This is a genomic window from Paraburkholderia sp., from assembly GCF_035948235.1.
Classification (GTDB): Bacteria; Pseudomonadota; Gammaproteobacteria; order Burkholderiales; family Burkholderiaceae; genus Paraburkholderia.
The window spans coordinates 1-45,431 of sequence record NZ_DASZJJ010000211.1 but is presented as its reverse complement, the minus strand read 5'-3'; the positions used below and the strand labels follow the sequence as shown (position 1 = coordinate 45,431).

The 45,431-nt window shown below is 65.1% G+C and carries 38 protein-coding genes and 1 pseudogene; 21 read left to right on the top strand and 18 right to left on the bottom strand.

Going from position 1 to position 45,431, the window contains the following annotated elements:
- The 4 genes from VG320_RS18225 to VG320_RS18210 all read right to left on the bottom strand — a co-directional run.
- On the bottom strand, window positions 1-261 hold a 261-nt coding region (locus VG320_RS18225; protein ID WP_327201482.1), incomplete at its 3' end, for an efflux RND transporter permease subunit.
- A 4-nt stretch (window positions 262-265) separates the two neighbouring features.
- Window positions 266-3,418 (bottom strand): MdtB/MuxB family multidrug efflux RND transporter permease subunit, encoded by a 3,153-nt coding sequence (locus tag VG320_RS18220; protein WP_327201481.1) that lies wholly within the window; start codon window positions 3,416-3,418, stop codon window positions 266-268.
- 5 nt (window positions 3,419-3,423) lie between these two features.
- Window positions 3,424-4,809 (bottom strand): MdtA/MuxA family multidrug efflux RND transporter periplasmic adaptor subunit, encoded by a 1,386-nt coding sequence (locus tag VG320_RS18215; protein ID WP_327201480.1) that lies wholly within the window; start codon window positions 4,807-4,809, stop codon window positions 3,424-3,426.
- A 560-nt stretch (window positions 4,810-5,369) separates the two neighbouring features.
- Window positions 5,370-6,224 (bottom strand): IclR family transcriptional regulator, encoded by an 855-nt coding sequence (locus VG320_RS18210; protein WP_327201479.1) that lies wholly within the window; start codon window positions 6,222-6,224, stop codon window positions 5,370-5,372.
- Window positions 6,225-6,960: 736 nt separating this feature from the next.
- Between VG320_RS18210 and VG320_RS18205 the strand changes: the two genes are divergently transcribed.
- Window positions 6,961-7,878 (top strand): LysR substrate-binding domain-containing protein, encoded by a 918-nt coding sequence (locus VG320_RS18205; protein WP_327201478.1) that lies wholly within the window; start codon window positions 6,961-6,963, stop codon window positions 7,876-7,878.
- Between the two features lie 130 nt (window positions 7,879-8,008).
- The gene (locus VG320_RS18200) at window positions 8,009-8,746 is read left to right on the top strand and encodes an SDR family oxidoreductase (RefSeq protein ID WP_327201477.1); all 738 of its coding nucleotides are present in this window, start codon (window positions 8,009-8,011) and stop codon (window positions 8,744-8,746) included.
- An 83-nt stretch (window positions 8,747-8,829) separates the two neighbouring features.
- Here VG320_RS18200 and VG320_RS18195 read toward each other — a convergent pair whose 3' ends face one another.
- A complete protein-coding gene (locus VG320_RS18195; RefSeq protein WP_327201476.1) occupies window positions 8,830-10,032 on the bottom strand; it encodes an ammonium transporter in 1,203 nt (400 codons plus the stop codon).
- A 462-nt stretch (window positions 10,033-10,494) separates the two neighbouring features.
- Here VG320_RS18195 and VG320_RS18190 point away from each other — a divergent pair, with 462 nt between their 5' ends.
- Entirely contained in the window at window positions 10,495-12,252 is a 1,758-nt protein-coding gene (locus tag VG320_RS18190) for a sensor histidine kinase (protein ID WP_327201475.1), read from the top strand.
- Window positions 12,253-12,296: 44 nt separating this feature from the next.
- Here VG320_RS18190 and VG320_RS18185 read toward each other — a convergent pair whose 3' ends face one another.
- The gene (locus VG320_RS18185) at window positions 12,297-12,623 is read right to left on the bottom strand and encodes a hypothetical protein (RefSeq protein WP_327201474.1); all 327 of its coding nucleotides are present in this window, start codon (window positions 12,621-12,623) and stop codon (window positions 12,297-12,299) included.
- 166 nt (window positions 12,624-12,789) lie between these two features.
- On the bottom strand, window positions 12,790-13,371 hold the full coding sequence (locus VG320_RS18180; protein ID WP_327201473.1) for a DJ-1/PfpI family protein: 582 nt from the start codon (window positions 13,369-13,371) through the stop codon (window positions 12,790-12,792).
- Between the two features lie 59 nt (window positions 13,372-13,430).
- On the opposite strand from VG320_RS18180, the gene VG320_RS18175 reads away from it, so the two are divergent.
- The 5 genes from VG320_RS18175 (at window position 13,431) to VG320_RS18155 (ending at window position 18,557) form a co-directional block, all read left to right on the top strand.
- Window positions 13,431-13,988 carry a GNAT family N-acetyltransferase gene (locus VG320_RS18175; protein ID WP_327201472.1) on the top strand — a complete coding sequence of 186 codons (558 nt, stop codon included), beginning with the start codon at window positions 13,431-13,433 and terminating at the stop codon, window positions 13,986-13,988.
- A gap of 7 nt (window positions 13,989-13,995) precedes the next feature.
- The gene (locus VG320_RS18170) at window positions 13,996-14,514 is read left to right on the top strand and encodes a hypothetical protein (RefSeq protein WP_327201471.1); all 519 of its coding nucleotides are present in this window, start codon (window positions 13,996-13,998) and stop codon (window positions 14,512-14,514) included.
- A gap of 156 nt (window positions 14,515-14,670) precedes the next feature.
- Complete coding sequence (locus tag VG320_RS18165) at window positions 14,671-15,141, top strand: Rrf2 family transcriptional regulator (RefSeq protein WP_327201470.1); 471 nt, start codon at window positions 14,671-14,673, stop codon at window positions 15,139-15,141.
- 118 nt (window positions 15,142-15,259) lie between these two features.
- The gene (locus tag VG320_RS18160) at window positions 15,260-15,904 is read left to right on the top strand and encodes an NAD(P)-dependent oxidoreductase (protein WP_327201469.1); all 645 of its coding nucleotides are present in this window, start codon (window positions 15,260-15,262) and stop codon (window positions 15,902-15,904) included.
- 127 nt (window positions 15,905-16,031) lie between these two features.
- Entirely contained in the window at window positions 16,032-18,557 is a 2,526-nt protein-coding gene (locus tag VG320_RS18155; RefSeq protein ID WP_414696069.1) for a mechanosensitive ion channel family protein, read from the top strand.
- Window positions 18,558-18,598: 41 nt separating this feature from the next.
- Here VG320_RS18155 and VG320_RS18150 read toward each other — a convergent pair whose 3' ends face one another.
- On the bottom strand, window positions 18,599-19,204 hold the full coding sequence (locus tag VG320_RS18150) for a cysteine dioxygenase family protein (RefSeq protein WP_327201468.1): 606 nt from the start codon (window positions 19,202-19,204) through the stop codon (window positions 18,599-18,601).
- Window positions 19,205-19,329: 125 nt separating this feature from the next.
- Between VG320_RS18150 and VG320_RS18145 the strand changes: the two genes are divergently transcribed.
- Window positions 19,330-19,788 (top strand): Lrp/AsnC family transcriptional regulator, encoded by a 459-nt coding sequence (locus VG320_RS18145; protein WP_027818230.1) that lies wholly within the window; start codon window positions 19,330-19,332, stop codon window positions 19,786-19,788.
- A 124-nt stretch (window positions 19,789-19,912) separates the two neighbouring features.
- Entirely contained in the window at window positions 19,913-20,119 is a 207-nt protein-coding gene (locus tag VG320_RS18140) for a hypothetical protein (RefSeq protein WP_327201467.1), read from the top strand.
- 42 nt (window positions 20,120-20,161) lie between these two features.
- Here VG320_RS18140 and VG320_RS18135 read toward each other — a convergent pair whose 3' ends face one another.
- Complete coding sequence (locus VG320_RS18135; RefSeq protein ID WP_327201466.1) at window positions 20,162-22,657, bottom strand: FUSC family membrane protein; 2,496 nt, start codon at window positions 22,655-22,657, stop codon at window positions 20,162-20,164.
- A gap of 135 nt (window positions 22,658-22,792) precedes the next feature.
- Window positions 22,793-23,470, bottom strand: coding sequence for a VC0807 family protein (locus VG320_RS18130; RefSeq protein ID WP_327201465.1), 678 nt, complete (start codon window positions 23,468-23,470; stop codon window positions 22,793-22,795).
- A gap of 250 nt (window positions 23,471-23,720) precedes the next feature.
- Here VG320_RS18130 and arfB point away from each other — a divergent pair, with 250 nt between their 5' ends.
- Window positions 23,721-24,125 carry an alternative ribosome rescue aminoacyl-tRNA hydrolase ArfB gene (arfB, locus tag VG320_RS18125; RefSeq protein ID WP_327201464.1) on the top strand — a complete coding sequence of 135 codons (405 nt, stop codon included), beginning with the start codon at window positions 23,721-23,723 and terminating at the stop codon, window positions 24,123-24,125.
- Window positions 24,126-24,229: 104 nt separating this feature from the next.
- Here arfB and VG320_RS18120 read toward each other — a convergent pair whose 3' ends face one another.
- The 3 genes from VG320_RS18120 to VG320_RS18110 form a co-directional block, all read right to left on the bottom strand.
- Window positions 24,230-24,490: a DNA-binding protein gene (locus VG320_RS18120; protein WP_103707501.1), complete on the bottom strand. Its 261-nt coding sequence runs from the start codon at window positions 24,488-24,490 to the stop codon at window positions 24,230-24,232.
- 231 nt (window positions 24,491-24,721) lie between these two features.
- Window positions 24,722-24,967, bottom strand: coding sequence for a hypothetical protein (locus VG320_RS18115; RefSeq protein WP_327201463.1), 246 nt, complete (start codon window positions 24,965-24,967; stop codon window positions 24,722-24,724).
- A gap of 236 nt (window positions 24,968-25,203) precedes the next feature.
- Window positions 25,204-25,902: a YdcF family protein gene (locus tag VG320_RS18110; RefSeq protein WP_327201483.1), complete on the bottom strand. Its 699-nt coding sequence runs from the start codon at window positions 25,900-25,902 to the stop codon at window positions 25,204-25,206.
- A gap of 367 nt (window positions 25,903-26,269) precedes the next feature.
- Here VG320_RS18110 and VG320_RS18105 point away from each other — a divergent pair, with 367 nt between their 5' ends.
- Window positions 26,270-26,593, top strand: a complete 324-nt coding sequence (locus VG320_RS18105) for a hypothetical protein (RefSeq protein ID WP_327201462.1) — start codon at window positions 26,270-26,272, stop codon at window positions 26,591-26,593.
- Between the two features lie 270 nt (window positions 26,594-26,863).
- On the opposite strand, the gene VG320_RS18100 is transcribed toward VG320_RS18105, so the two are convergent.
- On the bottom strand, window positions 26,864-27,172 hold the full coding sequence (locus tag VG320_RS18100; RefSeq protein WP_327201461.1) for a hypothetical protein: 309 nt from the start codon (window positions 27,170-27,172) through the stop codon (window positions 26,864-26,866).
- A 427-nt stretch (window positions 27,173-27,599) separates the two neighbouring features.
- Window positions 27,600-27,995: pseudogene (locus tag VG320_RS18095) on the bottom strand (transposase); the annotation flags it as partial.
- A 426-nt stretch (window positions 27,996-28,421) separates the two neighbouring features.
- On the opposite strand from VG320_RS18095, the gene VG320_RS18090 reads away from it, so the two are divergent.
- From VG320_RS18090 to truB, 9 genes are all read left to right on the top strand, one after another.
- Entirely contained in the window at window positions 28,422-29,324 is a 903-nt protein-coding gene (locus tag VG320_RS18090; protein WP_327201460.1) for a LysR family transcriptional regulator, read from the top strand.
- A 61-nt stretch (window positions 29,325-29,385) separates the two neighbouring features.
- A complete protein-coding gene (locus tag VG320_RS18085) occupies window positions 29,386-30,627 on the top strand; it encodes a pyridoxal phosphate-dependent aminotransferase (protein WP_327201459.1) in 1,242 nt (413 codons plus the stop codon).
- A 372-nt stretch (window positions 30,628-30,999) separates the two neighbouring features.
- Complete coding sequence (gene scpB, locus VG320_RS18080) at window positions 31,000-31,965, top strand: SMC-Scp complex subunit ScpB (protein ID WP_327201458.1); 966 nt, start codon at window positions 31,000-31,002, stop codon at window positions 31,963-31,965.
- A gap of 63 nt (window positions 31,966-32,028) precedes the next feature.
- Entirely contained in the window at window positions 32,029-33,867 is a 1,839-nt protein-coding gene (rluB, locus tag VG320_RS18075; RefSeq protein WP_327201457.1) for a 23S rRNA pseudouridine(2605) synthase RluB, read from the top strand.
- A gap of 498 nt (window positions 33,868-34,365) precedes the next feature.
- Entirely contained in the window at window positions 34,366-34,824 is a 459-nt protein-coding gene (rimP, locus tag VG320_RS18070) for a ribosome maturation factor RimP (RefSeq protein ID WP_065061251.1), read from the top strand.
- Window positions 34,821-36,296 carry a transcription termination factor NusA gene (gene nusA / locus VG320_RS18065; RefSeq protein WP_103707510.1) on the top strand — a complete coding sequence of 492 codons (1,476 nt, stop codon included), beginning with the start codon at window positions 34,821-34,823 and terminating at the stop codon, window positions 36,294-36,296. The genes rimP and nusA overlap by 4 nt, the downstream gene beginning before the upstream one ends.
- Before the next feature lie 175 nt (window positions 36,297-36,471).
- Entirely contained in the window at window positions 36,472-39,423 is a 2,952-nt protein-coding gene (gene infB, locus VG320_RS18060) for a translation initiation factor IF-2 (RefSeq protein WP_327201456.1), read from the top strand.
- Between the two features lie 195 nt (window positions 39,424-39,618).
- Window positions 39,619-39,984, top strand: a complete 366-nt coding sequence (gene rbfA, locus VG320_RS18055) for a 30S ribosome-binding factor RbfA (protein WP_327201455.1) — start codon at window positions 39,619-39,621, stop codon at window positions 39,982-39,984.
- 10 nt (window positions 39,985-39,994) lie between these two features.
- Window positions 39,995-40,954, top strand: a complete 960-nt coding sequence (gene truB / locus VG320_RS18050) for a tRNA pseudouridine(55) synthase TruB (protein ID WP_327201454.1) — start codon at window positions 39,995-39,997, stop codon at window positions 40,952-40,954.
- Between the two features lie 133 nt (window positions 40,955-41,087).
- Here truB and VG320_RS18045 read toward each other — a convergent pair whose 3' ends face one another.
- From VG320_RS18045 to VG320_RS18035, 3 genes are all read right to left on the bottom strand, one after another.
- The gene (locus VG320_RS18045; RefSeq protein ID WP_327201453.1) at window positions 41,088-42,656 is read right to left on the bottom strand and encodes a DHA2 family efflux MFS transporter permease subunit; all 1,569 of its coding nucleotides are present in this window, start codon (window positions 42,654-42,656) and stop codon (window positions 41,088-41,090) included.
- 92 nt (window positions 42,657-42,748) lie between these two features.
- The gene (locus tag VG320_RS18040; RefSeq protein ID WP_327201452.1) at window positions 42,749-43,984 is read right to left on the bottom strand and encodes an EmrA/EmrK family multidrug efflux transporter periplasmic adaptor subunit; all 1,236 of its coding nucleotides are present in this window, start codon (window positions 43,982-43,984) and stop codon (window positions 42,749-42,751) included.
- A gap of 80 nt (window positions 43,985-44,064) precedes the next feature.
- The coding region (locus VG320_RS18035) for an efflux transporter outer membrane subunit (RefSeq protein ID WP_327201451.1) at window positions 44,065-45,431 on the bottom strand (1,367 nt) is incomplete at its 5' end.

Genomic DNA, 45,431 nt, shown 5'->3' with positions numbered 1-45,431 from the left:
GCCCACCGAGCTTTGCGAGGTCATCTCGGTGACGTCGGCGATCGAGCCCAGGTGCCGCTCCAGCGGGCTGGCCACGCTGGTGGCGACGGTTTCCGGGCTTGCGCCCGGCAGCGTCGCCTGCACCGAGATGGTCGGAAAGTCCACCTGTGGCAGCGGCGCCACCGGCAGCTTCGTGAACGCGAACAGACCGGCCAGCGCGATGCCCAGCGCCAGCAGCGTGGTCGCGACCGGGCGCGAAATGAAAGGGCGCGAGAGATTCATCGCATCAATGCTCCGCGTCGGACGAAGGTGCCTGCGGCGAAGGCGGGGTTGGCGGGGTTGGGTGCGATCCGTCGCCGCCAAAGCGCTTGCGCATGCGCGCCGCGAGCGAGTCGAACGCCAGATAGATCACCGGCGTCGTGAACAGCGTGAGCGCCTGCGACACGATCAGACCGCCCGCGATGGCGATACCCAGCGGCCGCCGCAATACGGAACCCGCGCCGGTGCCGAGCATCAGCGGCAGCGCGCCCAGCAGTGCCGCCATCGTCGTCATCATGATCGGGCGGAAACGCAGCAGACAGGCCTGATAGATCGCCTCGCGCGGCGGCTTGCCCTCGTTGCGTTCGGCATCCAGCGCGAAGTCGATCATCATGATCGCGTTCTTTTTGACGATACCGATCAGGAGCACGATGCCAATGATGCCGATGATGTCGAGATCATGCCCGGTGATCATCAGCGCCAGCAGCGCACCGATCCCCGCCGAGGGCAGCGTCGAGAGAATCGTGATCGGATGCACGAAGCTTTCGTACAGCACGCCCAGCACGATATACATCGTCACGATGGCCGCGAGAATCAAGAACAGCTCGTTCGACAGCGATGCCTGGAACGCCAGCGCCGCGCCCTGGAAGCGCGTCTGGAACGACCCCGGCAGGGCGATGTCCTGCTCGGCCTGCTGGATCGCCTTGACCGCCGCACCCAGCGACGCGCCCGGCGCCAGGTTGAACGAGACGGTGGTGGCCGGGAACTGCGAGAGGTGCGAGACCAGCAGCGGCGCGGGCCGCTCGTGGAACTTCGCGATGGCCGACAGCGGCACCTGGCCCGTGGTCGAAGTCGAGGAGGGCAGGTAGATCGAGTTCAGCGAATCGGTGTAGTGCTGCATCACCGGATCGGCTTCCAGGATCACGCGGTACTGGTTCGACTGCGTGAAGATCGTCGAGATGATGCGCTGGCCGTAGGCGTCGTAGAGCGCGTTGTCGACGGTGGCGGGCGTGATGCCGTAACGCGCCGCGCTCGCGCGGTCGATCTCGATGAACACCGACGAGCCCTGATCCTGCAGATCGGTTGCCACGTCGGCGAGTTCGGGCACTTGCTGCAGGCGGCTCACGAGCCTGGGCACCCAGGTCGTGAAGTCCTGGATGTTGGGCGTGGTCAGCATGAACTGGTACTGCGTGGGGCTCACGGTGGAGTCGATCGTCAGATCCTGCACCGGCTGCATGAAGAGCGTCGCGCCCGGCACGTGCGAAGTCGAGCGCTGCAGATCGCGGATGATCTCGCTGGCCGTTTCGCTGCGGTCGTCGCGCGGCTTCAGGTTGATGAGCATGCGCCCGCTATTAAGCGTGATGTTCGAACCATCCACGCCGATAAACGAGGTGAGGCTCTCCACGTTGTCGTTCTTGAGGATCTCGTCGGCGAGCGCCTGCTGGCGTTCGGCCATCGACGCATACGAGACCGACTGCGGCGCCTGCGTGATCGCCTGGATCACGCCCGTGTCCTGCACCGGGAAGAAGCCTTTGGGCACTACCACGTAGAGAAAGCCCGTGAGCACCAGTGTGATCGCGAACACCACCATCGTGAGGCGCTGGCGCGCCAGCACCCATTCGAGCGCGACGCCGTAGCGGCCGATGATGTAGTCGAAGAACGCATGCACGCGCGTCTCGAAGCGGCGGCTTTCGGTGGGCGGCGTGTGGCGCAGCATCTTCGCGCACATCATCGGCACCAGCGTGAGCGAGACGATCGCCGAAATCACGATGGTCACGGCCAGCGTGATGGCGAATTCGTGGAACAGACGCCCGACCACGTCGCCCATGAAGAGCAGCGGGATCAGCACGGCAATCAGCGAAACCGTCAGCGAGATGATGGTGAAGCCGATCTGCTTCGAGCCCTTGAGCGCGGCTTCGAGCGGCGATTCGCCGTCCTCCACGTAGCGCGCGATGTTCTCGATCATGACGATGGCGTCATCCACCACGAAGCCGGTGGCGATGGTCAGCGCCATCAGCGAGAGGTTGTCGAGCGAGAAGCCGCACAGATACATCACCGCGAGCGTGCCGATCAGCGAGAGCGGCACCGAGAGACTCGGAATGATGGTCGCGTAAATGTTGGCGAGGAACAGGTACATCACCAGCACGACCAGCACCACCGACATCAGCAGCTCGAACTGCACGTCGCGCACCGAGGCGCGGATCGTGGTGGTCCGGTCGGTGACGATCTGCACGTCGAGCGACTGCGGCAGCGATTCCTGCAACTGCGGCAGCAGCGCCTTGATGTTGTCCACCACCTGGATCACGTTCGCGCCGGGCTGGCGCTGCACGTTCAGGATGATCGCGGGCGTGTCGTCGACCCACGCGCCGAGCTTGGTGTTCTCCGCGCCCTGCACGATGTTGGCGACATCGGTGAGCATCACGGGACGGCCGTTGCGATAGGCGATCACGGCGTCCTTGTAGGCGTCGGCGTCGGTGAGCTGGTCGTTGGCGTTGATCGTGTAGGCGCGCGTCGGGCCGTCGAAGTTGCCCTTCGGCGTGTTGACGTTGAGGTTGGAAATGCTGGTGCGCAGGTCGTCCAGATTCAGGCCATAGGCCGCGAGCGCGCGCGGGTTCGCCTGGATGCGCACGGCCGGGCGCTGGCCGCCCGACAGGCTCACCAGACCCACGCCCGCCACCTGCGAGATCTTTTGCGCCAGGCGCGTATCGGCCAGATCCTGGATCTGCGTGAGCGGCAGCGTTTTCGAAGTGATCGCGAGCGTGAGGATCGGCGCGTCGGCCGGGTTGACCTTGGCGTAGATCGGCGGCGCGGGCAGGTCCGAGGGCAACAGGTTGCCGGCTGCGTTGATGGCGGCCTGGACTTCCTGTTCGGCGATGTCGAGCGGCAGGTCGAGGCTGAACTGCAGCGTGATGACCGAGGCGCCCGCCGAGCTTTGCGACGACATCTGGTTAAGCGACGGCATCTGCCCGAACTGGCGCTCGAGCGGCGCGGTCACGGAGGACGTCATCACGTCCGGGCTCGCGCCCGGATAGAAGGTCTGCACCTGGATGGTCGGATAATCGACTTCAGGCAGCGCGGACAGCGGCAAGAAGCGCAGGGCGACGAGGCCGACCAGCATGATCGCCGCCATGAGCAGCGCCGTGCCGACCGGCCGCAGGATAAAAGCGCGGGACGGATTCATGCGGCTTATTGGCCCGAAGTCTCAGAGGCGTGGCGGCGATGGTGGTGCGCACCCGAGGCGCCCGATGCACCCGATGCGGCGCCGGCCCACGAAGCGCCCGATGCACCCTTCGCGCCCGAGGCGTGCTTCGGATGCTCGGCGGGAATCGTGATCTTCGCGCCTTCGCGCAGACGGTCCGAACCGTCGATCACGACGCGCTCGCCCACCGCGAGACCCGAGGCGATGCTGGTGCGCTCGGCATCGACCGGGCCGACCTTGATGACCCGCACCGTCACGGTGTTATCGGGCTTCACCACGTACACGTACTGGCCCTGCGAGCCGTTGAGCACGGCTGAGGTCGGCACGATCACGGCGTTGTGGATCGTATCGACCAGCAGTCGTGCATTGACGAACTGGTTCGGGAACAGCGACTCGTCCTTGTTGGCGAAGCTCGCGCGCAGCTTGACGGTGCCGGTGGTCGTGTCGATCTGGTTGTCGATGGTCTGCACGAAGCCATTTTCGAGCAGCGTGGTGTTGCTGCGGTCGTAGGCGGCCACAGACATTTTGGTGCCCGCGTGCAGTTGCTTCATGATCGGCGGCAGATTGTCTTCCGAGGTCGTGAAGATCACGCTGATGGGCTGCAACTGCGTGAGCACCACGAGACCGTTGGTGTCGCCGGGCGTCACGTAGTTGCCCGGATCGACCTGGCGCAGACCCACGCGGCCCGACACCGGCGCAGTCACGCGCGCGTAGGTGAGATCGAGCTTGTAGGTATCGATATTGGCCTGATCGGACTTGACGGTGCCTTCGTACTGCTTGACGAGCGAGGCCTGTGTGTCGACCTGCTGGCTCGCGATCGAGTCCTGCGCGAGCAGCGTCTGGTAGCGCTTGAGATCGAGGCGCGCGGTAGCGAGCAGCGCCTGGTCGCGCGCGAGCTGGCCTTCGGCGTTGGCGAGCGAAATCTGATAGGGGCGCGGGTCGATCTGGGCAAGCACGTCGCCCTTGTTGACCATCTGGCCTTCCTGGAAGTTGACGCTTTGCAGCGTGCCCGATAGTTGCGTGCGCACCGTGACGTCGGCCAGCGGCGTGACCGTGCCGAGCGCGGTGATGACGATGGGCATGTCGCCGGCCTTTGCCGTGGCCACGCTCACCGGCTGCGGCATGTTGGCGAGCGCGCCGGGGCCGCCGCGTCCCATGTGACGGCCGCCGCCGCTCGCAGCGTTGGGTGCGCCCGCACCGTTCGGGTTGCGGTTCCACGGCTGCCAGCGCAGCAGCACGATGGCGGCGACGATCAACACGACTGCAATCGCAATCAGCTTGCCGCGACTCTTGCGCGGCGCCGCTGCGCCCGTGGCGGGCGACGGCGGCGTGTCTCGACGAGGGGAATCCGGGCGCTTTTCTTGTTGATCCATCGGTCAGGTCGGTTGCGAGTAACGGTGACAGTGACGTGCGTAGGGACGTGCTTGTCGGTTGAGCGGTCTGGCGCGCGCAAGCATCAGGCGAAGGCGGCGGGTGCGGCCACGCTTGCCGATGCTACGCGAGATGCGCGCAAGCTTGATGTCAGGTGGCGGCGGGCGGCCCCGATGTGGCTGGCTGGCCTGATAGGGCGGCCTGGCGGTGGGCGGCGGCGTTGCGCAGGCACGCTTGGGGCAGGCACGCACGGGCTCGTTGCCGATACTGCCCGTGCGCCTTCCTGTTGTGCGCCAGGTCAGCCGGCATGGCGCAACGCCAGCGCATGCACTTGCGTGGGCGTACGAATGAGCGACCAGCAACTGACCGGAGACTGACTGACGCCTTACCAGCGGCTCACGCCACCTGAAAGGCATGATGCTACGTTGCCCCGTTTGTTACCGTCCAGTGCTGATTCTTTCGAGGCGTTACGGAGGTTACAGGTCGTATCCGCGTCGTGTAAGAAATTGGACGATTTAATGTAGGGACAAGGGGTGAAGGGCGTCAGTGGCCGGATCTGGGTTCAGCGCGAATGCGGCGCGGGCCGAATCGATGCGGGCAGGCATGCCGTACCGCCGATTTCCTCGGCGATACGCTCGACGCATTCGCGCAGCAGCGGCACGGCATGCGCCACCAGCCAGTCGCGCGGACACTGCTGGGCGGCGCCGCCGCAATTGATGGCGTAAAGCTCGCCGTTAGCCCCGGCAAACGCGCCGGCGATGGCGTTCAGGCCTTCGTACCATTCGCCGATCGCCATGCCGTAGCCCTGGATCGCCGTTTCCGCGAGCGCGGCGTCGAGACGGCTGCTGACAAAGCCCCAGTCGTTGCCGGCGGCGGCCTGCAGGGCCGTGGTCAGTTCGGCGCGCGAGTCCGTGTCGAGCGCCACCAGATAGGCGCGGCCCACGGCCGTGCGGCTCATGTCGATGCGCGAGCCCACTTCGAGACGCGAGACCAGCACGGCGGAGCGCGGCCGGATCGCGTCGATCACCACCATGTCCAGCCGGTCGCGCACGGCCAGGTGCACCGAGAGCGCGGTGCGTTCGGCAAGGCGGGTCAGAAAGGGACGGGCGCGCTCGCGCAGGTCGGCGTTGCGCAGGAAGCCGCTCGACAGCTCAAGCACCGACGACGTCAGCACGAAGCGTTCGCTGTCGGGCATGCGGGCCAGAAAACCGGTCGAGACGAGCGTGCCTGTCAGGCGCGAGAGCGTCGCTTTCGGAATGCCGGTAAGCTCCGTCAGTTCTCGATTGCCAAGCGGCGTTTCAGCGGCGGCGATGGCGCGCAGGACCGTCAGGCCGCGCGCCAGCGCGGTGACTTCGTCGGCGCTGCCGTCTTTGGAGTCCCGCGCCGCGTCGCTGCGGGAAGGGGAGTTGGAGGTCATCGGCAAAGCTCTCAGGTGTGGTTGTTGGTTTGTCGTATTGTTTTGCGTGTTTTCTGGAACACTATTTCAACTTTTATTGCGTGGCATGCAATCTAGATGCACGCGAGGGACCTGGCCAAGTCCCGTTGTACAGCCCATCCATCCGATGAAAGCCAAGCGGCATGGGGAAAGGCGGGCCACATCGTTATGTGGAAAACATAATCTGTTATGTTTGATAGTTCGCGTAATCTGGTTAGATTTTGCTTGACTTAGTCAGCAGATGGGTAAAAAATGGAATCTAATTTCGACAGGATCTGAAATCCTGGCAACGGTCAACGGTTCTGCACCAATGTTGCGCGTTGTTACGGTTTCGGCGGTCATGGCGCAGTCGTATGGCAAGGGTTTGAATCCACTCGATGACGTTTTAAAGCATCGGCCTGAACCCCGGACCTCGCGAACCTTGCGGGGTTTTTAAGTGTCTCGGGTTATGCATAACGCATAAATTGCGATTCCCCACTACGATTGGCTGCCGGCCCCATCCAGCGGTCGAATACCGGCTCTCAGGTTCTAGCACGGCCCTCGGAATGGCTAGAACTTTTCAAAGCGTCACGTTCACACGTGGCGCTTTTTTTTCGCTGTGCGCTGGCGCACACCGTCCCGTAATTCTGCTGGCGATTGCGCTCGTTATCCTCTTCAGCGAGGACCGTCGGCGAGCTTTGGCGTACCATCGCCGCATACCCGTTCGATGGAGCGGCACATGTTATCCGAAGACGAGCTGTCCTTGCTGGAAGCGATACGCGAAAGCGGCAGTCTGTCGCGTGCCGCGGCGCGCCTGAACAAGGCCCCGTCCACGGTGTCGCATGCGGCGCGGCAACTCGAAGCCCGCTTCGACGCGCTGCTGTTCGACCGGCGCAACTACCGCCTGCAACTCACGCCCGCCGGGCAACTACTCGCCGATGAAGCGGGGCGGCTGATGCAGGACGTCGCGCGCATGACGCAGCGCGTGCGCCAGGTCGCCAACGGCTGGGAAGACCGCCTCTGGATCGTCACGGACGAAATCCTCGAATTCGAATTGCTGATGCCGGTCGTGCGCGATTTCGACGCGCTCGAATCGGGCGTCCGGCTGCGCTTTACGCACGAGGTGCTGGCGGGCACCTGGGAAGCGCTGCGCGACGGCCGCGCCGATCTGATCGTGGGCGCTACCAACGAACCGCCCGCCATTGCCGGTCTGCACTGGTTCGAACTGGGCGTGATGGAGTGGGTGTTCGCGGTGGCCTCGCGCCATCCACTGGCCGGCGCCGCTGGGCCGCTCACGCGCGAGCGCATCCTTGCCGAACGCGGCGTGGCCGTCGCCGATTCTTCGCGCCACACGCCTGGGCGCGCTTACGGGCTGCTGGGCGGGCAGGACGTGCTGGCGGTGCCGTCGATGCGCGCCAAGATCCTCGCGCAACGCGACGGCCTGGGCGTGGGCTGGGTGCCGCGCGAGCGCGCCGCGAAGCTGCTGGCCAGCGGCGAACTGGTCGAGAAAGAAACCTCCAGCCCGCGCGAGCCGAACGTGCTCTACGTGGCCTGGCGCGCCGAGCGGCCGGGCCGCGCGCTGCAATGGTGGATCGACCGGCTGCGCGAACCGCGCCTTGCGAGCCGTCTTGTGAAAGGCATCGAAGTCAGCGCCTGAGGCTGTTTCGCCAACACGTTCGAAGAATTCGAACATGGCCGCCAGGCACTTTGTACGGCAACGCCCGGCGATCCCGGCACCATGACGTTACGGTCCAGCACGGACCCCCCTTCCAAACCGGAGAAACGTCATGAATCGCTTTGCCAACAAAACTGTCCTCGTCACCGGCGGCACCAGCGGCATCGGTCTTGCCACTGCGCAGGCCTATGCAGCCGAAGGCGCACGCGTGATCGTCACGGGTCGCGACGAAACCGCGCTCGACGCCGCGCGCAAGATTCTGGGCGGCCACGCGCTGGCGTACCGCAACGACGCCGCCTCGCCGGCCGACTCGCGCGCATTGGCCGCCGCGCTGCAGGAAGAGGGCGTGCGCCTCGACGCCGTTTTCATCAACGCCGGCGTGGCGAAGTTCGCGCCGTTCGATCAGGTCGACGAGGCGCTCTGGGACCAGAGCTTCGACATCAACGTGAAGGGCGCGTATTTCCAGATTCAGGCGCTGCTGCCGCTGCTGAACGTGGGTGCTTCAATCGTCCTCAACGGTTCGATCAACGCGCATATCGGCATGCCGTCGTCGTCGGTTTATGCGGCGACCAAGGCGGCGCTGGTCTCGTTTGCAAAGACGCTCTCGGCTGAACTGCTGCCGCGCGGCGTGCGCGTGAATGTCGTCAGCCCCGGCCCGGTGACCACGCCGCTGCACGGCAAGATCGGCATGGACGACGCGACGAAAGAAGCGCTCGCAGCCCAGATTCCGCTCGGACGCTTCGGCACGGCGGCCGAACTGGCCTCGACGGTACTGCATTTGAGTGCGGCGGAATCGGCGTTCATCGTCGGCACCGAGATCATCGTCGACGGCGGGATGAGCCAGCTTTGATCGTGGCGCGAGCGCAATAAAAAAGGCGCGGGCGGTGAAAACCGCGCGCGCCTTTTGCGTGACAGCCAGGCAATATCGGTCGATCAGGACACCGATTCGCGCTCCGGCGTCGCCGTGATCCGGTGGATCGACAGGTCGGCGCCGTTGTACTCGTCTTCCTGATCGATGCGCAGGCCCACGGTCATGCGCAGCACGCCATAGACCACGAAGCCGCCAACCGAGGCCATCACGATGCCGGCCAGCGTGCCGACGATCTGCGCGCCCAGCGACACGCCGCCAATGCCGCCCAGCCAGCGCGCGCCGAAAATCCCCGCCGCGATGCCGCCCCAGGCGCCGCACAGACCGTGCAGCGGCCACACGCCGAGCACGTCGTCGATGCGCCAGCGGTTCTGCACGCAGGTGAACATATAGACGAACAGCACGCCCGCCACCGCGCCCGTCGCCAGCGCGCCGAGCGGATGCATGATGTCCGAGCCAGCACACACGGCCACCAGCCCGGCAAGCGGCCCGTTGTAGGTGAAGCCCGGGTCGTTGCGCCCCGCGAGCCACGCCGAGAGTGTGCCGCCCACCATTGCCATCAGCGAATTGACGGCGACGAGGCCGCTGATCTTGTCGATGGTCTGCGCGCTCATGACGTTAAAGCCGAACCAGCCCACCGCGAGCACCCACGCGCCCAGCGCGAGAAACGGAATGCTCGAAGGCGGGTGCGCGGAAATGCGGCCATCGCGCGAATAGCGGCCATGGCGCGCGCCGAGCAGCAGCACGGCCGGCAGCGCGACCCAGCCGCCGAACGCATGCACGACCACCGAGCCGGCGAAGTCGTGGAAGGGCACGCCGAACACGTGGGTGATCGCGTCCTCGAAACCGAGACGGTTGTTCCAGACCATGCCTTCGAAGAACGGGTAGATGAAGCCCGTGATCGCGAAGGTGGCGAACAGTTGCGGGTTGAATTTCGAGCGCTCGGCAATGCCGCCCGAGACGATCGCCGGAATCGCCGCCGCAAAGGTCAGCAGGAAGAAGAACCGCACCAGCTGATAGCCGTTGTGCTCGGCGAGCAGCGTCGCTGGCGAAAAGAACTGCACGCCATAGGCGATCGTGTAGCCGATGAAAAAATACGCGATCGTCGAGACCGAGAAGTCCACGAGGATCTTCACGAGCGCGTTGACCTGATTCTTCTTGCGCACCGTGCCGAGTTCGAGGAACGCGAAGCCTGCGTGCATCGCCAGCACCATGGCGGCGCCGAGCAGCAGAAATAGCGTGTCGGTGCCGGTTTTGAGATTGTCCATCCTTGCGTCCTGCGTATGCCCTAAAGGAGCGCGGTATGAGCAAGATATGGGCCAGGTATGCGCCAGCATGGTGAGCGACGCGTGGCGATCAGGCATTTTGACGGTGCGTGCTTGCACCGGCGCGGCACCACACAGCTAGATCCATGCGCCGATGTCGGGCGCGAGTGTCATGCTGGTGCGCGTACCACACGGTGCGCGTGAGCACAATTGCAGTGCCTGCGCGCAATGCTGGTGAAGCGCCGCGCCAGAATGGGGCGATTTATTCGTTTTACCTTTCTTTATCAATGGGTTGTCGGCAATTCGAAATAATCGGAAGGCCGAAATTGACGGCGTTTTCTGGACGCCGCTCAGCCGGGCGATTACGCGCAGCCGCCTGCCATACTGGCCGCACGCGGGGCGCAAACGCCGACATAATGGCGAATCGACATTTTTCGCCGTCCGGACGCTCCGAACCGCCACTCAATGCGCCTCACCACCAAAGGGCTGTTGCTGATCGCGATCCCCGCCGTTTTCGAGTTGAGCTTGCTGTCGGCCATCGTCAAGGCCGAGGCCGACGCGGAAGCCGCCGAGCGCATGGGACAGCACAGCCAGGAAGTGCTGGCGCAGGCGGGGCGCGTGCTGGAGCCGGTACTGGTCGAGTCGGTCCGGCTGCGCGGCGCGGTGGCCGCAAGCGCCGCGAGTTTTTCGACGCCCGTGGCGACCTGGATGGACGTGGACCGCCGCATCGACCGGCTCGTCGATCTCGTCTCCGACAATCCCTCGCAGGTCGCGCGCGCCGTGCAGATCCGCCAGGCGGTGCAGAGCTACCGGCAGTGGTCGGATCGCATCCAGGATCTGCTGCACTCGGGACGCCGCGCCGATCTCATCGAGCGTTTTCGCACCTTTACCGACTTCGATGTGCTCGATCGCGTGCGTACCCAGGTCAGCTCGTTCCAGACCGAGGAACGGCGCCTCGACGTGATGCGTGTGAGCGCCGCCGAGCAGGCGCGCGCGCAGCAGCAGACGCTTGTGATGACCGCCGTGATCGGCTCGATCATGCTGGTGGCGCTGGCGGTGTGGCTGTTCACGCGCGGCGTGCGTGGGCGGCTCGACGCGCTTTCCGATAACGCCGGGCGCCTCGCAGGCAACGAACCGCTTGCGCCACTCGCCAGCGGCAACGACGAAATTGCCAGGCTCGACCTCACGCTGCACCAGATCAGCCTGCGCCTCGTGGAAGCCGAACGGCTGCGGCTAGGCTTTCAGGCGGATCTGGCGCGCCGCGCCGAGCAACTGGTGTCGATCAACGAGAATCTGCGCCAGCAGACCCAGGAAAACGAGATGTTCATCCATAGTGTGTCGCACGACCTGCGCGCGCCTTTGGTGAACCTGCAGGGGTTCTCGCGCGAACTCACGCACGCCTGCGACGATCTGCGCGAACAGGTGGCGCGCTCGTCGCTGTCGGCCGAGGCGCGCGAGCGTGTCGAGCGCGTCATCAACGAGGATATTTCCGAGGCCTTGCGCTATCTGCAGACGGCCGTGTTGCGCGCGTCGCACATCATCGACGCGTTGCTGCGCCTGGCGCGCGTGGGGCGGGTGGAGTACCGGCGTCAGCGCGTGAATGTGCAGGAGCTGGTGCAGCGCGTGGTCGATGCGATGCACGCCTCGGTGCGCGCACGCCAGGCGCAGGTCAGCGTGCGCACGTTGCCGCCGGTGTGGGGCGACCCGACGGCGCTCGAACAGATTTTCGCGAACCTGATCGGCAACGCGCTCAACTATCTCGATCCGTCGCGCGAGGGGCGGGTGGAAATCGGCACGGCCAACGCGCCGCCGGGCGTGGAGTCACTGCAGATCTTCTATGTCCGCGACAACGGGCTGGGGATTCCTGCGGTCGCGTTGCCGCGCCTCTTTCAGGCGTTCCAGCGCATGCATGGCAATGTCGCGCCGGGCGAGGGCATTGGTCTGGCGCTGGTGCGGCGTATGGTCGAGCGGCACGGCGGCCGCGTGTGGGTGGAATCGGCCGAGGGCGAAGGCACGACGTTTTATCTTTCGCTGCCCGACGCCCTGGCGATCGTGCCGCCCGCTCCGGGCGAAGCCGCGGCGCTCATGGCCGCGCACGAGCGCGAATTGCGAGGCGGCGATGCCGACGAGGGCGCGGAGCTTGCGGTGATGAGCGCGGTGCCGCTTCCTGCGGCGCCGCTGACCATGCCGCCTACGGGCGCATTGCCGACGGCCTTACCGTAAGGCAACCAGCACGCGGGTTCAACATGCGGAATTAACGCGTGGAATTAACAGGCAAAGAGCCGGCGTTGCTTGATTAGCTGATGCCCGCGCACGGACCACAGGCAGCCCATCACGGCGAGCACGATCACGACGACCAGTGCGCCGCGCACGCTCAGCCAGGGCGCGACCGGAATGTCGCCCGGCGCGGCGAAGGTGCGCTGCAGCGTGACCAGCGCGGCCCACAGCGCAATCGCGGCCTGAATCAGCAGACGCCGGCCACGCATATGACGCGCGCGCTCGGTCGAGGTGCCGCGGCGGCTCGAATGCCGGCAAAAGAAAGCGATGGCCATCAAGACAATCGCGAGAAGAACAACCCAGTCCGTGAGCGCCATCGCAATACACTCCAGCAATTTGACAATATGTAAAAAAGCTATTGTCGGGAGTGCAGATCGATATCGGCATCAGAGGGGTCCTAATTTCTCTCCCATTTACGTTAAATCAGGTTAAAGATTGTCAGAAGGCGCGCGCTCATGGCGAAGCGCGCGCATGCTGCAAACTTTACGGCTCGATGCGCGTGCCGAGCAGCACGAGGAACTGGCGCAGCCATTCGGGATGTGCGGGCCAGGCCGGTGCGGTGACGAAGGGCGCGTCGGTCACGGCGCTGTCGATGGCGATATCGGCATATTCGCCGCCCGCGAGACGCACTTCGGGCGCGCAGGCCGGATACGCCGAAATGCGCTTGCCGCGAATCACCTCGGCGGCGGCGAGCAGCTGGGCCGCGTGGCAGATGGCAGCGATGGGTTTGTTCGCGCCCGCGAAGTATTGAACGATTTCGATGACCTTCGGATTCAGGCGCAGATATTCGGGCGCGCGGCCACCAGCGATGGCAAGCGCGTCATAGCTCTTCGGATCGATCTCGTCGAAGCTGGCGTTGAGGGCGAACTGGTGGCCCGGCTTTTCGGTGTAGGTCTGGTCGCCTTCGAAGTCGTGGATCGCGGTCTTGATGCGCTCGCCGGACTTCTTGCCGGGACACACGGCATCCACCTTGTGGCCGATGGCCTGAAGTGCCTGAAACGGCACCATCGTTTCGTAGTCTTCGGCAAAGTCGCCCGTGAGGAAGAGGATCTTCTTGACTGCCATCGCTTGACTCCTGGTTGAGATGGTGGAACGGTTATTGCGCTTTCGGAGTCTACTCCAGCATGATTGACGATTTCACGAACCCGCCCGCGGATTGCGCTACGGCCAACGATCGGCCGCCCGGTGCCATCGCCTGGCGCAGCTACGCGCCGGGCCGCGATGCGCAACCGCTCGCCGCGCTGTTTCGCTCGGCGATACTCACGCTTGCTGCATCGCACTACGATGCGACGCAGCGTGCGGCATGGGCTTCGGGCGCGGACGACCTCGAAGCGTTCGATGCACGCCTGAGGCGTGGCGTGACGCTCGTGGCGCAATGCGGAGCAGAGTACGCCGCGTTTGGACAGCTCTTTCCGTGCGATCACGTCGAGATGCTGTATGTCGCGCCAGCATGGGCGCGGCGAGGGCTGGCGTCTGCGCTGATTGCGCGTCTGGAGGCGATCGCGCGCGACGCGCAGGCCATGACGCTCGACACCGATGCCAGCGCGCTCGCGCGGCCCGTGTTCGAGCGGGCAGGATTTTCTCTGGTGGCGCAGGAAACGGTGCGGCGCGGCAGCGTATCATTGCCGCGTTTCCATCTTTGCAAGCCGCTTAATGAGGTTTCTCTGGCGGTGTCTTTTTAGGATGACCATGTCTTTGAAGTTATCGAAACGATGGGCAGGCGTACCGGTGCTGGTGTGCGCCGCGCTCGCCGTGGCTGGCTGCGACAAGCAGAATGCCTCGGCGCCCGACCTCAGCAAGCAATCGGCCGACGCCGTGCAGCAGGCCGCGCAAAACGCAGCGAGCCAGGCCGCCGCGCAGGCGGCGCAGACGCTTAACAAGGCGGCGAGCTTCGTGAACCAGCAACTCGGCGCGGCGCAACAGAAGCTCGACGAAACCGCTTCGCAAACCCAGGCGCAGATCCAGTCGAAGAGCGATAGCGCGAGTGCCGCGATTGCCAGCGGCGCGGACAGCGCGAATGCCTCCAGCGACGAACTGGCTTCGCAGGCGCGCGGCCAGTGGCGCGATGCGGCCAGCGCCGCGCACGCGTTGCTCGGCAATGCCGCAGCGGCGACCGGCACGGGCCTGTCGCTGGCAGGGCGCTCATTGCAGCGCTGGGCCGCAAGCGATGCCCCGACGGCCAGCGCGCCCTCGGGTTCGAGCCAGTGAGCGAGCGATCCGGCGAGCAATTCACCCAACCTCGCCTGTCGCGTGCAAAGGGCGCGACCGTAGCGACGCGCTTGACGAAGAAAATTAATGTATCTATGACGGTTACACTTTAATGCTTACACTCTTTGCCGCCGTGCAGTCAGCGGCCGATGTGTCGTGAATACGAGCAGCCGTTTCGCCTTTGCCGTCCATGTGCTCGCGCTGCTGGCGCTGCAGGAAGGCGCGCCGCTGTCCTCGGAGATGATCGCGGGCAGCGTGAACACCAATCCCGCGCTGATCCGGCGGCTTTTGACGATGCTCGCCAATGCGGGCCTCACGGCGTCGCAACTGGGCGCGGGCGGCGGGGCGCTGCTGGCGCGCGAGCCGCAGACGATCACGCTGCTGGACGTGTATCGCGCGGTGGACGATGCGCAGCTTTTCGCCATGCATCGCGAGGAACCGAATCCGGCCTGTATGGTGGGGCGGCATATCCAGGTTTCGCTGCGCGGCATCATCGACGATGCGCAGCGTGCGATGGAGGCGTCGCTGGCCGCGCGCACGCTCGACCAGGTCGTCGATGAAATGGGGCGCCGAGAGCGCAAGCTCGAACGTAGCAAGAACACACGCGCTGCAACTGGCGCACGCTGAATTTAACGAAGCGAAGCATGTAACGAATCACGCAACAACCGACGGGGCGCTGCCCCGTTTTTTGAACCCTTAAATGTAACTATTGTGGTTACATAAATTTTCGACCAGGAGTCAGGAAATGAGCAAGTCGCTGAAGATCGCCCTGTTTGGCGCAACCGGTATGGTCGGTTCGCGCATCGCCGCCGAGGCGGCACGCCGTGGCCACCACGTGAGCGCATTCGTGCGCCAGCCCGAGCGCGTCGCGGCGGGCGCGAACGTGCAGGCCGCCAAGGCCGATCTGCTCGACGCCGCGCAGGTGGCGTCGGCTGTGCGCGGGCATGATGTGGTCGCGAGCGCCTACGCGCCGCCGATGAGCCAACTCGACGATCTGCAGACCGCAACCCGCGCGCTGGTCGAAGGCACCCGCGCAGCGGGCCTGACGCGCCTGGTCGTGGTGGGCGGCGCAGGTTCGCTCGAAGTAGCGCCGGCCAAGCAACTCGTCGATACCGAAGGCTTCCCCGATGCGTACAAGCCGATCGCGCTCGCGCACCGCATCGCGCTCGGTTATTACCGCACGGTCGCGGATCTCGACTGGACCTTCTTCGCTCCCGCCGCGTTGATCGCGCCGGGCGAGCGCACCGGCACCTTCCGCACCGGCGCGAACGCGCTGATTGCCGACGCGAAGGGCGACAGCCGCATTTCCGCCGAGGACTACGCGATCGCCTTCGTGGACGAACTGGAGCAGGGCCGCTTTATTCGTCAGGTCGCCACCGTCGCTTATTGAGTAACCGGCTATCGTCTGACGCGCCTCAAGGGCGCTTGCATTCGCTTGCAATTTCTTCAGACTGGCGCGGGCCGTCCCGCACGCGACTGCGGCTACACTGGAACGTCCTGATTTCACCCCTACGTCCATGAAGCCATGTTTCGGACGGGACGGAGCGCTCGCGCAGGCGTGCGCTTTGCGTTCCGGGCCGCTCGCGCGGGCCTCAAGCCTCACCCGGCACGTGTGCCAACGCCTGGTCGTGCTGGTCGTGTGGCTCGCGCTGGGCTGGGGTGCGCTGGTCTGCACCTCGGCGCTGGCGGCCGGTCCCGGCGCCGCTGCGGTGCCGGTCCTGCCCGCGCTGCAAAGCCTCATCACCGGCGCGCCCGCGAGCGCATCGGGCGCCTCCGCGGCGGATGCGGCCTCCGCGCCGTCGCCAGCCAGTCAGGCCGAATTCAACCGCTCGCTCGACAGCGTGATCTCCACGCTCGACAACGAGCGTCAGCGCAATGCACTCGTCTCCCAGCTCAAGAAGTTACGCAACGTCTCGCCGAACGTCGCGCCCGCGCCTGCCTCGGGCGTGGCGGCGGTCACCTCAGGCCTGCTCGGCGCGATCGCCTCGGGGCTGGCTTCGGTCGAAAGCGATGCGCGCCACGGCAGTAGCCCTTTGCACTATTGGGGCGGCCGCTTCAGCGCGGCCGGCGTGGAGATTTACGCGCTCGCCTCGGGCGGCGAGGGCGAAAGCCCCGGGCGCATCGTCTTCGACATGATCGCCATGCTGGCGGGCTGGGGCGCCTGCGCGGCCGTTCTGCGCTGGCTCGAGCGCCGCATGCTGCGCCGCTTCGACGTCAATACGGGGCTGCGGCCCAATCCCACCACGATCGAACTGCTGGTGTTCGTACTACATCGCGTCGCGCCGTGGATCGTCGCGTTTGTCGGCGCGCTCGTGGTCGACCGTGCGCTGCCGCCGGCGCTCGGGCGCACGCTTGGCGTGGTGATCGCCTACGCAATCGTCGCGGGGGCGGTGTTCTCGTCGATCTGTCTGATCATGTTTTCGCTGTTCGGCGCGGGGCATCGGCGCGTTGCCGTGCGCATCGTGATCCGCGATGCGCGACGCCTGCTATGGGCCATCGGCGTGTGCGCCGCGCTGGGCGACGCCGCCACCAACTACGAGGTCGCGCATCAGCTCGGCGTGAGTCTGTCGTCACTGGTGTCGACCTTTGCGAACATGACGGCCGCCGTGCTCACCGCCGCATTCGCCATCGGCTTCCGGCGACCGGTCGCCCATCTGATCCGCAACCGCAGCTACCAGTTGCGCCACGATCACAAGGCGCTCACCGAAGTCTTCGACGTGCTCGCCTCACTCTGGCAACTGCCGATGCTGCTGCTCGCCGCCGCCTCGATCACGGCGACGCTAGGCGGCCTGAGCAGCAACGAGAACGTGCTGCAGATTTCAGTTGTCACGGCGCTGCTGCTGGTGCTCGCGTTCTTTCTGTCGGCGGTGGTGCTGCGCATTACGCGGCCCGACCCCACGCGCGTGCGTCGGCGCTCGCCGTATTTGCGACGGCTGCTGCGCTTCGTCGGCACGCTGCTCGTACTGTTCATCTGGCTCGCTTATTTCGAGTCGTGCGCACGGCTCTGGGACATTTCGCTGGCGCGCATCATCGAAGCCAGCGTCGCTGCGCGCGGCATCGCCCACGCGATCTTCGCGATTCTGGCAACCGTGTTCCTCGCGTGGCTCGTGTGGATCCTGATCGATACGGCGATCCTCGAAGCGCTCAATCCGAGCGGTCCGCGCACCAAGGGCCGCGCGCCCAGCACGCGCGCACGCACCATGCTGCCGCTCGTGCGCAATGCGCTGCTGGTGTCGATACTGACGATCGCGGGCATCGTCACGGCGGCCAATCTGGGTATCAACGTGACGCCGCTGCTGGCGGGCGCGGGCGTGATTGGCCTTGCGATCGGCTTTGGCGCGCAGTCGCTCGTGACCGACCTGATCACGGGCCTTTTCATCATCATCGAGGAAACCATCTCGGTGGGCGACTGGATCGATCTCGACAACGGCCACGCGGGCACCGTCGAGCATCTGTCGATTCGCACCGTGCGGCTGCGCGACGGCCAGGGCGCGATTCATTCGATTCCGTTTTCGCAGATCAAGATCGTGAAGAACCTGTCACGCGATTTTGCGTTTGCGGTGTTCGAAGTGCGCGTGCCGTTTGCCGTCGATCTGGATACGGTCACGCGCATCATCCGCGAAACCGGCGCGGAACTGGTTGCCGATTTCCGCTACCGGCGCGAGATTCTGGGGCCCGTGGAAATCTGGGGCCTTGATCGTTTCGATCCGAACTGGATGGTTGTGAAAGGGCAGATCAAGACACGACCGCTGCAGCAGTGGAGCGTGGCGCGAGCCTTCAATGCGCGTCTGAAGCGGCATATGGACGAGGCGGGCATCGAGATACCGGTGCCGCAGATGCAGGTGCATATGTCGTCGCGCAGCGGCGACGCGGCGCAGCCTGAACCTCAGGTCGAAGAAGAAACCGTGGCGCCGTCCGGGCCGGAAGATGCGCTGACTCGCGCCGTAACGCGCGACGCCTCGCACGAACCGCGTCCGGCACCGCCGCCGACGGGCAGCCCCGAAGGTGCGCCGCCGCAGATTCCCACTGCCGGGCGCAACTGAGTTCGATCTAGCAACGATACGGACTGCGAAGCAGTGTGGAATCAGGCGGCGTGCAGTGTCACGAGCGGCACGATGTCGTTGACGTCCGTGGCGATTTTCTCGGCTGATACGCCGTAGACATGCAGCGATACGCATGGCCCGGTACCCGCGCCCACGTCACGCGAAAGCCGATGAATACCCGAGCGCCCGCGGCCGCCGAACGAAACCGCGCCGGCATTGCGCGCGTGCGAGCGCAGCACGATGACGCCGTTGCGCGACGTGTCCCATCGATAAAGCGTTTCGGTCAACGTACCTTCCAGCACTGAGTAGCCGCACCAGGTGTGATGCGCGTGGATGGGGCTGGCCTGGCCCGGCAGCCAGACCAGCGCGGCAACCGCATAACGCCCCTGCGGGCAGGCGGCGATCAGGTGCCGCTGGTAACGCGTGGCGCAGCCTTCGCGCTGCGCGGGCGTGACCAGCGCGGGATCGGCCTGGGCGCGGGCGAGCGCCGCACGCATGTCACGCGCGAAGACCGGGCAGCGGGAGGGATCCTCAGGCGTGCGACAAGCGGCGAAAGCGGCGTCGAGCGCAGCGCATAGCCGTGCCACGGCGGCTTCGTGGTCCGCGGCGGCGGCCAGCAGGCGGGCAGGATTGGTAGGGGCGTTCATGGTTTTTCTCGTTGAGCTTGTCCACCCAGAGAGTTATAGCCGCTCGTACCGAGAAAGATGTTCCATTCTTATTTACGAATGCGGCGTAAGATAGAAGAAATTTCTACGGTACGGGGTGGCGGGGAATGGATATCATCGACAGAAAGCTCGTGGAGCTATTGCAGCAGGATGCGACCATGCCGGTCGCGGAACTGGCGCAGCGCGTCAATCTCTCGCAGACGCCGTGCTGGAAACGCGTGCAGCGCCTCAAGGAAACCGGTGTGATCCGCGCGCAGGTGGCCTTGTGCGACCCGAAGAAACTGGGTGTGGGCACGACGGTGTTTGTGAACGTGCGCACCAATCAGCACACCGAGGCCTGGGCGCAGACCTTCACGCGCGCGGTGCAGGACATCCCCGAGATCGTCGAGTGCTATCGCATGAGCGGCGAGACCGACTATCTGCTGCGCGTGGTGGTGTCGGATATCGACGACTTCGACCGCGTCTACAAGCAACTGATCCGCTCGGTGCCGCTGTTCGACGTGAGTTCGAGTTTCGCGATGGAGCAGATCAAGTATTCGACGGCGATGCCGGTGCGGGGCACCTGAGACCGAAAAGACGGCGCGCTGTGATACCCGCTATCAGTTGAATCGTGCTCGAACCGCAAGCCGTCTGCAAGGCGTCGCGGCGTAGAATGCCCGTTCTTTCTCCATTGCCGGCAGGCCACGATCCATGAACGATACGCGCAAGAAGAACCCCACCTTTGGCGTTGGCGTGATGATCGTGGTGGTGGTGCTGATTGTGATCGGCACGGTGCTGTTCAATGCGCTGCGCAGCAAGCGCGAGTACGACGCTACGGTCGGCGCGCAGGCCACCCAGACTTCCGGGGCTTCGGGCGTCGCCGCGAGTGCGCCGTCTGCGAGCAACGCGGGACAATAGGTCGCAATAAGCCGCAGTAAGGCGGGGCAGCGCGCCCCGCGTTCACTCCTCGGGCAGCCGGATCAGGCTCGCGTCCTTGCGAATCAGCCACGATGCCGCGAGCATCTGCTTGCACTGGTGCGCAAGCATCTTCAGATCCTGCACAAGGTCGCTCGCCGCGCCGAGTGCGCGTTCCGCCTCCACCACTAGCGTGTCGAGTTCGCGCGTCATGCGGCGCGTGATCTCGATCTGGTCCTCGGGCACGGGCGTGCCCGCTTCGGCGGCGACGAGGTTCTCGCGCACGCCATTCAACGCCTGTTCGAGCGCGTCGAGCTTGACGGCGGGCGTGAGTTGATCGGCAGTGGCGGCGCTGCGCAACAGCGGCGCGACCGCCGTGATCTGCGAGGCCAGCACGTGGCTGCGCACCAGCAGATCGTTGAGTTCGGGCACGAACTTCTGCGCCGACTTTGGTTCGAGCATCATGCGCTGGAACGCCTGACCAAGGTTCGCAAAAGCGACGTGCACGTTCTTGCGCGCAAGGCGGTAACGGAAGTCGCGCGCGAGCGACGGCACGGCGGAGCCGGCGCTCGTGGCTTGCGGGCTGGCTTGCGAGGCGGCCTGCGCGTTGGTTTGTGAGTTGCCAGGCGCCGCCAGCTGCGCATTAGCCTGCGCCGATACCTTCGCGCCAACGGCGGCAACCGGCCCCGGCGGCGAGGTCGTCCCTGCCGCGCCTTCAAGCGCGAGCGCTTCCTGTTCCTCGCTCACCTGCGTGGCTTGCGCCGGTACGCGCGCCGCCGCTTCGGTCAGCATCGGTCCGGCGAAGGCCGGCTGCGGGTTGCTCGCGCGGCCGCTCCACCACCAGCTCGCCTCCAGATAGCCGCGCGTCGCGGCGATCATGTCGTGCACGAGCTTGCCCATCAGCCGGTATTCCCAATACGGGAACAAATGGCTCGCGCCGATTGCGATCATGCAGCCCACCACGGTGTCGATCGCGCGCTCGCCGATAATGCGCATGCTGCCCGGTGCGAGCAGATGGAACATCAGCAGCACATACGCCGAAGTGAATACGACGCTTGCCGTGTAGTTAAAGAGCAGCAGGCTGTAGCTCATCACCATCGCCGCGAACATCGACACCAGCAGCACCAGCGGTTGCTTCACCAGCAGGATCAGCGCGATGCTGGCCACGCAGCCGATCAGCGTGCCGACGATACGTTGCGCGTTGCGCTGGCGCGTGAGCGAGTAGCCGGGCTTCAGGATGATGATGGTCGTCATCACGATCCAGTAGGCGTTGGTGAGCGGCAAAAGCCGCCCGAGCCAGAAGCCCGCGGCCACCGCGATCGTCACGCGCAGCGCGTGCCGAAAGCTCGGCGAGGCCATGGTGAGATTCGAGAAAATCTGCAGCCAGGAGACGCGCCGGTTGGTTACGAAGCGCGTGAGGGCTTCGTCGATGCGCAGTTCGGTTTCGGTGGTCGGCACTTCGCTGGCGAGACTGCGGCGCATGCGGTCGATCAGGCGCGTGGCACTCCAGATGCGCCGGAACGAGGCCGAGATCGCGGCGTAGGCCTCGGGGTCTTTGGTGGGCAGATCGCGCCGCTTGAGCATTTCGAGTTCGAACTCGATGGCGCGCAGTTCGGCTTTCACGTTGACGTTGGCGCGCGGCGCTTCGTTCTGCAGCACGGCGAGACCAATGTCCTCAAGATCCGCCGCCGCCTTGCGGATCAGATCGCGATAGAACACCAGCAGATCGGAGCCGCCGAAGGTATTGCGCACGAGCGGGTAATCGGTGTGTGCGCCCACGAACAGTTCGTGCAGATCGACCGTGTTGATGAACAGATTGAAGTGCATGGCGCGGCGCGCGTCGATGCGTCCGCTTCTGAGCTTGGGCAGATTGCGCAGCACGATGTCGCGCGCCGCGTCCTGGCGCTCGACCGCCGCGATCTGTTTGGCGACGAGGTTGCGGTAACAGTCGTCCAGATCGTTGTCGAGATCGAAAAACTGCGCGCGTGCGAGCAGATAGTCGGCACAGGCGAACACGCTTTCCGCGAGCGCCTGCTGTTCGATGCGATCGAGCATCAGACGGCTCACGAGCGTCGACCAGCCCGTGTACCAGAGCCCGCCCAGCAGGATCCACGCGGCGTTGACGAGCGCCTGGTGCGGCGTGAAATGCTCTTCGAGCGTCATCACCATCATGAACAGCGTGGCGAAGCTGATCTGCGGCCAGCGGTTGCCGTAGACGACGATCAGCGAGAGCACGAAGGTGAGCGGAACGACCGTGGCCCAAAGGGCGATCGGACTGAAGGTGGCAAGACCCGTGGCGTACGCGGACAGAAAGCCGATCACGCTGCACGCGAGCATCTCGTTGCGCTTGTACTTGAGCGGGCCGGGCATGTCGACCACGCAGGCGCCGAGCGCGCCCGTGGAGATGGTGAAGCCCAGCTCGCTCTTGTCGAACACAAACAGGCACAGGATGGCCGGGAGTGAGATGCCGACCGCAATGCGCAGACCGCCGTAGAAGTACTGGCTATAAAGGAATTTCCTGATTTCTACGGAATAGCGCATCGACTGCCATGGTGTTCGGATGCGGCGATAAGCGCCGCGGACTGTGGCGCTGAGTTTAAATGATTTCGGGTGCGATCCGTCCGTCTCTGTATTCGGGGGTTTCCCGTGCGCGCACCGGCGTTGAGGACAGCGTTCTCAGCCCGCCGCGCCCCCCGACGGATCGGTGGTGCCCAGTGTCGATGCGTCGCCCAGCAGCCCATGCGTGCCGCGGATGCGGCGCATGCGCGTGCGATACCAGAAGGTCCACGCCAGCAGCGCGCCGAACATGCAATAGCCGAGGATCGGCGAGACGACCAGAAAGCGCTCGATCGGCCAGGTGGCGGCCAGATACGTGCGCAGCGACGCATCGGCGATCAGACCCGCGCCCCACACGAAGGTGAGCAGACGCATGGCGACGACGAAGCGGCGGTTCTCGCTCCAGAGCAGTTCGAGCCGCCCGACGCCCTCGCTCGTTTCGCGCGCGACCGTGGCGCGTGTGAGATAGAACACGATGGGCCGTCGCGCCAGCAGCGACAGCAGGAAGGTCACGCCGATCGCGCCGGTGGAGAAACTCTCGCGCATCAGCAGCGTGCGCGTGCCGCCGCCGAAAGCCATCGCGACCAGCGACAGCACGATGCCGAGCAGGATCACCGCCGAGAGCGCATCGACGCGCCGGAATCGTGCGAGTTCGACAATGGTCCACGCCAGCGGCGGGATCGCCGAGGCAATCAGGCCGCCAAGTTCGCCCCAGTAGGGCTGGGCGAGCCGGTACGCGACCCAGGGCAGCAGCAGATTGACCGCCAGTTCGGCGACGAATGCTGGACGCACTTTCATGGGATGCGCTCTCCATAAAAAGATGAACGAAGTATCGTTCAAGCGCGGCGCCTGGGCAAACCGGCCGTGGCGACGCGCCTGGAACGCGCTGAAAAGAAATCGTCTGCGCTGTTGCATCCGGCGTGCCCGGAGAGGCCGGCGGGTTGTGGTTTGTCAGGGCGCATATCGCGGCATGGCGCTTCATGCGACACTGCGAGGCTTCCATGCCCGATGCCTGCCACAGGCCGTTTTTAGCGATTTTTCAGCAGCCATGTCCGACCGCTTCTCCATCCCGCCGCATGAAGTCGAACTCGTCGCCGTGCGCGCGCAGGGCGCGGGCGGCCAGAACGTCAACAAGGTATCGAGCGCGATTCACTTGCGCTTCGATATTCGCGCCTCGTCGTTGCCCGAGGTCATCAAGATGCGCCTGCTCGCACTCGCCGACCGGCGCATCACGCACGAGGGCGTCGTCATCATCAAGTCGCAGGAATATCGCACCCAGGAACAGAACCGCACCGCTGCACTCGCGCGTCTCGACGCACTGATCGAAAGCGTGAGCGTGACGCGCAAGGCGCGGGTGGCGACGCGGCCCACGCGCGCGTCGAAGCTGCGCCGTCTCGACGGCAAGGCGCGTCGCGGCGAGATCAAGTCGGGGCGTCAGCGCGTGACGGACTAAGGAGAGCGCAAGGCGCGTTGAGGCAGCCGGGCAGGCTGCGCGCGACAGCAACGGTCGCGCGAGTGATGAAGCGGCGTCGGAGCGCGGCGCCGCCTGAAGCGTTCTTAATGCGTGGTATCGGGCACGTCGAGGATCAGGATGATGGTCCAGTCGGCGTCGCCTTCGTGGTGATACTGGCGCTCCGCGACGATGAACGGTTGCTGCTTGCCTTCCGGCCCGAGGAACAGCACGTCGCCTTCCATCGGGAGGCATTCGACCGGGGGCAGCGCGAGGAACGCCTCGGCGCCCTTGCCGCGCGGCATCAGCTTTTCGATCTTGCGGGATGCCGCTTCGGTCCATTCGATGTCGAGCTGGATGTTGCTCATGGATGTTTCTCCGCGCGAGTCGCGCACAAAAGTGGGGGATTTCGAGGTGCGCGACTTTAGCATAACCCGCGCGCGCGCCGCCCAGTGGGCGTTGGCGTGCAATCCTCGCCCGCTGTGTGCGGCGCAGATGAAAAAAGCCGAGGCCGGCTAGCGGCATCGGCTTTTCGGGCGTTCAGCAGGGCGTCCGGAGGACGCTGTGCCAGCGCGTGAGGGATCCGCTTACTGTTGCGCTTATTGATCCATCTTCGGCGGCGCCTTGTGATGCGGGTGGCCGCCTTTCTTGTGATGCTTCATCGGCGCTTCGGCCGGGGCTTCCGCCATGGCCTGCTGGCGTTGCTGCAGATCCTGCGCGCGCTGCTCGACGTCGGCGGCCTTGGCCGGATCGGTGCTCATCATGACGCCGTTGTCCGACTGTGCGTAAGCTGCGCCGGTCAGTGCGGACAGCGAAATCAGGACTGCGAGGGACACTTTTTTCATCACTACCTCCGAAGAGCGGTTTATGGACCCAGCTGGTGCCTGCCGAGCAGGATAAGGCACGTCATTCTAACGATCGTGGCATCGTTCCCGATGACGCGGCGTAAGGTTCGCAAGTGCGTTTTACAACTCCTTACATATCCTCGGATACATCCTGGCACATCTGACCCGATCACGACTGCGACATGCCCGCGAGCGGCTATCAGCCCGGTGAGTCTGATCGCTTCATGCGCTGCGCGTCAAAACCAGCCGAGCAGGACATAGACGTGAAATTGCGCAATCCCGATCAATTCGTGCAAGGCGGTTTCGGCGTTACGCAGATTGCCCAGTCGCGGCCACAGACCCGGGCGCACATGCCGTACCTCGGACACAGCCGGCACCGGATGCATGCCGAAGCGCTCGAAGTCGAGCATCGCGCGTGCCATGTGATACGCGGAGGTTACGACGAAGAGGGTATCCGCGCGTTGGGCGTGCACGATGGGCGCGACGTTGCGGGCGTTTTGCCAGGTCGTGAGGCTGGTGTTTTCGAGCACCAGATCGTCGCGCGCGATGCCCGCGCGCAGTAGCCACGGGGCATAGGTATCGGCTTCGCTCGCGCGGTGATGTTGCGGATTGCCGCCGCTCGCGATGACTTTGCAGGCAGCGCCGGTCGCGAGGCAGCGCGCCTGCAGCGCCGCCGAGAGCGCAATGCGCGCGTAGACGTCGTGTTGCGGGACGAGCGAGCCATTGGGCAGCACATCGGTGCCACCGCCCAGCATGACGATGGCGGTGCGCGCACCGAACGCGGCTGCCGTCGGCGCAGCGGGATTGTAGGGAGTGCGATACGCCGCGGGCTGCGCCAGGTCGAGCAGGGGTTTGGCAAGCCAGCCCGACGCCAGCAGCCAGAAGAAGATGACCGCCGTGACGGCGACCGACCGACGGGCGCGGCGCCACAGCACGAACAGCGCAAAAAATAGCGCAAATATTCCGAATAGAATCAATTTGAATGAGGTAACGTATTGTTTTCGGGATGAAGCGTGTCTCGTGCGCGTGAGCGGCAGGAACGCCGCCACGACGATCATGCCGGAAGCCACGGCCTCGCGCGGCGAGCGCTCCATGAGCGCTGCTGCTGTTGCGCGCGGCTCCCGACGCTTTCGCGGGGACCCGAATAACCTGCAGTCCGTGCCACGGCGCAGGATATCGGCAGGGCGCGTGGTTGACAGCCTCGGGCGGATCGCCCCGGGGATGACAGCTTCGCAGCGCTTGCCGACATTGCGCCGCAGCAGGCTCAATGGCAGCAGGACTGCATTTTAAGAAAGAAGTGAGATGACCACGTATTCCAACGAAGCAGTACTCGAAGCCTTGCGGCGGGTGCAGTATCGGCAGGTCCCGTGGGCGCGTAGTCCCAGAGTGTTCCAATATCTGCGTAACCTTGGCCTGATGGATACCGTCAGGCAGCGCACCGTCGCTCCCGCCCCGGGTTTTCATGCTCCCGTCGATATCGCCGTGCTGACCGATCGTGGCCGCGCTGAATTCGCGCGCCTGGCACGCGACGAGCGCACCCTCCAGTGGACCGACCAGCGCAGCGCCGACTATGTGGCCGAGTCGCTCGTGCAGTCGTCCGACGCCGCAGGCTCCACGACTTTATAGCCGGCCAAAAAAAAGCCCGTATCGGAAGATACGGGCTTACCGGAATTACTGCTGCCACGCTGTGCTTAATGGCAATAGATAGACCGCGCGCCTGCGCGGTGGTTCCCGCCATCGTCACGCCTTCGACATCTCATCGACACAGCGGCGGTGCGCCGTCTCCGTTCCCGCTCTCCGATCTCATCCGTTCGATCTATTTCGCATTACCATCGAATCAGCCATGTACGTGCGCGGCCCAATGGCGCGACGACAGGCGTGGCGATGTCTCGACGTCTAATGGCGTGAGCGCGGCGGCTCGGGGCGTTGTGGCGGGCTGCGGCGCGCGTTATCGACGATATCGCCGCGCAGGTCGCCACGCGGCACGGGCGGCGCGGCGTTGTCGGCGCGGTTGGCGGCGGGCGGCCACGCATGTGCGCCCGTTCGCGCGATGGGCCAGTGAGGCGCACTGGACTTCGGCGGCTGGGCCGAGGCGTCGTCCGATAACCACGTGGCCAACTGGACGGGCAGCGTGAGCGACGCAAGCAGGGCGAGGGCGGACAGCGAAACCATGATGCCCCGATTGTGCAGAGTCATGGATTTCATATGGCCTCCCGTCAGAGCGGGGATTGGATGTAGGTGAACATGCTCCTAAGGTACGGTCGGGCACGAAAGCATGCTGTAAATATTGGTAAAGAGATGTTTCGCGCGCATCGTTTTGCGCTGTTGGGCGCAGTGGCGGCGGGAATTAGAGGATGGGCGCCAATGCGTTTTGAATCGCACCACGTCGAGATACGTTGTGGCGGACAGACAACGCTAGATTCAGGGTGCCGGCAGCGGACGCTGCCAAAAAATAACAACCGGGCGGACAGCCGGGCGCGCGGTGCGCCCGGCTTGCAGAGCGTGGGGAGTCAATCCAGGCGCCTTCGCGCCCAGCGGACCGAGTCGATTTGAAGCGTGATTCTGAGGCGTGATCCGAAGCTGCCTCGAAACCGGTGTCGATCCGTTTTAAAGCCGCTTTAAAGCGGACTCAAGCCATCTTGACCGGCGCGCGCCACGATTCCGGATTGGTCCAGAATGCGCCGCGCAGGCGGTCGCGGCTCGGCGGTGCGGGCGGCTTGGTGGCCGTCGCGCCAATGCGGCCGCGCAGCGAAATTTCACGGCCGCTCGTGCCCAGGCGCTTCACGATTTCGGCGAGCGTACCGTCTGCCTGCCATTCGTCGAAGCGGCGGCGGCAGGTGGGCGGCGAGGGGTAGCGACCCGGCAGCTTGGACCAGCCTTCACCCGTCGACAGCACCCAAAGCACTGCATTGACCACGGCGCGCGCTTCGACGCGAGGCCGTCCGCGACGCTCGCTCCGTGCGGGTTCCGCACAAAACAACGCCTCGACCAGGGCCCATTCGTTATCTCTCAAATCGTCGAACAGCATCATGTTTCACCTCAGCGAAGCTATCTCCGGTGCGCTGCCCCGCGCTGCGCACTCTTCATGTACATCCGGCCGGTTGGCGGAGTACCAGGCGGAATCGGTTGGGACGGGCCAGTGTCATCAAGCATCGGACCGTCCGCCGATCCTGTGTCTGCCTTAATGCGAGAAGCGTGCCAGCTCACACGCTTTCGTCTCGAAGCCGCGTGGCATCAAGCCCGCGCGGGTGCTTGCCAGGGGCGTATGAGACTCGAAAACGCATCACCGGGAAATCGGGACAATCACCAATCTTGTGCAAACAGGCCCGCCAGGCGTGCGTTTTCGGTGTATTGCTGCACTGCGGCGAACAATTGCCGGGCGCATTCACAGTGCTGTAACGATCCAGCAAGGGTCTAAAATCGCATGAAACCAAACGATTCATGAGGCGAGCAGATGAATGTGACGTTGCGGCAATTGCGGGTGTTCATCGAAGTGGCGCGCCTGCAGAGCTTCAGCCGCGCCGGAGACGAAATCGGCCTGACCCAGTCGGCGGTGAGCCGCTGCGTGCGCGAACTGGAAGCGGAGATGGGCGTGAAGCTCGTCGATCGCACCACGCGCGACGTGCAACTGACTGACGTGGGCGCCAACCTGATTGCGACGATTCCGCGCCTGATCGGCGATCTGGACGATGCCTTGCGCGAGATCCGCGAAATCGGCGAGCAGCGGCGCGGCCGCGTGGTGGTGGCGGCCAGCCCCACCGTCGCGTGCCGCCTGATGCCCGAAGTGGTGGCGGCGTGCGGGCGCCAGTTTCCCTACGTCACCTTGGGCTTGCGCGACGACGTACAAAGCGACGTGGTGCGCAAGGTGCGCTCGGGCGAGGTGGATTTCGGCGTCGTAATCGGGCCCTTTGTGGGTGCGCTGGCGGCGGACGATCTCGAAACCGAATTGCTGGCGAAAGACTCGTTTTGCGTGGTGGTGCGCGGCGATCATCCGCTCGCGGGCCGCGACGAGGTGCCGTGGAAAGCGCTCGATGGCGAACGGCTGGTGATGCTCGATCACGCTTCGGGCAGCCGTCCGCTGATCGACGCGGTGATGCGCGAGCAGGGCGTCAACGCGCGCGTCGTGCAGGAACTGGGGCACCCGGCGACCGTGTTCGGGCTGGTGGAGGCGGGCGTGGGCGTGAGCGTGCTGCCCTGGCTGGCCTTGCCGGTGCCCGCGGGTTCGTCGCTGCTGGCGCGCTCGCTGGTGCCGCGCGCCGAGCGCACGGTCGAACTCGTGCGGCGGCGCGACCGCTCGCTGTCGCCGGCGGCCGAGGCCGTGTGGACCTTGATTCGCGAACTGGGCGGCGATCGCTAGACCGGCGGGCGCTACACTGGTGCACACCTGACGTCGGCCTTCACCTCTCACGGAACCCTCGATGCGCGATCTCGACCTGTCTTCGTCCGCCACGCCTGCACTGAACACCGTTCTTGCCTCGTCTGCTGCGCCCGCCATCGCACGTGCGGCGGTGCACGCGCTGCGCGCCTCGCAGATCCGCGAAGTGGCGAACGCGGGCTTCGGGCGCGCCGATGTCCTGCCGTTCTGGTTCGGCGAATCCGATCGCGTCACGCCTGCCTTCATCCGCGAAGCCGCCGCCCAGGCGCTCACGCGCGGCGACACGTTCTACACGCATAACCTGGGCATCGCGCCGCTGCGCGAGGCGCTTTCGCGCTATGTGAGCGAACTGCACGGCGCCACGCCCGCCGACCATATCGCCGTCACCAGTGCCGGTGTGAACGCCCTGATGCTGGCGGCACAACTCGTAGTGGGCGCGGGCGATCGCGTCGTCGCGGTGACGCCGCTGTGGCCCAATCTCGTCGAAATCCCGAAAATCCTCGGCGCGAGCGTCGAAACGGTCGCGCTCGATTACGATGCACGCGGCTGGACGCTCGATCTCGAGCGCCTGCTCGGCGCGCTCAAGCCGGGCACCCGGCTCCTCATGATCAACTCGCCGAACAATCCGACCGGCTGGGTAATGACGCGCGACGAACAGCGCGCCGTGCTGGAGCACTGCCGCCGCCACGGCATCTGGATCGTCGCGGATGAAGTCTATGAGCGCCTTTACTACGGCGAGGCAGGCGAGCGCACCGCGCCGTCGTTCCTCGATCTTGCGTCGCGCGACGAGCGTTTGATCTGCGTCAATTCATTTTCGAAGGCCTGGCTCATGACGGGCTGGCGGCTCGGCTGGATGGTCGCACCGCGTGCGCTAATGGACGATCTGGGCAAGCTGGTCGAATACAACACGTCGTGCGCGCCGTCGTTCGTGCAGCAGGCCGGCATCGTCGCGCTGGAGCAGGGCGAGGTGACCACGCAAGCGCTCGTGGCCGATCTGCGGGCCTCGCGAGATCACCTGGCGGCGGCGCTTGCACCGTTGCCGGGCGTCGACGTGAAAGCGCCGCCGGGCGCCATGTACCTGTTTTTCAGGCTCGCGGGCGCGCAGCATAGCCTCGAACTCTGCAAGGCGCTGGTGCGCGAAGCCGGGCTGGGTCTCGCGCCGGGCAGCGCGTTCGGGCCTGAAGGCGAGGGCTTTGTGCGCTGGTGTTATGCGTGCGACCCGGCGCGGCTCGACGCCGGCGTGGAGCGCCTTGCACGTTATCTGGCGCAGCACGGCGCGGCTTGAACCATGCCGAAAGCGCAGGGCGCGAGCTCATCGGCATGCACTCTGCATTGCGCCCCTGTCGATTCAATACCGCATTGACCAGATCGGGCTAAAACGCGCGTCGCCGCGACTTTACGCCCCCGTTGTTTTTGCGTAAGATGGCGCTCAGTTACGCGATTCCCTGCGGGAATTTCGCTGCTCCGTCCGGCTGGGTCTGGCACTTTGTCTCTCTCCAAGTGTGCAAAGTGTTGTTTAGCGGCCCCCCGGTGCGTGCTCCCATCAATATGACCGATCAGAATCGGGCGAGCGCGTCTCCAGTTCCATATCGTCTTTCGTCTGTCTGATCCGGTTCCCTGAACCTGATTTACCTTACTTAGGGTCTGACCTGGCTGCATGAATACCCAAGAGGCGAAGATCGTCCTCGAGACTGCATTGATCTGCACGCAGGAGCCGCTGAAGATCGGCGAGCTGCGCAAGCTGTTTGCCGACGACATTTCGGCCGACACCGTCCGTAACCTGCTCGAAGACCTGCGGCAAGAATGGTCGGGGCGCGGCGTGGAACTGGTGGGCCTCGCGTCCGGCTGGCGCTTCCAGAGCAAGCCGGCCATGCGTACGTACCTCGATCGCCTGCACCCGGAAAAGCCGCCGCGTTATTCGCGCGCGGTGCTCGAAACACTCGCGATCATTGCGTACCGGCAGCCGGTCACGCGCGGCGATATCGAGGAAATCCGCGGGGTGACGGTCAATACGCAGGTCGTCAAGCAGCTTGAGGACCGCAACTGGATCGAAGTCATCGGTCATCGGGATGTGCCGGGACGCCCGGCGTTGTATGCCACGACGCGCCAGTTTCTCGACGATCTCGGCCTGAGATCGCTCGATGAACTGCCGCCGCTCGACGATCCGTCGAACCAGCTGGGCGAGCAGTTGCTGGCGCAGCACGCGATCGAATTCCCCGAAAGCGAAGTGGCGCAGCTGATCGCCGAAGCCGCTTCGGAGCGCAGCGAAGAAGCGCTCGCCGCGGGCACGGCCGATGCGGACGCGCACGCGGGCACGGCCGATGCGAACGCGCAAGGTGTGGCAGACGCAGCGACGGTTGAATCGGTCGATACAGCAGCAGTCGACACAGCGGCAGTCGAATTGATTGAAGATCCGGCGCCGCAACCGGCCGCTGTGCAGATGCATTTCGAAGAATCCGCCTTCACGCAGGATCTCGACGCCGCACCTGAACGTGCGAGCGCAACGGAGTCCGCTGGCCACGCTGCCGGCGAGCCCGCAGAAGAACACGAAGACCGCCGCGACGCGGCGCAGGACGACCCCGTCCCGACGACGGACGACGACGCCGCCCCGCGCGGCATCTGAAGCGACAAACACACTGACGCGCCCCTCCCAACCGGGCGCGCAACCTGACATTTCGAGGTTGTTTTGACTGATATCCACGACACCGATTCGACCGACGCGTCCGAATCCGCGCGTCGCGCGTCCTCCACGCGCGATGACGACACGCGCGAGGTCGCTGGCCCGCAGGCAGGCGAGCACGCCGCCGAGGGCGAAGACCGTCCGCGCCGCGGCCTGCGCCGCGGTCCGCGCAGCCTGATCGCGCGCCGCCGCGCAGGCACGAAGGGCAAGAACGACGGCGCCGCGCCGGCCGAGGGCGCGCAGGACGCGCCCGTCGCGATCGAAACGCCGCCGGACGGCGTGGTCGTCGCGCAGGTGCGCACGCCGCGCAAGGATAAGGACGCGAGCGCGAAGAAGGGGCGTCGCGCTCCGGCCGCCAAGACGGCGGAAGGCGCGAATGCGGCCGCACCCGCAGCAAAGTCCGCGAAGGGCGGCCGTGGCGGTAAGGGCCGTGCCGAAGCGCCGGCTGCAGGCGCCGCAGCCGAAGGCACGCAGGACGATCTGTTCCTCTACGTGACGTCGCCGGCCTTCGACGCCGACAATGGCGCGGGCACGGGCGTACGCGCGCCGATGCTGCGCCGTGGCCGCGCCCAGCAGCCCAAGCGCGTGCTGAGCCCGGACGACGACGCACCGAAGCTGCACAAGGTTCTGGCGGATGCGGGCATGGGCTCGCGCCGCGACATGGAAGAGCTGATCATCGCCGGGCGCGTCTCGGTGAACGGCGAACCCGCCCACATCGGCCAGCGCATCCTGCCGACCGACCAGGTCCGCATCAATGGCAAGCCGATCAAGCGCAAGCTGGCAAACAAGCCGCCGCGCGTATTGATCTATCACAAGCCGACCGGCGAGATCGTCAGTCACGCCGATCCGGAAGGCCGCGCCTCGGTGTTCGACCGCCTGCCGCCGATGAAAACGGCGAAGTGGCTGGCCGTCGGCCGTCTGGACTTCAACACCGAAGGTCTGCTGATGCTGACCACTTCGGGCGACCTGGCCAACCGCTTCATGCACCCGCGCTACAGCGTCGAGCGTGAATACGCGGTGCGCGTGGTGGGCGAACTCAGCGAAGGCATGCGCCAGAAGCTGCTCAAGGGCGTCGAGCTCGAAGACGGCCCGGCGAGCTTCCTGCGTATCCGCGACGGCGGCGGCGAAGGCACGAATCACTGGTATCACGTCGCGCTGGCCGAAGGCCGTAACCGCGAAGTGCGCCGTATGTTCGAAGCGGCCGGCTTGATGGTGAGCCGCCTGATCCGTACGCGCCACGGCCCGATCGCGCTGCCCAAGGGGCTCAAGCGCGGCCGTTGGGAAGAGCTTGAAGACAACGAGGTGCGCGCACTCATGGCCGCGGTTGGCCTGAAGGCGCCGAGCGAAGAGAAGGGCGGTCGTGGCGGCAAGGAGCAGGAACGTCGCCAGCCGGACCCGATGCAGACGTCGATGGGCTTCATCAGCCGCGAGCCGGTACTCAGCTCGCACGGTGCGATGGGCCAGCCGCGTCAGCAGCGTGGCGGCGGCGCAGGTCGCCGTGGTGCGCAGGCTGGCGGTTTCGGCGCGGGTAGCGGCTTTGGCGGCGGCATGGGCGGCAACGCCGGTGGCGGCCGTGGTCGCTCCAACGGCGGTAACGGTGGTAACGGCGGCGGTTTTGGTGGCAATGGCCGCAACGGCGCACGCGGCGATGTCGACGGCAATCGTGCACCGTCCGGCGGCAAGCGTGCCGGCGGCAATGCCGGTGGCGCGGGCAGCGCGGGCAACAATCGCCGTGGCCCGGGCAGCAATGCCGGCGGCAACGCCGGTGGCAACCGTTCGTCGGCGGGCGGTGGCAACCGCACGGGTCAGCGCGGTGCGCCGCGCAACCGTACGCGCGGCCACTGAGCCAGGCGCGGGCGCTCACGATTTCGATCGACAGCGCCCGGCCGGTATCGCTGCGGCGGCAACGGTCGTTGCATGGGAAGTTGCAACGCAGTTGCACCCGCAAACCGCGCCTCGGGATAAGCCCTGAAAACGCTTGTAGCACGGCCGTATCGGGCCGCTTGCACTGTGGTGCGAGCGCCTCGCGGTTTGCGTTAAAAGCGAAAAAAGGCTACAATCTCGAAGTCGCTGGGCGTGCGGCTTTTATTTGCGTCCCAGGTGCGACCACCTGGCTAAGTGAGAAGATGGGCGTTTCGCCCATTTTTTTTTGGTTCGGCCGATTGTGCACGTTGTCTTTAACGACTTCGGGCGCGATTGCGCAGTGCAACCATGCTTCACGTCAGGTCCGGCTCGCCCATCTGGGTTGAAGTGCAAGAGCGCGCGCTCACCTGGCGCGCGGCCCGCGAATCCCGAATCACAGGAAGTTGCCGGCCCGCTGCGCGAACATCTGGAGTGGGCATTGTGCAACTGACGGAACTGATTGAAACCACGGTCACCGGGCTCGGTTACGAGCTGGTCGACCTCGAGCGCACCGGGCGCGGCATGCTGGCCATCTACATCGATCAGCCCGCGGGTATCGCGATCGAGGACTGCGAGAAGGTCACGCGTCAGCTGCAACACGTTCTGTTTGTCGAGAACATCGACTACGAACGTCTTGAGGTCTCGTCGCCCGGCCTCGACCGTCCGCTGAAGAAACTGGCGGACTTCGAACGCTTCGCGGGCTGCGAAGCGGTCATCACGTTGAAAAAGCCATTGGACGGACGGAAATCGTACCGCGGCATCGTGCATGCCCCGGAAGGCGAAACCATCGGTCTGGAATTCGAAGGGAAGGCGGGACCTGCGATGCTCGATTTCACGCTCGCGGACATCGACAAAGCCCGTCTGATCCCCAAAGTTGACTTTAGGAGCCGCAAACAATGAGTCGCGAAGTGTTGATGCTGGTGGATGCGCTGGCACGCGAGAAAAATGTCGACAAGGACGTGGTGTTCGCCGCCCTTGAAGCGGCGCTTGCGTCGGCCTCCAAGAAACTCTTCGACGAGGATGCGGACATCCGTGTGCATATCGACCGCGAAAGCGGCGAGCATGAAACGTATCGTCGCTGGCGCGTTGTGCCGGACGAGGCGGGCCTGCAGGAGCCGGACCAGGAAATCCTCCTGTTCGAGGCACGCGAGCAGAACCCCGAAGCGCAAATCGACGAATTTATCGAGCAGCCGGTTCCGTCGGTCGAGTTCGGCCGTATCGGCGCACAGGCCGCCAAGCAGGTGATCCTGCAGAAGGTCCGTGACGCCGAGCGCGAACAGATCCTGAACGACTTCCTCGAGCGCGGCGAAAGCATCATGACCGGCACGGTCAAGCGCATGGACAAGGGTAATTTCATCGTCGAATCGGGCCGTGTCGAAGCGCTGCTGCGCCGCGACCAGCTGATTCCGAAGGAAAACCTGCGCGTGGGCGACCGCGTGCGCGCCTGGATCGGCAAGGTCGACCGCACCGCGCGCGGCCCGCAGATCGAACTCTCGCGCACGGCGCCCGAGTTCCTGATGAAGCTGTTCGAGATGGAAGTGCCGGAAATCGAGCAAGGCCTTCTCGAAATCAAGGCGGCGGCGCGCGATCCGGGCGTTCGCGCCAAGATCGGCGTGGTGGCTTACGACAAGCGCATCGACCCGATCGGCACCTGCGTCGGCATCCGCGGCTCGCGCGTGCAGGCTGTGCGTAACGAGCTTGGTGGCGAAAACGTCGACATCGTGCTATGGTCGGAAGATCCCGCCCAGTTCGTGATCGGCGCGCTCGCGCCGGCCGCCGTGCAGTCGATCGTCGTCGACGAAGAAAAGCACTCGATGGATGTTGTCGTCGACGAAAGCGAACTCGCAGTCGCCATCGGCCGCAGCGGCCAGAACGTGCGTCTTGCCGGCGAGCTGACCGGCTGGCAGATCAACATCATGACGCCGGATGAATCTGCGCAGAAGCAGAACCAGGAGCGCACGGTGCTGCGCGACCTGTTCATGGCGCGTCTCGACGTTGATGAGGAAGTCGCCGACATCCTGATCGACGAAGGCTTCACCAGCCTCGAAGAGATCGCCTACGTGCCCCTCAACGAAATGCTGGAAATCGAGGCGTTCGACGAGGACACCGTGCACGAACTGCGCAACCGCGCGCGCGACGCCCTGCTCACGCAGGCGATCGCGAACGAGGAAAAGGTGGAAAGCGCCGCTCTGGACCTCAAGAGTCTGGACGGCATCGACCCGGAGCTGCTCGCAAAACTGGCGCAGCACGAAGTTCACACCCGCGACGAGCTCGCCGAGCTGGCCGTGGACGAACTGACCGAAATGACGGGAATGGAAGAGGACGCCGCCAAGGCGTTGATCATGAAGGCACGTGAGCACTGGTTCGAATGACCTGTGGGGGAGTATTCCCCCCGGTGATTCTCCAGGGCGTGACGAGCAGGAAGCGACCATGACCCACTGAACTGATCGCGGCCGCCCCGCAGCTGGCAACAGTAGCGCGGGGCAAACGGTGCCGCATGACCCGATGTCAACCGCAAGGAATCGATCCTTGCATTAAGAGGAATGAATGGCGAGTAACAACGTAGCCCAATTTGCCGCGGAACTGAAGATGCCTGCCGGCGTGCTGCTCGAACAGCTGCAGGCGGCGGGCGTCACGAAAGCGAGCGAAGCCGACTCCCTGTCCGAAACGGACAAGGCGCGTCTGCTCGACCACTTGCGCAAGTCTCACGGCTCGACTGATGCAGACAAGCGCAAGATCACGCTGACGAAGCGGCATACGTCGGAAATCAAGCAGTCCGATTCGACGGGCAAGGCTCGCACCATTCAGGTCGAGGTGCGCAAGAAGCGCACCTTCGTCCGCCGTGACGAATCCGCCGAACAGGCGGAGGCATCGAATCATGCCACCGACGACGCCGCAGTCGCCGCCGAAGAGGCGGAACTGCAGCGCCGCGAAGAAGAAGCTCGCCGCGAGGCCGAGCTTCTGGAGCGTCAGGCTCAGGAACTCAAGGAGCGTCAGGAGCTTCTCGCGCGTGAAGAGGCCGAGCGCCGCGAACGCGAAGAAGCCGCCGAGGCGCAACGCCGCCGTGCAGAAGAAGAGGCCGCCAATAAGAAGGCCGCGGCAGATGCCGCTGCGCGCGAACTGGCCGCTCAGGCCGTCGCTGCCCAGCGCAATGCCGAAGCAGAAGCGAAGGAAGTGAAGCAACAGCAAGACGATGACCGCGCCGCCGCCGAGCGCGCCGCGCAGCGCGAAGCCGCGCAGAAGGCCGAAGTAGCCGCGCGTGAAGCCGCCGAAAAGGCGCAGAAAGAACAGGACGAGATCGCACGCCGCCGTGCGGCTGCAGAAGCCGAAGCGCGCGCGATCCGCGAAATGATGAACACGCCGCGCAAGGCGCAGGTCAAGGCGGTCGAACCGCCGAAGCCCGTCGAGCCGCCCAAGCCTGCCGAAGCCAAGGGCACGCTGCACAAACCGGCTCGTCCGGAAGGTGCGGCACGTCCGGCAGCAGGTGCTGGCGCCGGTGCGAAGAAGCCGGCCACCACGGCTGCGCCTTCGACCAGCGCGCCGGGCGCCGGTGCGGGTGACCGCAACAAGAAGCCGGGCGCAGGCAAGGGCGGCTGGCAGGACGACGCCTCGAAGCGCCGCGGCATCAAGACGCGTGGCGATTCGTCGGGCGGCGTTGACCGCGGCTGGCGCGGCGGCCCGAAGGGCCGTGGCCGTCACCAGGACAGCGCATCGTCGTTCCAGGCGCCGACCGAGCCGATCGTGCGTGAAGTGCACGTGCCGGAAACCATCACCGTGGCTGACCTCGCGCACAAGATGTCCGTGAAGGCGTCGGAAGTCATCAAGGTGATGATGAAGATGGGCCAGATGGTCACCATCAACCAGATGCTGGACCAGGAAACGGCGATGATCATCGTCGAAGAACTGGGCCACCATGCGGTCGCTGCGAAGCTCGACGATCCGGAAGCGCTGCTGGTCGAAGGCCAGACCACCGTCACGGACGCAGAGCAACTGCCGCGTCCGCCGGTCGTCACGGTCATGGGTCACGTCGACCACGGCAAGACCTCGCTGCTCGACTACATCCGCCGCGCCAAGGTTGCAGCGGGCGAAGCGGGCGGCATTACGCAGCACATCGGCGCTTACCACGTCGAAACGCCGCGTGGCGTCATCACGTTCCTCGACACGCCGGGTCACGAGGCCTTCACGGCCATGCGTGCCCGCGGTGCGAAGGCAACCGACATCGTCATTCTGGTGGTCGCAGCCGACGACGGCGTGATGCCGCAGACGAAGGAAGCGATCGCCCACGCCAAGGCTGCGGGTGTGCCGCTGGTCGTGGCGATCAACAAGATTGACAAGCCGGATGCCAATCCCGAGCGCGTCAAGCAGGAACTCGTCGCCGAAGGCGTCGTGCCGGAAGAATACGGCGGCGACTCGCCGTTCGTGCCGGTGTCGGCAAAGGCCGGTACGGGTATCGACGAACTGCTCGAAAACGTCTCGCTGCAGGCCGAAGTGCTGGAGCTGAAGGCTCCGGTCGAAGCCCCGGCCAAGGGTCTCGTCATCGAAGCGAAGCTCGACAAGGGTAAGGGTCCGGTTGCAACGATCCTCGTCCAGTCCGGTACGCTCAAGCGTGGCGACGTCGTGCTGGCAGGCAGCGCCTATGGCCGCGTGCGTGCAATGCTCGACGAAACCGGCAAGCCGACCAAGGAAGCGGGTCCGTCGATCCCGGTCGAAATCCAGGGTCTGTCGGAAGTGCCGGGCGCAGGCGAAGAAGTCATGGTGCTGCCGGACGAGCGCAAGGCGCGTGAAATCGCCCTGTTCCGTCAAGGCAAGTTCCGCGACGTCAAGCTGGCCAAGCAGCAGGCCGCCAAGCTCGAAAACATGCTCGAGCAGATGGCGGAAGGCGAAGTGCAAAACCTGCCGCTTATCGTCAAGGCCGACGTGCAAGGTTCGCAGGAAGCGCTGGTGCAATCGCTCGTCAAGCTGTCGACCAGCGAAGTGCGCGTGCAGATCGTGCACAGCGCGGTCGGTGCGATCAGCGAGTCGGACGTCAACCTGGCGACGGCTTCGAAGGCAGTCATCATCGGCTTCAATACGCGTGCTGATGCACAGGCGCGTAAGGTTGCCGAGGCGAACGGCATCGACATCCGCTACTACAACATCATCTATGACGCAGTGGATGAGGTGAAGGCGGCAATGTCCGGCATGCTCGCGCCGGAGAAGCGCGAGACCGTGACGGGTATGGCAGAAGTGCGCCAGGTGATCCGCGTGCCGAAGGTCGGCCTGATCGCGGGTTGTATGGTCACGGACGGTTTTGTCAAGCGTTCGTCGTCGGTGCGTGTGATCCGCAACAATGTGGTCATCCACACTGGCGAACTCGACTCGCTCAAGCGCTTCAAGGACGACGTCAAGGAAGTCAAGCAAGGCTTCGAGTGCGGTATGTCGATCAAGAACTTCAACGACATCGCCGAAGGCGACCAGTTCGAAGTGTTCGAGATCACGGAAGTCGCGCGTACGCTGTAATACAGCGGCGCACGCGGGCAGGCCTGGTGATCCAGGCCGCTCGCGGGCTTACCCGAAAAGGGGCGGGGCGGGCGCTAGCCAGCCCCGCCCTTTGTTTTTTGTCCGACAGTTTTTTGCGCGGCTGCGCGCGACGGAATGCCCAGCTTTCCGCTTGCAGCGCGTCGCAACGAATGCCGCCACAGAGGTGGAATCATCATGCCGAAAAAACGTACTTCCCCGAATCGCAACGTGCAGATCGCCGATCAGATCCAGCGTGATCTTTCCGAACTGATGCGCGAAGTGAAGGACCCGCGCGTGGGTCTCGTGACGATCCAGAGCGTCGAGCTGACGCCGGACTACGCGCACGCCAAGGTCTATTTCACGACGCTCACGGGCGATCCGCAGCAGACCCAGGACGGGCTCAATCACGCCGCCGGTCACCTGCACAACCTGCTATTCAAGCGCCTGCATATCCACACGGTGCCGACGCTGCATTTCCACTACGACCAGTCGGTCGAGAAGGGCGTGGCGATGTCGCGCTTGATCGACGAGGCGAACGCTTCGCGCGCAAAGGACGACTGATCTCGCCAGCATGACTGCATCTTCGAAGAAGAATCAGGGCGAGCAGCGGCCGAAGATTCCGCGCCGCCTGCTCGACGGCGTGCTGCTGCTGGACAAGCCCGTCGGCCTGTCCAGCAACGACGCGCTGATCCGCGCCAAGCGTCTGTATCGCGTGAAGAAGGCGGGCCACACGGGCACGCTCGATCCGCTTGCTTCGGGTCTGCTGCCGTTGTGTTTCGGCGAAGCGACCAAGTTTTCGCAGGATCTGCTCGAAGCCGACAAGACCTACGAGGCGACCATGCGCCTCGGTATCCGCACGACGACGGGCGACGCCGAAGGCGAAGCCATCGACACGCGCGAGGTGACGTGCGACGAAGCTGCGGTGCGCGAAGCCATGACGCGCTTTGTCGGCGACATCGTGCAGATTCCGCCGATGTACTCGGCGCTCAAGCGCGACGGCAAGCCGCTCTACGAATACGCGCGCGCCGGTCAGACGGTCGAGCGCGAAGGGCGCAACGTGACGATCCTCGCGCTTGAGATGATCGCCTGCGCGCTGCCCGATGTGACGTTCCGCGTGACCTGCACCAAGGGCACGTATGTGCGCACGCTCGCGGAGGATATCGGCGAGGCGCTGGGCTGTGGCGCGCATCTGGTGATGCTGCGTCGCACGGGCGTGGGCGCGCTCACGCTCGACCACGCGGTGACGCTCGATGCGCTTAACGTCGCCGACGAACCCGCGCGCGATGCGTGGCTGCAGCCGGTGGACGCGTTGCTTTCGACGTTCCCGCTCGTGACGCTCGACGCCGAATCGGCGCGACGCTTTACGCACGGTCAGCGTTTGCCGCTGAACGCGCTCACGCTCGATCGCCAGCTCTGCGAAGCGGCCGACCGGGTGCGCGTCTACGACGAAGCGGGGCGACTGCTAGGCGTGGCGAAAGCCGCCAACGGCGTGCTGGCGCCAGAACGTCTGGTGGTGAGCGGCGCGGCCTGAAGCGCGCACACAAGCCCGCACACAAGCGCGCACGGCTGATCGTGCAAGCAATAAAAAAACGGCACGCCGGTTTCACCGGACGTGCCGTTTTTGTTGGCGCGCTCAATTCAAATCGAGCGCAGGCCTGAACTCATCAATGCGCTGCCGAAGCCGCCGCGCCCGCATCGGCGCCGCCTGAGCGCTCGGGGCGCGTGATCCAGATCAACGCGATCAGCACGATGAAGATCACCGAGGAGATCCAGAACAGGTCGTTCACGCCAAGCTGCGCGGCCTGCTGCGTCACCATACGATCGAACATCCCATGCGACTGCGACGGATCGAGGCCCACGGCGTTCTGCATCTGCTGCATCGACTGGTTGAACACCGGGTTGGTCGGCGTGGCCTGCTCGGTCAGACGCGCGTGATGGAAGATCGTGCGATGGTCCCACGCGGTTTCGAAGATCGAGGTGCCGATACCGCCGCACATGATCCGCACGAAGTTCGACAGACCCGAAGCCGCCGGAATGCGGTTGCCCGGCAGACCGGAGAGCGTGATCGAGACGAGCGGAATAAAGAGCCCCGCCATGCCGATGCCCTGGATCAGCGTCGGCACCGTGAGCGCCCACGTGTCCACGCCGGTGGTGTACTGCGAGCGCAGCCAGAAGCACAGCGCGAACACCACGAACGCGGTGGTGGCGATATAGCGCGGATCGGTGCGCGGCAGGATCTTGCCCGTGATCGGCGAAAGCAGGATCGCGAAGAAGCCCACCGGCGCCATCACCAGACCCGCATCGGTCGCGGTGTAGCCCAGATCGGTTTGCAGCCACAGCGGCAACAGCACGAGGTTGCCGAAATACAGGCCATAGCCCACCGACAGCGCGATCGTGCCGCCCGTGAAGTTGCGTCGCGCGAACAGCGAGAGATCGACCACCGGATGCTCGGCGGTCAGCTCCCAGATCACGAAGAACGCGAACGAAATCACGGCGGTCAGCGCCAGCACAATGATGGTCGTCGACGAGAACCAGTCCAGATCCTTGCCCTTGTCGAGCATGATCTGCAGCGAGCCGACCCAGAGAATCAGCAGACCCAGGCCCACGCCGTCGATCGGCGCCTTGCGGATCACCGAGTCGCGCGTGCGGAAGATCATCCACGTGGCGATCGCGGCGACGATACCCACCGGAATGTTCACGTAGAAGATCCACGGCCACGAGATATTGTCCGAGATCCAGCCGCCGAGAATCGGGCCCGCCACCGGCGCAATCAGCGTGGTCATCGACCACATCGATAGCGCAATGGGCGCCTTGGCGCGCGGATAGCTCGCCAGCAGAAGCGTCTGCGAGAGCGGGATCATCGGACCCGCCACGGCGCCCTGCAGCACGCGTGCGGCGAGCAGGAAGGGCAGCGTGGGCGCGAGGCCGCACAGCCACGACGAGATCACGAACAGGATGATCGACGCCATGAACAGGCGCACCTGGCCGATGCGCTCGGTGAGCCAGCCCGTGAGCGGCACGGAGATGGCGTTGGCGACCGCGAACGAGGTGATGACCCACGTGCCCTGATCTGAAGCGACGCCGAGGTCGCCCGAGATCGACGGGATCGAGACGTTCGCAATCGACGTGTCCAGCACGTTCATGAACACCGCGAGCGAGACCGCGATGGTGCCGAACACGAGTTGCGCGCCTTGCAGCGGCGGATGGACGACGGGTTGTTGTGCTGCTGCCATGGAGTGCTTTGTTATGTGCTGCTGATTGCTGCTACGTAAGCGGCTTCGTGTACGACTGCGTTCGCGCCACCTTGCGGCGGCGCGAACTTACATCAGCTACGTGCGGGCTTCGCTGCACGCGCGTTATCCGACGACACCTGCTTCGCGCTCGGGCCGGCGTTTTCCGCGATGATGCGGGCGATTTCCGCATCGGCTTCGTCGCCGTACTTCTCGAACACATTGGTCTGATAGACCGTGTTCTGCGCGTTGCCGAGCTGGCCACCGGTATCGTCCTTGATGCTCACGTCCACCTGCATCGACAGACCGATACGCAGCGGATGCTTTTCGAGGTCGGCCGGATTGAGCGCGATACGCACCGGCAGGCGCTGCACCACCTTGATCCAGTTACCCGTCGCGTTCTGCGCGGGCAGCAGCGAGAACGCCGAACCCGTACCCGCCGAGAAGCCCACCACCTTGCCGTGATAGACCACCGACGAGCCGTACACGTCGGCCGTCATCTCGACCGGCTGGCCGATGCGCATGTGCTTGAGCTGGACTTCCTTGAAGTTCGCGTCGACCCACACAGCGTTCAACGGCACCACCGACATCAGCGGCGTACCCGGCGACACGCGCTGGCCGACCTGCACAGAGCGCTTCGCCACATAACCCGTGACCGGCGCGGGCAGCGTATTGCGCGCGTTCGAGAGGTAGGCGTCACGGACCTTGGCGGCGGCGGCCATCACGTTCGGGTGATTGGCGATCGTCGTGTTGGCGGTGAGCGCGCGGTTGGCGGCGAGTTGCTGCTGCGCGGCGTCGAGCGCGGCGGAGGCGCTCTTCACGGTGTCGCGTGCGTGCGAGATCTCTTCCTGCGAAACCGCGCCGGTCTGCGCGACTTCCATACGACGGCGCAGATCGTCCTGCGCGCGCGAGAGGTCGGCCTGACGCACGGCCACTTGCGCTTCGTACTGGCTATCGTCGGCAAAGAGGCCGCGCACCTGGCGCACCGTCTGGCCCAGGTTGGCTTCGGCTTGCTGGAGCGCGATGCGCGAATCGGCCGGATCGAGTTGCACCAGCGGGTCGCCGATCTTGACCGTCTGCGTGTCGTCGGCGTTCACGGCGATCACCGTGCCGGTCACCTGCGGGGTGATCTGCACGACGTTGCCGTTGACGTAGGCGTCGTCGGTGCTTTCGGAGAAGCGCGCGACGAGGAAGTAATAGAGGCCGTAGGCAATGGCTGCAATCACGATCACGAGGACGAGCAGCGTCATCATGCGCTTGCGCTTGCCGTTATTCGCGGTCGGCTGCGCGGGTGGCTGCGGCTTGGCTGCCGGTTGCTGAGGGGTGCTCATGGAAGGATCTCCGGGTTCTTGCGTGCTGTTCGTTCAGTTATTGGCCAGCGTTTGACTATTGCGCTGGCCTTTTTTCGCTTTCAGTTCGCGGCCGTCGCGGCGGGCACCGACGAGGCGGGCGCGCTCCACGGCGCATCGCGCCACGGCCCGCCGTTCACGTCGCTCTGGCCCTTTGCTTCGCTGCCGACCTGCGCCGGCGCCACGAGATTCACGTCGTGTGCGTCATGCGCGTCGAAGCCGCCGCCCAGCGCCTTGATGAGCGCCATCTGCTGGTCGCGGCGCTGTGCCTTCAGGCTCGTGACGGTCTGCTCGGAAGCGAGGCGGTTCTGGTCGGCGTTGAGCACCTGCAATTGCTCAGAAAGGCCAGCCTTGTAGCGGATCACCGCAAGCTGATAGGCCTTGGTCGACGCATCGAGCGCGTTCTGTGCATCGACAAGCTGCTTGTCCGCCGAGCGGATCGACGAGACTGTGGTCGCCACGTCCTGGAACGCACCGATCAGCGTCTGGTTGTAGTTCGCCACATCCAGGTCGAAGTCGGCGTAGCGGCCCTTCAACTGCGCCCGCAATGCGCCCGCGTCGAAGATCGGCAGATGCACGGCCGGGCCGATGCTCATCTGGCGGCTCGTGAAGTTGAGGAATCGGCCCCAACCGAACGCGTCGAAGCCGAAACCGGCGGCCAGGTTCACGTCGGGGTAAAACTCGGCTTTCGCTTCCTTGACGTCGTGCATCGCGGCTTCCACCTGCCAGCGCGCAGCGACGATGTCCGGACGACGCGCCACCAGGTCGGCAGGCAGGTTGTCGGGCAGGGCGATGGGCGCAGTCGGGTTCAGCACCGGATTGGCGATCTGCAGGCCGCGATCCGGACCCTTGCCGAGCAGCGCGCCCAATTGATAGCGCACCGATTCGATCTGGCCGTCGATCTGCGTGAGATTGGCCTGGCTCGTCGCGATGTTGCCGTTGGCGGTCTGACGCTCGACATTGGTGTCGAGGCCCGCCACCACGCGGCCATTCGTGATGTTGCCGATGGTCTTGCGGTTGCCGATTTCGCGCGCGGCGATGTCGCGCAGCGCATAGAGCTGGGCCAACTGGTTATACGTACGCGCCACCGAAGAAGCCAGCGTGATACGCGCCTGCTCCATATCGGCTTGCGCCGCGCGCTGCTGCGAAACCGCCTGAGCCAGACGCTGGCGATTCTTGCCCCACAGATCCAGATCCCACGACGCGCTGGCCAGCGCGTTGTTCTCGCTATACCAGGTCCCGCCGTAAGGCGGCGGGTACAGCGCGTTGCCCGAGAAAAGCTCGCGGTTCCACGAATAGCTGGCGTTGACCTTGGGCGCGAGTGCCGCCTTCGAGGTATCGATATACGACGACGCCTTGGCGATACGCGCCTGCGCCTGCGCGATGCTCGGGCTGCCTTCGAGCGCCTCGTCGATCAGCTTCGGCAGTT

Coding starts and splice junctions, on each gene's coding strand:
- VG320_RS18115 (WP_327201463.1), bottom strand. CDS start 24,967: ATGAAAAAAGTGTCCCTCGCAGTCCTGATTTCGCTGTCCGCACTGACC.
- VG320_RS18200 (WP_327201477.1), top strand. CDS start 8,009: ATGAATCGCTTTGCCAACAAAACTGTCCTCGTCACCGGCGGCACCAGC.
- VG320_RS18140 (WP_327201467.1), top strand. CDS start 19,913: ATGAACGATACGCGCAAGAAGAACCCCACCTTTGGCGTTGGCGTGATG.
- VG320_RS18145 (WP_027818230.1), top strand. CDS start 19,330: ATGGATATCATCGACAGAAAGCTCGTGGAGCTATTGCAGCAGGATGCG.
- rbfA (WP_327201455.1), top strand. CDS start 39,619: ATGCCGAAAAAACGTACTTCCCCGAATCGCAACGTGCAGATCGCCGAT.
- infB (WP_327201456.1), top strand. CDS start 36,472: ATGGCGAGTAACAACGTAGCCCAATTTGCCGCGGAACTGAAGATGCCT.
- truB (WP_327201454.1), top strand. CDS start 39,995: ATGACTGCATCTTCGAAGAAGAATCAGGGCGAGCAGCGGCCGAAGATT.
- VG320_RS18130 (WP_327201465.1), bottom strand. CDS start 23,470: ATGAAAGTGCGTCCAGCATTCGTCGCCGAACTGGCGGTCAATCTGCTG.
- nusA (WP_103707510.1), top strand. CDS start 34,821: ATGAGTCGCGAAGTGTTGATGCTGGTGGATGCGCTGGCACGCGAGAAA.
- VG320_RS18185 (WP_327201474.1), bottom strand. CDS start 12,623: ATGGCGCTCACGGACTGGGTTGTTCTTCTCGCGATTGTCTTGATGGCC.
- VG320_RS18205 (WP_327201478.1), top strand. CDS start 6,961: ATGTTATCCGAAGACGAGCTGTCCTTGCTGGAAGCGATACGCGAAAGC.
- VG320_RS18190 (WP_327201475.1), top strand. CDS start 10,495: ATGCGCCTCACCACCAAAGGGCTGTTGCTGATCGCGATCCCCGCCGTT.
- VG320_RS18085 (WP_327201459.1), top strand. CDS start 29,386: ATGCGCGATCTCGACCTGTCTTCGTCCGCCACGCCTGCACTGAACACC.
- VG320_RS18160 (WP_327201469.1), top strand. CDS start 15,260: ATGAGCAAGTCGCTGAAGATCGCCCTGTTTGGCGCAACCGGTATGGTC.
- VG320_RS18090 (WP_327201460.1), top strand. CDS start 28,422: ATGAATGTGACGTTGCGGCAATTGCGGGTGTTCATCGAAGTGGCGCGC.
- VG320_RS18210 (WP_327201479.1), bottom strand. CDS start 6,224: ATGACCTCCAACTCCCCTTCCCGCAGCGACGCGGCGCGGGACTCCAAA.
- VG320_RS18155 (WP_414696069.1), top strand. CDS start 16,032: ATGAAGCCATGTTTCGGACGGGACGGAGCGCTCGCGCAGGCGTGCGCT.
- VG320_RS18045 (WP_327201453.1), bottom strand. CDS start 42,656: ATGGCAGCAGCACAACAACCCGTCGTCCATCCGCCGCTGCAAGGCGCG.
- VG320_RS18120 (WP_103707501.1), bottom strand. CDS start 24,490: ATGAGCAACATCCAGCTCGACATCGAATGGACCGAAGCGGCATCCCGC.
- VG320_RS18040 (WP_327201452.1), bottom strand. CDS start 43,984: ATGAGCACCCCTCAGCAACCGGCAGCCAAGCCGCAGCCACCCGCGCAG.
- VG320_RS18105 (WP_327201462.1), top strand. CDS start 26,270: ATGACCACGTATTCCAACGAAGCAGTACTCGAAGCCTTGCGGCGGGTG.
- VG320_RS18195 (WP_327201476.1), bottom strand. CDS start 10,032: ATGGACAATCTCAAAACCGGCACCGACACGCTATTTCTGCTGCTCGGC.
- VG320_RS18175 (WP_327201472.1), top strand. CDS start 13,431: ATGATTGACGATTTCACGAACCCGCCCGCGGATTGCGCTACGGCCAAC.
- scpB (WP_327201458.1), top strand. CDS start 31,000: ATGAATACCCAAGAGGCGAAGATCGTCCTCGAGACTGCATTGATCTGC.
- VG320_RS18100 (WP_327201461.1), bottom strand. CDS start 27,172: ATGAAATCCATGACTCTGCACAATCGGGGCATCATGGTTTCGCTGTCC.
- VG320_RS18180 (WP_327201473.1), bottom strand. CDS start 13,371: ATGGCAGTCAAGAAGATCCTCTTCCTCACGGGCGACTTTGCCGAAGAC.
- arfB (WP_327201464.1), top strand. CDS start 23,721: ATGTCCGACCGCTTCTCCATCCCGCCGCATGAAGTCGAACTCGTCGCC.
- VG320_RS18220 (WP_327201481.1), bottom strand. CDS start 3,418: ATGAATCCGTCCCGCGCTTTTATCCTGCGGCCGGTCGGCACGGCGCTG.
- VG320_RS18170 (WP_327201471.1), top strand. CDS start 13,996: ATGTCTTTGAAGTTATCGAAACGATGGGCAGGCGTACCGGTGCTGGTG.
- VG320_RS18150 (WP_327201468.1), bottom strand. CDS start 19,204: ATGAACGCCCCTACCAATCCTGCCCGCCTGCTGGCCGCCGCCGCGGAC.
- VG320_RS18215 (WP_327201480.1), bottom strand. CDS start 4,809: ATGGATCAACAAGAAAAGCGCCCGGATTCCCCTCGTCGAGACACGCCG.
- VG320_RS18135 (WP_327201466.1), bottom strand. CDS start 22,657: ATGCGCTATTCCGTAGAAATCAGGAAATTCCTTTATAGCCAGTACTTC.